Source organism: Streptomyces sp. NPDC030995, from assembly GCF_055571215.1.
The window spans coordinates 56,258-98,976 of the sequence record NZ_JBVIFS010000027.1; the positions used below are offsets into that span (position 1 = coordinate 56,258).

Annotated in this window: 44 protein-coding genes (1 of these 44 cut by a window edge); 22 read left to right on the top strand and 22 right to left on the bottom strand. The window is 72.3% G+C overall.

Translation table 11 applies throughout. The annotated features are described in order from the left end of the window. Both ACZ45T_RS30140 and ACZ45T_RS30145 read right to left on the bottom strand, forming a co-directional pair. Window positions 1–60: the 5' portion of a S1 RNA-binding domain-containing protein gene (locus ACZ45T_RS30140; RefSeq protein WP_468446801.1), read on the bottom strand. Its footprint begins 1,491 nt before the window's first position; only the first 60 of its 1,551 coding nucleotides appear in the window; its start codon is at window positions 58–60; its stop codon lies beyond the left edge, outside the window. Between the two features lie 8 nt (window positions 61–68). Then, window positions 69–764: a hypothetical protein gene (locus tag ACZ45T_RS30145; RefSeq protein WP_468446803.1), complete on the bottom strand. Its 696-nt coding sequence runs from the start codon at window positions 762–764 to the stop codon at window positions 69–71. A gap of 295 nt (window positions 765–1,059) precedes the next feature. Here ACZ45T_RS30145 and ACZ45T_RS30150 point away from each other — a divergent pair, with 295 nt between their 5' ends. After that, window positions 1,060–1,494, top strand: a complete 435-nt coding sequence (locus ACZ45T_RS30150; protein WP_468446805.1) for a VOC family protein — start codon at window positions 1,060–1,062, stop codon at window positions 1,492–1,494. Window positions 1,495–1,497: 3 nt separating this feature from the next. Here ACZ45T_RS30150 and ACZ45T_RS30155 read toward each other — a convergent pair whose 3' ends face one another. Continuing rightward, a complete protein-coding gene (locus ACZ45T_RS30155) occupies window positions 1,498–1,950 on the bottom strand; it encodes an Lrp/AsnC family transcriptional regulator (RefSeq protein WP_468446807.1) in 453 nt (150 codons plus the stop codon). 94 nt (window positions 1,951–2,044) lie between these two features. Between ACZ45T_RS30155 and ACZ45T_RS30160 the strand changes: the two genes are divergently transcribed. Together ACZ45T_RS30160 and ACZ45T_RS30165 are read left to right on the top strand one after the other, a co-directional pair. After that, window positions 2,045–2,908, top strand: a complete 864-nt coding sequence (locus ACZ45T_RS30160) for an LLM class flavin-dependent oxidoreductase (protein ID WP_468446809.1) — start codon at window positions 2,045–2,047, stop codon at window positions 2,906–2,908. Beyond that, window positions 2,905–3,333, top strand: a complete 429-nt coding sequence (locus tag ACZ45T_RS30165; RefSeq protein ID WP_468446811.1) for a nucleoside deaminase — start codon at window positions 2,905–2,907, stop codon at window positions 3,331–3,333. Before ACZ45T_RS30160 ends, ACZ45T_RS30165 begins: the two co-directional genes overlap by 4 nt. A 10-nt stretch (window positions 3,334–3,343) precedes the next feature. Here ACZ45T_RS30165 and ACZ45T_RS30170 read toward each other — a convergent pair whose 3' ends face one another. Next, window positions 3,344–4,270: a cyclase family protein gene (locus tag ACZ45T_RS30170; protein WP_468446813.1), complete on the bottom strand. Its 927-nt coding sequence runs from the start codon at window positions 4,268–4,270 to the stop codon at window positions 3,344–3,346. Between the two features lie 108 nt (window positions 4,271–4,378). On the opposite strand from ACZ45T_RS30170, the gene ACZ45T_RS30175 reads away from it, so the two are divergent. The 3 genes from ACZ45T_RS30175 to ACZ45T_RS30185 are packed head-to-tail and all read left to right on the top strand — an operon-like array spanning window position 4,379 to window position 7,585. Beyond that, window positions 4,379–5,290 (top strand): SDR family NAD(P)-dependent oxidoreductase, encoded by a 912-nt coding sequence (locus tag ACZ45T_RS30175; protein WP_468446815.1) that lies wholly within the window; start codon window positions 4,379–4,381, stop codon window positions 5,288–5,290. A 31-nt stretch (window positions 5,291–5,321) separates the two neighbouring features. Further along, on the top strand, window positions 5,322–6,521 hold the full coding sequence (locus ACZ45T_RS30180; protein WP_468446817.1) for an acyl-CoA dehydrogenase family protein: 1,200 nt from the start codon (window positions 5,322–5,324) through the stop codon (window positions 6,519–6,521). Beyond that, a complete protein-coding gene (locus ACZ45T_RS30185) occupies window positions 6,518–7,585 on the top strand; it encodes a Zn-dependent alcohol dehydrogenase (RefSeq protein WP_468446819.1) in 1,068 nt (355 codons plus the stop codon). Before ACZ45T_RS30180 ends, ACZ45T_RS30185 begins: the two co-directional genes overlap by 4 nt. An 89-nt stretch (window positions 7,586–7,674) precedes the next feature. On the opposite strand, the gene ACZ45T_RS30190 is transcribed toward ACZ45T_RS30185, so the two are convergent. Next, window positions 7,675–8,298 (bottom strand): flavin reductase family protein, encoded by a 624-nt coding sequence (locus ACZ45T_RS30190; protein ID WP_468446894.1) that lies wholly within the window; start codon window positions 8,296–8,298, stop codon window positions 7,675–7,677. A gap of 156 nt (window positions 8,299–8,454) precedes the next feature. Between ACZ45T_RS30190 and ACZ45T_RS30195 the strand changes: the two genes are divergently transcribed. Together ACZ45T_RS30195 and ACZ45T_RS30200 are read left to right on the top strand one after the other, a co-directional pair. Next, on the top strand, window positions 8,455–9,414 hold the full coding sequence (locus tag ACZ45T_RS30195) for a hypothetical protein (protein ID WP_468446821.1): 960 nt from the start codon (window positions 8,455–8,457) through the stop codon (window positions 9,412–9,414). Window positions 9,415–9,501: 87 nt separating this feature from the next. After that, a complete protein-coding gene (locus ACZ45T_RS30200; protein WP_468446823.1) occupies window positions 9,502–9,792 on the top strand; it encodes a hypothetical protein in 291 nt (96 codons plus the stop codon). Window positions 9,793–9,888: 96 nt separating this feature from the next. On the opposite strand, the gene tnpA is transcribed toward ACZ45T_RS30200, so the two are convergent. After that, a complete protein-coding gene (gene tnpA, locus ACZ45T_RS30205; protein WP_468446825.1) occupies window positions 9,889–10,317 on the bottom strand; it encodes an IS200/IS605 family transposase in 429 nt (142 codons plus the stop codon). Window positions 10,318–10,340: 23 nt separating this feature from the next. Here tnpA and ACZ45T_RS30210 point away from each other — a divergent pair, with 23 nt between their 5' ends. From ACZ45T_RS30210 to ACZ45T_RS30220, 3 genes are all read left to right on the top strand, one after another. Next, complete coding sequence (locus ACZ45T_RS30210) at window positions 10,341–11,621, top strand: RNA-guided endonuclease InsQ/TnpB family protein (protein WP_468446827.1); 1,281 nt, start codon at window positions 10,341–10,343, stop codon at window positions 11,619–11,621. Between the two features lie 50 nt (window positions 11,622–11,671). Then, the gene (locus ACZ45T_RS30215; RefSeq protein ID WP_468446829.1) at window positions 11,672–11,881 is read left to right on the top strand and encodes a hypothetical protein; all 210 of its coding nucleotides are present in this window, start codon (window positions 11,672–11,674) and stop codon (window positions 11,879–11,881) included. A 155-nt stretch (window positions 11,882–12,036) separates the two neighbouring features. After that, window positions 12,037–12,834: a VOC family protein gene (locus ACZ45T_RS30220; RefSeq protein WP_468446831.1), complete on the top strand. Its 798-nt coding sequence runs from the start codon at window positions 12,037–12,039 to the stop codon at window positions 12,832–12,834. 31 nt (window positions 12,835–12,865) lie between these two features. Here the strand turns inward: ACZ45T_RS30220 and ACZ45T_RS30225 are convergent, their stop codons facing one another. The 3 genes from ACZ45T_RS30225 to ACZ45T_RS30235 all read right to left on the bottom strand — a co-directional run bounded on the left by ACZ45T_RS30225 (window position 12,866) and on the right by ACZ45T_RS30235 (window position 17,455). Then, a complete protein-coding gene (locus tag ACZ45T_RS30225; protein ID WP_468446833.1) occupies window positions 12,866–13,669 on the bottom strand; it encodes an enoyl-CoA hydratase/isomerase family protein in 804 nt (267 codons plus the stop codon). A 190-nt stretch (window positions 13,670–13,859) separates the two neighbouring features. Further along, window positions 13,860–16,094: an acetate--CoA ligase family protein gene (locus ACZ45T_RS30230; RefSeq protein ID WP_468446835.1), complete on the bottom strand. Its 2,235-nt coding sequence runs from the start codon at window positions 16,092–16,094 to the stop codon at window positions 13,860–13,862. A 206-nt stretch (window positions 16,095–16,300) separates the two neighbouring features. Continuing rightward, window positions 16,301–17,455, bottom strand: a complete 1,155-nt coding sequence (locus tag ACZ45T_RS30235) for a flavin-containing monooxygenase (RefSeq protein WP_468446837.1) — start codon at window positions 17,453–17,455, stop codon at window positions 16,301–16,303. 247 nt (window positions 17,456–17,702) lie between these two features. On the opposite strand from ACZ45T_RS30235, the gene ACZ45T_RS30240 reads away from it, so the two are divergent. Both ACZ45T_RS30240 and ACZ45T_RS30245 read left to right on the top strand, forming a co-directional pair. Then, window positions 17,703–18,155 (top strand): DoxX family protein, encoded by a 453-nt coding sequence (locus tag ACZ45T_RS30240; protein ID WP_468446839.1) that lies wholly within the window; start codon window positions 17,703–17,705, stop codon window positions 18,153–18,155. Further along, window positions 18,152–18,574 (top strand): Zn-ribbon domain-containing OB-fold protein, encoded by a 423-nt coding sequence (locus ACZ45T_RS30245; RefSeq protein ID WP_468446841.1) that lies wholly within the window; start codon window positions 18,152–18,154, stop codon window positions 18,572–18,574. The genes ACZ45T_RS30240 and ACZ45T_RS30245 overlap by 4 nt, the downstream gene beginning before the upstream one ends. 9 nt (window positions 18,575–18,583) lie before the next feature. On the opposite strand, the gene ACZ45T_RS30250 is transcribed toward ACZ45T_RS30245, so the two are convergent. The 3 genes from ACZ45T_RS30250 to ACZ45T_RS30260 all read right to left on the bottom strand — a co-directional run bounded on the left by ACZ45T_RS30250 (window position 18,584) and on the right by ACZ45T_RS30260 (window position 21,110). Next, on the bottom strand, window positions 18,584–19,099 hold the full coding sequence (locus tag ACZ45T_RS30250) for a hypothetical protein (RefSeq protein WP_468446843.1): 516 nt from the start codon (window positions 19,097–19,099) through the stop codon (window positions 18,584–18,586). 9 nt (window positions 19,100–19,108) lie between these two features. Beyond that, window positions 19,109–19,789: a pyridoxine/pyridoxamine 5'-phosphate oxidase gene (locus ACZ45T_RS30255; protein WP_468446845.1), complete on the bottom strand. Its 681-nt coding sequence runs from the start codon at window positions 19,787–19,789 to the stop codon at window positions 19,109–19,111. Between the two features lie 94 nt (window positions 19,790–19,883). Next, window positions 19,884–21,110: an amidohydrolase family protein gene (locus tag ACZ45T_RS30260; protein WP_468446847.1), complete on the bottom strand. Its 1,227-nt coding sequence runs from the start codon at window positions 21,108–21,110 to the stop codon at window positions 19,884–19,886. A 224-nt stretch (window positions 21,111–21,334) separates the two neighbouring features. Between ACZ45T_RS30260 and afsR the strand changes: the two genes are divergently transcribed. From afsR to ACZ45T_RS30275, 3 genes are all read left to right on the top strand, one after another. Beyond that, window positions 21,335–24,478 (top strand): SARP-family global regulator AfsR, encoded by a 3,144-nt coding sequence (gene afsR, locus ACZ45T_RS30265; protein ID WP_468446849.1) that lies wholly within the window; start codon window positions 21,335–21,337, stop codon window positions 24,476–24,478. Between the two features lie 205 nt (window positions 24,479–24,683). Then, on the top strand, window positions 24,684–24,890 hold the full coding sequence (locus ACZ45T_RS30270) for a hypothetical protein (protein ID WP_468446851.1): 207 nt from the start codon (window positions 24,684–24,686) through the stop codon (window positions 24,888–24,890). Window positions 24,891–25,043: 153 nt separating this feature from the next. Continuing rightward, entirely contained in the window at window positions 25,044–25,826 is a 783-nt protein-coding gene (locus ACZ45T_RS30275; RefSeq protein WP_468446853.1) for a class I SAM-dependent methyltransferase, read from the top strand. Here ACZ45T_RS30275 and ACZ45T_RS30280 read toward each other — a convergent pair. Next, complete coding sequence (locus ACZ45T_RS30280; protein ID WP_468446854.1) at window positions 25,823–27,481, bottom strand: FadD3 family acyl-CoA ligase; 1,659 nt, start codon at window positions 27,479–27,481, stop codon at window positions 25,823–25,825. The two genes, ACZ45T_RS30275 and ACZ45T_RS30280, sit on opposite strands and share 4 nt — an antisense overlap. A 94-nt stretch (window positions 27,482–27,575) precedes the next feature. Between ACZ45T_RS30280 and ACZ45T_RS30285 the strand changes: the two genes are divergently transcribed. The 3 genes from ACZ45T_RS30285 to ACZ45T_RS30295 all read left to right on the top strand — a co-directional run bounded on the left by ACZ45T_RS30285 (window position 27,576) and on the right by ACZ45T_RS30295 (window position 30,056). Further along, window positions 27,576–28,727: a lipid-transfer protein gene (locus tag ACZ45T_RS30285; RefSeq protein ID WP_468446856.1), complete on the top strand. Its 1,152-nt coding sequence runs from the start codon at window positions 27,576–27,578 to the stop codon at window positions 28,725–28,727. A gap of 67 nt (window positions 28,728–28,794) precedes the next feature. Next, the gene (locus ACZ45T_RS30290) at window positions 28,795–29,283 is read left to right on the top strand and encodes a Zn-ribbon domain-containing OB-fold protein (RefSeq protein ID WP_468446858.1); all 489 of its coding nucleotides are present in this window, start codon (window positions 28,795–28,797) and stop codon (window positions 29,281–29,283) included. After that, window positions 29,280–30,056, top strand: a complete 777-nt coding sequence (locus tag ACZ45T_RS30295) for an enoyl-CoA hydratase/isomerase family protein (protein WP_468446860.1) — start codon at window positions 29,280–29,282, stop codon at window positions 30,054–30,056. The genes ACZ45T_RS30290 and ACZ45T_RS30295 overlap by 4 nt, the downstream gene beginning before the upstream one ends. Window positions 30,057–30,091: 35 nt before the next feature. Here ACZ45T_RS30295 and ACZ45T_RS30300 read toward each other — a convergent pair whose 3' ends face one another. Further along, window positions 30,092–30,571, bottom strand: coding sequence for a hypothetical protein (locus tag ACZ45T_RS30300; RefSeq protein ID WP_468446862.1), 480 nt, complete (start codon window positions 30,569–30,571; stop codon window positions 30,092–30,094). Window positions 30,572–30,912: 341 nt separating this feature from the next. On the opposite strand from ACZ45T_RS30300, the gene ACZ45T_RS30305 reads away from it, so the two are divergent. Then, a complete protein-coding gene (locus tag ACZ45T_RS30305) occupies window positions 30,913–31,434 on the top strand; it encodes a hypothetical protein (protein WP_468446864.1) in 522 nt (173 codons plus the stop codon). A gap of 72 nt (window positions 31,435–31,506) precedes the next feature. On the opposite strand, the gene ACZ45T_RS30310 is transcribed toward ACZ45T_RS30305, so the two are convergent. From ACZ45T_RS30310 to ACZ45T_RS30335, 6 genes are all read right to left on the bottom strand, one after another. Beyond that, window positions 31,507–32,397 carry a glycosyltransferase family 2 protein gene (locus tag ACZ45T_RS30310; protein ID WP_468446866.1) on the bottom strand — a complete coding sequence of 297 codons (891 nt, stop codon included), beginning with the start codon at window positions 32,395–32,397 and terminating at the stop codon, window positions 31,507–31,509. Then, entirely contained in the window at window positions 32,394–33,434 is a 1,041-nt protein-coding gene (locus ACZ45T_RS30315) for a tetratricopeptide repeat protein (protein WP_468446868.1), read from the bottom strand. Before ACZ45T_RS30315 ends, ACZ45T_RS30310 begins: the two co-directional genes overlap by 4 nt. Before the next feature lie 73 nt (window positions 33,435–33,507). Further along, a complete protein-coding gene (locus tag ACZ45T_RS30320) occupies window positions 33,508–34,104 on the bottom strand; it encodes a pentapeptide repeat-containing protein (RefSeq protein WP_468446870.1) in 597 nt (198 codons plus the stop codon). 191 nt (window positions 34,105–34,295) lie between these two features. Continuing rightward, a complete protein-coding gene (locus ACZ45T_RS30325) occupies window positions 34,296–34,793 on the bottom strand; it encodes a peptidylprolyl isomerase (protein ID WP_468446872.1) in 498 nt (165 codons plus the stop codon). A gap of 68 nt (window positions 34,794–34,861) precedes the next feature. Continuing rightward, window positions 34,862–37,282 (bottom strand): protein serine/threonine kinase AfsK, encoded by a 2,421-nt coding sequence (gene afsK, locus ACZ45T_RS30330; protein WP_468446874.1) that lies wholly within the window; start codon window positions 37,280–37,282, stop codon window positions 34,862–34,864. Between the two features lie 181 nt (window positions 37,283–37,463). Next, window positions 37,464–38,258: a VOC family protein gene (locus ACZ45T_RS30335; protein WP_468446876.1), complete on the bottom strand. Its 795-nt coding sequence runs from the start codon at window positions 38,256–38,258 to the stop codon at window positions 37,464–37,466. Between the two features lie 329 nt (window positions 38,259–38,587). Here ACZ45T_RS30335 and ACZ45T_RS30340 point away from each other — a divergent pair, with 329 nt between their 5' ends. Beyond that, window positions 38,588–39,235, top strand: a complete 648-nt coding sequence (locus ACZ45T_RS30340) for a TetR family transcriptional regulator (protein ID WP_468446878.1) — start codon at window positions 38,588–38,590, stop codon at window positions 39,233–39,235. A gap of 54 nt (window positions 39,236–39,289) precedes the next feature. Here ACZ45T_RS30340 and ACZ45T_RS30345 read toward each other — a convergent pair whose 3' ends face one another. Further along, the gene (locus ACZ45T_RS30345) at window positions 39,290–39,763 is read right to left on the bottom strand and encodes a nitroreductase family deazaflavin-dependent oxidoreductase (protein WP_468446880.1); all 474 of its coding nucleotides are present in this window, start codon (window positions 39,761–39,763) and stop codon (window positions 39,290–39,292) included. After that, on the bottom strand, window positions 39,763–40,986 hold the full coding sequence (locus tag ACZ45T_RS30350; RefSeq protein WP_468446882.1) for an acyl-CoA dehydrogenase family protein: 1,224 nt from the start codon (window positions 40,984–40,986) through the stop codon (window positions 39,763–39,765). The genes ACZ45T_RS30345 and ACZ45T_RS30350 overlap by 1 nt, the downstream gene beginning before the upstream one ends. A 154-nt stretch (window positions 40,987–41,140) precedes the next feature. Here ACZ45T_RS30350 and ACZ45T_RS30355 point away from each other — a divergent pair, with 154 nt between their 5' ends. Then, window positions 41,141–42,328 carry a thiolase C-terminal domain-containing protein gene (locus ACZ45T_RS30355; RefSeq protein WP_468446884.1) on the top strand — a complete coding sequence of 396 codons (1,188 nt, stop codon included), beginning with the start codon at window positions 41,141–41,143 and terminating at the stop codon, window positions 42,326–42,328. The last annotated feature ends 391 nt before the right edge of the window (window positions 42,329–42,719 follow it).

Below are 42,719 nucleotides of genomic sequence, written 5' to 3' on the forward strand. Positions count from 1 at the left end.
GGGGTCGGCGGGGTCGGCGGGGTCGGCGTGCGGGGTGAGCCGATACACGGAGGGCGTCATGCCGAGGGCTAGCCGTCCGTGCAGATCACGTCGTACGGGCGGCCGACCGCCATGGTCAGCTGCATGGGCTCCGTGGTTCCCGACGGGCACTCGCTCTTCTGCTTGACGAGGCCGAGCACCTTGTATGTGCCCGAGCCGCCCGTGGCGCAGGCGACCTCCTGGGCCTGGTCGGTGACGCAGTCGCCCTTCACCAGCTGTCCGCCGCCGGCGCCCGGGTCGCCGGGGTGGTCGTTGGAGAGGTTCCGGCCGCAGACCGTGTTGGTGGGGATGCCGCCCTTTTTGCTGCTGCCGTAGGAGATGCTCACCTGGATCACCAGGTCGGTGCCGGACGGGCACTGGATCGACCCGGGGAAGATGCTGGCGTCCTTGATGTCGATGGCCTTGAAGGTGGCGCCGGAGGCGGTGCACTTCTGCGGGCGGTACCCGTCGGGCTTGTTGTCCGGGTCGGGGCCGCCGCAGTCGCCGACCTTCCACGAGCTGGAGGTGTCGGAGGAGGACTCCGGGTTTCCGGGGTCGGAGGGCTTGGCGGAGGGGGAAGCCGACGCGGTGGCGGACGCGGAGGGCTTGTCGTCGTCCTTGCCGAGCAGCCTGGAGGCGCCGTAGATCCCGCCGATGATCAGGGCGAGGACCACGAAGGCGACGATGCCGCCGCCCGAACGGCGCCTGGGGGCCTGGGGCGGCGTGACCTGGTACGGGTTTGCCATCGCTCCTCCTGGGGGCGGTGGTTGGGGACTGTGGGTGACGCGGTGGACGGGCTTGCGCGAGCGGCGTTGCGCGAGCGGCGTTGCGCGAGCGGGGTTGCGCGGACGGTGACGCGTCATGGACACCTCATGGTTCCAGGTGCGGGGCGCGCGCGTGCCGGTCGGCCCCCGGAGTTACTGCGTACTCCCCTCGGTCAACTAGGCCGGGATCTGGCCTAGTTGGCGCCTACAGTCGGGCTTGGTCGTGAGGGTGTGCGGCCAGGACTCGAAATCCGTGGCGGCGAAGGAGCGGACAGGCATGTTGCGAGGACTCACCACCGTCAGTTTTTGGGCTGCCGACCTGGATGCGGCGAAGCGCTGGTACTCCGAACTGCTGAGCATCGAGCCGTACTTCGAACGCCCGGGCTACGCCGAGTTCCGGTTGGGCGACTACCAGCACGAACTGGGCCTGATCGACAGCCGCTACGCGCCCGGCGGCCCGGCGGCCGGACCGGAAGCCCCGGGCGGGCCGGTCGGGGCGGGCGGCGCGGTCGTGTACTGGCACGTGGACGACGTACAGGCGGTCTTCGAGAAGCTGCTGTCGATGGGGGCGAAGGAGTACGAGGGCCCCGTGGAGCGCGGGCCTGGGTTCGTCACCGCCTCGGTGGTCGACCCCTTCGGCAACGTGCTGGGCGTCATGTACAACGCGCACTACGTGGAGATCCTGGGCGGTACGGGAGCGGCGGACGCCTGAACGTCAGGCCCCGGGCGCCTGCGGGCCGCGGAACGGCAGCGTCCGGCTGAGGACCAGGTTGGTGGTCGTACTGCCGAACCGGGCCAGCGCGTCGACGATCTCCTCCAGGTGGGCCGTCGACGTGGCCGCCACCTTCAGGACGTAGCAGTCGTCCCCAGTGGTGCGCAGGCACTCCAGGATCTCCGGACGCTCCCCGAGCAGTCGGTGCAGCGGCTCGTGCCGGGTCCCCGGGTACTTCAGCCGGACCACCGCCAGTACCGGGTGCCCGGTTCGCTCCAGGTCCACCTCCGCCCGGTACCCCGTAATCACCTCGGCCGCCTCCAGCCGCCGCACCCGCTCCTTCGTCGCCGACGCGCTCAGGTTCACCCGCCGTGCCAGCTCGGTGAACGCGATGCGGCCCTCCCGCTGGACTTCCGTCAGGATCGCCCAGTCCGTCGCGTCAAGCCTCTCGGTCATCCGTTCAGACTACCGGCGAATCCACGGCCGAACCGGCCCTGAACAGGCGGGAATCCCTTCTGTCGGCCCGTGCGTCCTGCCTAGGGTTGGGCGTGTGGAGATCGGAGTGAACGTCCTCAATTTCGGCCCCGGCACCGACCCGGGAGTCTTGCGGAGCTGGGCCCAGACGGTGGAGGGCCTGGGCTTCGACCTGCTGATGCTCTCGGACCACGTCGCCATCACGCCCGACGTCGCCGAGCGCTATCCGGCCCCCTTCTACGAGCCCTTCACCACCTTGTCCTGGCTTGCCGGACTCACCACCCGGGTCCGGCTCGGCACAACGGTCCTCATCGCTCCCTACCGGCACCCGCTGCTCACCGCCCGGATGGCGGCCAACCTGGACGAACTGAGCGGCGGCCGGCTGGTCCTCGGCGTGGGAGTGGGCTGGGCGCGGCAGGAGTTCGCCGCCCTCGGGATCCCCTTCGAACGGCGTGGACGACTGACCGACGACCACCTGCGGGACATCCGGGCGGCCTGGGCGGACACCGCCTCCTACGGGAACCGGAGGATCCCGGTGTGGGCCGGCGGGAACAGCGACGCGGGGATGCGCCGGGCCGTGCGGCTCGGGGACGCGTGGCATCCGCTGCGCTGCACCATGCCGTGGCTGCGCGAAGCCGCGGACAGGCTGAAGGCGTACGCGGACGAACAACACCTCCCCGTGCCCGCCCTGGCCCCCCGGATCGCCCTGCGGCTCACCTCGGCGCCGGTCGGCGGACCGGGGCGGCTCGCCGGTGAGGGAACGATCGACCAGGTCATGGACGATCTCGGCCAACTGCGGCTACTGGGCGCCGAGGCCGTCGTCCTCGACCCCTACAACGGCGACCCGCGCGAGACGTGCCACCCGCAGGCGGGCCTGCGGGCACTCGCCGCGGTGGCCGAGCAGTTCTACCCACCCCGCACCAGAACGGAGCAGTCATGACCACACCCGACGACCACGCCCTCCTCCGGCGGGCCATCGCGCTCGCCGCCGTGGCACGCGCGGGCGGCAACCCGCCCTTCGGCTCGCTGTTGTCGGGACCGGACGGGACGGTTCTGGCGGAGGAGCACAACACGACGCGCACCGACAACGACATCACCGCGCACCCGGAACTGAAGCTGGCGAGGTGGGCCGCGAGGGAGCTGGACGCGGCCACGGCGGCGGGAACCACGCTGTACACCAGCTGCCAGCCGTGCGAGATGTGCGCGGTGGTCATCCGGCAGGCGGGGCTGCGGCGGGTGGTGTTCGCCCTGTCCAACGAACAGCTCCTGGACATCAGGCCGGGCAGCGGCCGTCCCCCCGTGCCGCAGGACGGCCCCGCGCTGTTCGACGAGGTGCGGGCCGTCGTCGAGGGGTACTACCGCTGACCGTCCCGGCTCAGAGGACGGCCACCGGGGCGACCGGGGTGCCCACCGCGCCGACGAACGGCTCCGGCATCGCCGAGAGGAGGAAGGCGTACCGGCTCTCTTCTGCACAGGCTGTGGACAACTTTTCGAGGTTCCAGTTCTGGCCCTGGTGCATGCCCATCTCGACGAGGTCGAGGGCGTGGACCGGGAGCCAGAGGTTATCGATCTCCGGCGGGAAGATCTCGAAGGTCAGGGTGTCGTTCGCGACCGCCGCCACGTCGCGCGCGTGGAACCACTCCGGCGTACGGACGGACAGGCCCGGGGACGGGAAGCCGTAGCCGTGCTTGTCGCCCGCCAGGTAGACCTGTATCTGGCCGGTGCGGACCAGGACGATGTCGCCCGGGCGGACCGTGACCCCGCCGAACTCCTCGGCTTCGGACAGGTCTTCCGGGGTCACCGCGTGGTCTCCGGGGAGCCGGTCCAAGCCCTTCGCGCGGGCGACGTCGAGGAGCACGCCGCGCGAGACGATGTGTCCGGCCTTGTCGATGCCGCTGAACTCGGCGCGGCCGTGCGCGGTGATCGTGTCCGCCGGGCGGCCGTTGTAGATCCGCCCCGAGTGCGAGACGTGCGTGAGGGCGTCCCAGTGGGTGCCCGCCTGGAGGCCCATGCTCACGGCGTCGTCGCTGCACGCCACCGTGCCCGGGCCGAAGAGCTCCTGGTTGATCTGCACCATCGTGTGCAGCGGGTTGATCCGGCCGGGGATCATGCCGACCTGGACGCCGTCCTCCTTGAGGGGGAGCGCCAGCGGGATGCGGCGGCCGCTGCGGATCTCCGCCGCGGCGGCCCGGACGACCTCGTCGGTGATCAGGTTCAGGGTGCCGATCTCGTCGGCGGCGCCCCAGCGTCCCCAGTTGTTGACGCGCTTGGCGATGGCGTGGAACTCGGCGGGCAGTGACATGGGCCTCAACAGCTCCTTGCGTGGAAACGGCAACGAGGGCTTGTGCAGGTACATCTGACTCCCCATAGAATCTAACGGACCGTCAGAAAACGCGGGAAGGGGCCGGACGTGGGGAACTTCTTGGCAGGGAAGGTCGTCGCCGTCACCGGCGCCGGCCGGGGCATCGGGCGGGCCGTGGCACTCGCCGCGGCCGCCGAGGGTGCCAAGGTCGTCGTCAACGACTACGGCGTCGGGATCGAGGGCGGCGAGCCCACCAGCGAGATCGCCGAATCCGTGGTGAAGGAGATCGTCGCCGCAGGCGGGCAGGCCGTCGCCGTGGCGGACGACATCTCCACCATGGCGGGCGGACAACGCATCGTCGACACCGCGCTCGCCCAGTACGGGCGCATCGACGGCGTGGTCTGCGTGGCGGGGATCCTGCGCGAGCGGATGCTGTTCAACATGTCCGAGGAGGAGTGGGACCCGGTGGTCGCCACCCACCTCAAGGGCACGTTCACCGTCTTCCGCGCCGCGTCCGCCGTCATGCGCAGGCAGGGCAGCGGCACGCTCATCGGCTTCACCAGCGGCAATCACCAGGGCTCGGTCGCCCAGGCCAACTACAGCGCCGCCAAGGGCGGGATCATCTCGCTCGTACGGTCCGCCGCGCTCGGCCTGGCCAAGTACGGGGTTACGGCCAACGCCGTCGCACCCGTCGCCCGGACCCGCATGTCGGCCAACGTACCCATGGAGCTCAAGGAGATCGGCGAGCCCGAGGACGTGGCGGCGCTGGTCACCTACCTGCTCAGCGACCGGGCCAGGGCCGAGGACATCACCGGGCAGGTCTACACGATCGCCGGCCCGAAGATCGCCGTCTGGGCGCAGCCGCGCGAGCTGCGCGCCGGATACGCCGAGGGCTCCTGGACACCGGAGAAGATCGCCGACTTCCTGCCCGGGACGGTCGGCAAGGACCCGATGCCGATGCTCGCGCAGCTGGAGGCCATGGCCAAGGCGGCGGCCGCCAAGGACCGCCCCAACGCGTAGGTCCTGATCGGCCGGACAGGAGGGGGACAGCGTGGACTTCAGCTTCGGGGCCGAGGATGAGGAGCTGCGCGGGCGCGCCCGGGCATGGCTCACGGAGCACCTCGTGGGCCCGTACGCGCAGGTCATCGGCCTCGGCGGGCCGGGCAGCGAGCACGAGGGGGTCGAGGCCCGGCGGGCGTGGGAGCGCGAGCTGGGCCGCGGCGGCTGGATCGGGCAGGGCTGGGAGACGCCCGCCGGGGCGTACGGGCAGCAGCGGCTCTCCCTCACCGGGCAGGTGGTGTGGGCCGAGGAGTACGCGGCGCTGCGCGCGCCCGGCCGGGTCGGCCACATCGGGGAGAACCTCCTCGCGCCCACGCTGATCGCGTACGGCAGCCAGGAGCAGCAAGGCCGCTTCCTGCCGGGCATCGCGCGCGGCGAGGAGCTGTGGTGCCAGGGCTACAGCGAGCCGGGCGCCGGCTCCGACCTCGCGGGCATCCGTACCGCGGCCGTACGGGACGCGGCCGACGGGCTCTTCCGGGTCACCGGGCAGAAGATCTGGACCTCGCTGGCCCAGGACGCCGACTGGTGCTTCGTCCTCGCCCGCACCGAGGCCGGATCCCGGCGCCACCGGGGACTGTCGTTCCTGCTCGTACGGATGGACCAGCCGGGCCGCGTCGAGGTGCGTCCGATCCGGCAGATGTCGGGGACCTCGGAGTTCAACGAGGTGTTCTTCGACGGCGCGGTGGCGGCGGAGGTCGTCGGCGCGCAGGGCGACGGCTGGAGCGTGGCCATGGGGCTGCTCGCCCTGGAACGCGGGGTCTCCACGCTGGTGCAGCAGATCGGATTCGCCGCCGAACTGGAGCGCGTACTGGCCGCCTACGCCGCCTCCGGCGCGGGGGACCCGGTCGTACGCGACCGCCTCGTACGCCAGTGGGCCGAGCTGCGCACCATGCGGTGGAACGCCCTGCGCACCCTCGGCTCCACGGACGACGCGGGCGCCCCCAGCGTGGCCAAGCTGCTGTGGGGCGGGTGGCACCGCCGGCTCGGGGAGCTGGCGGTGGAGGTCCGCGGGGCGGCGGCGAGCGCCGGCCCGGCGGCCTGGGCGTCCGGGCTGCCGTACGAACTCGGACTCGACGAGGAGCAGCGCCTGTTCCTGTTCACCCGTGCCGACACCATCTACGGCGGCTCGGACGAGATCCAGCGCAACATCATCGCCGAGCGCGTGCTCGGCCTGCCTAAGGAGTCCAGGTGAGAGGCGTCGTATTCGACGGCAAGCAGGCCCAGGTGGTCGACGACCTGGAGATACGGGACCCGGGCCCGGGGGAGGTGCTGGTCGCGATCGGGGCGGCCGGACTGTGCCACAGCGACCTGTCGGTGATCGACGGGACGATCCCGTTCCCGCCGCCGGTGGTGCTGGGGCACGAGGGCGCGGGCGTCGTGGAGGCGGTGGGCCCGGGGGTGACCCATGTGACGCCGGGCGATCACGTGGCGCTCTCCACCCTCGCCAACTGCGGGGCGTGCGCGGACTGCGACCGGGGCCGGCCCACGATGTGCCGCAAGGCGATCGGGATGCCCGGGCAGCCGTTCTCGCGGGGCGGGAAGCCGCTGTTCCAGTTCGCCTCCAACTCCGCCTTCGCGGAGCGTACGATCGTCAAGGCCGTACAGGCCGTGAAGATCCCCGCCGACATCCCGCTGACCTCGGCCGCGCTCATCGGCTGCGGGGTCCTGACGGGCGTGGGGGCGGTACTGAACCGGGCGCGCGTCGACCGCGGCGAGTCGGTGGTCGTCATCGGCACCGGCGGCATCGGCCTGAACGTGCTCCAGGGGGCCCGGATCGCGGGGGCCACGACGATCGTGGCGGTCGACGCGAATCCGGCGAAGGAGGCGGTGGCCCGGCAGTTCGGGGCCACGCACTTCATCGACGCGTCCGCGGTGGCCGACTCCTCGGCGGCGGTCCGCGAGATCCTGCCGACCGGCGCCGACCACGCCTTCGAGTGCGTGGGCAACGTCAAGCTGATCCGGCAGGCCGTCGACCTCCTCGACCGGCACGGTCAGGCGATCCTGCTCGGCGTGCCCGGCTTCACGGAGGAGGCGTCCTTCCTCGTTTCGTCCATGTACCTGGACAAGACGATCATGGGCTGCCGGTACGGGTCCTCGCGCCCGCAGCGTGACATCGCGCTGTACGCCGAGCTCTACCGGCAGGGCGGGCTGCTGCTGGACGAGCTGGTGACGGAGGTCTACCCGGTCGAGGACTTCGCGAAGGCCGTCGACGACGCCCACCACGGACGGGTGGCGCGCGGGGTCCTGACCTTCTGAACCTTCTGAACCGTCCGACCTCGTCGGCCGCGCGGGCGGGCCCGGCCGCGCGCACGCGCGCGGTGGGGCGCCGCCCGCCGCGCGCCGGCTCACGCGCTGAAGCGGCCGAACTTCCCCTTGTGGAAGAGGAGCGGCTCGCCCTCGCCGGCCGCGCCCATGGCCACCACCCGGCCCACGACGATGAGGTGGTCGCCGCCGGTGTGTACGGCGTGGATCCGGCAGTCGATCCAGGCGGGCACGGCGTCGAGCCGCGGTGATCCGGTGACGGGGGCGGGGGAGTGGGTCACCCCGGCGAACTTGTCCGCGCCGCTGACGGCGAAGGAGCGGCACAGCTCGCCCTGTTCGGCCCCGAGGACGTTGACGCAGAACACCCCGGCGCGGGCGATCCGCGGCCAGGTGGTCGACGTACGGGCCACCATGAAGGTGATCAGGGGCGGGTCGAGGGACAGCGAGGCGAAGGACTGGCAGGCGAAGCCGGCGGGTCCGTCCCCCTCCTCGCCCGCGCCGGGCGGCGCGGTGATGACGGTGACCCCGCTGGCGAAGTTCCCGAGTACGGCCCGGAACTCGGCGGGACCGACCGGCGCGCGCTCGTCCTCGCCGACGGCCCGCAGGTCGGGGCGCGGCAGAGCGTCGACGGGCTCCGGTTCCCGCTCCGCTGACGCGGAGGTGGGGGAGCCGACTGACCTGAGGTATCGGACGACGGTGGCCGCCATCCCTGCATGTCCCATCACACCGACGATTGAAGCTGACGGTTCGTCAGATAGGAAGAGCCGTGCAGGCGGGCGCACTGATTGAACATGTTCAAGGAGGGGTGTAGGGTCCACGCCTGAGGGACTTGAACGCGTTCAAGCAAGGGGCGGGTGGGTGGAATGACGCAGGTGGCGCAGTGGCCGAGCGCGCAGGGGCCGATGGCGCAGGGCCCGATGGGACAGGGCCCGATGTGGCAGAAGCCGGCGCCGCAGAAGCCGGGCTGGTGGGCCTCGGCGCCGGGGGCGGAGGTGATGGTCGCCGGGGAGATGCTGATCGGGCTGTGCCTCGGCATCGTCTCGCTGGGCTCGGGGGACGACTACGGCCTGACCAGCTACGGCATCGGGACCTTCATCATCGTCCCGATCCTGCTCGTGATGACTCCCCTTCTGCTGCTGGCCTACGCCTTCGTCCACACCCTTGTCTTCATCCGGCCGGCCCTCGCGCTGGCCCGCAAGACCGGCCGGGGGCTGGTCGCGGTGGCCTGGCTCCTGGCCTCCACGGCGCTCGGCGCGCTGGCCCTCGCGTCGCCGGGCGTCCCGTACGCGGCCACCTGGGCCTTCCTCGCGGGCAGCGGGGCCGTCCCCCTGCTGGTCGCGTGGCGCACGATCCGCAAGGGCGGGTCGTGCAAGAGAGTCGTGGGGGTGGCGGGCATCGGCTCCTGCCTGCTCGCCGTGGCCGTCCTGGCCGGCGGCTTCCTGCTCAACCTGAGCGGGGTGACCAGTTACAAGGCGCCCCAGCTGGAGCGTGCCCAGTACGTCGGCGAGTGGCGCACCAGCGACGGCGGCGTGGTCCGGCTCCAGGAGGGCGGCGAGGCGGTGGTCGAGGACGTGGCACTGGACCCGGACGCGCCGGGGCGGCGCGGCGCGGTGACGTACTGCACCGGCACCGGCACCTGGCGGGAGATGCCCGCCGAGAGCACGAGGCACTTGCGGCCCGGGGTGGAGGTGACCGTCAGCGGCTGCGAAGGCTGGATCCGGCGCTGGGAGGTGGCCGGGACCGTGGACCACCCGCAACTGTTCCAGATCATCGGCGATCCGGACGACGGGGACCTCCGGATCCTGCGCCGAACTGGCCTGTGACGGACGAGACATGACGTCACGTCATGACGATGGCCGCACGTGTGTAAGGTCTTGGCCAACGACAGCGACGTCGGGGCTGGAGCGTGCATGGGCAACGGTTTTCGCTACCGGGACATGACGGGCAACATGCGTCGGCTCGGCGTCTCCCGGACGGCGCTCGTCTCGTCGCGGCCCACGGCGGCGACGAAGCAGGCCATCGACGACACCTTCGCCCTGATCGCCGACGCGGGCGTGGACGAGCGGGCCGGCCTGCGGCTGCTGACGATCCTGCGGTTCTGGGGTGAGGTCCTGGTCTCCGTCGAGTACGGGCGGCTGTGGGAGCGCATGGCGCCCCTGCTCACGCACGAGGGCGAGAACCGCTCGCGCTTCTACCTCTGATCTTGGCCAGTGCTCCGTCCTTCAGGGCGGGGGTGAAGGCCATCCTTGGCCCGGAGGCGCGGAGCGCCGGAGTGCTCTGCGCCTCCAGGGTGACGGTCAGGCGGGACGCTGCTGGTTTTCGATGTACTGCTTGACGGCGGTCAGGGGTGCGCCGCCACATGAGCCGGCGAAGTAGGAGCCGGACCAGAAGTGTCCGCCCCACAGGTACCGGCGGACGTGGCTGTCGTACTCCTGGCGCAGCCTGCGGGAGCTGACGCCCTTGAGGGAGTTGACCAGCTTGGAAAGCTGCACCTTCGGCGGGTAGTGCACGAGCAGGTGCACGTGGTCCTGTTCGCCGTTGAACTGTTTCAGCTCGGCTTCGAAGTCGGCGCAGACCTCCCGCATGATCTCTTCGGTGCGGGTCAGCATGACGTCGGTGAACGCCTTCCGCCGGTACTTCGTGACAAAAACCAAGTGGACGTGCAGGTTGTAGACGACGTGACGTCCGGTGCGTACGTCGGGGTTAGGGTTCCAGCGAGGTGACATAAACCAATGCTAGGCTCTCGATCGTGAGTCAAGACACGCTGGTCAAGCGGCAGTTCGGGCACCGTGCCCGTCTTTCGCTATCGCGCGCCGAGGTGTTGAAGACTGATGGCCAGGCGCACGCGGCCCGCACCATGTGGAACCTGCTGCACGCCTGGTGGCGGATGATGCCGAAGGAAAAACGGACTCTTGCGAACGCGGATGCCGCCATACGCCAGGCCCGCGAGGACATCGACTTTCTTGCTGTCCTTCCCGCGCAGGCCGCGCAAGCGGTGTTGAAGACGTACTTCCAGGCGTGGAAGAACTGCTGGGACGGCCGCGCCGACGCCCCGAATTTCAAGGGCCGGTTCCGCACGGTGATGTCCGTGGACGTCCCGCAGGGCCGGGACCTGAACATCACCCGCGTGCACCGCCGCTGGGGCATGGCCAACATTCCCAAGGTGGGCCGGGTCCGATTCCGGTGGACCAAGGACCTGCCCGTGGGCAAGCATGCCAACGCGGAGAACCGGATCACCGGGGCGCGGCTGATCAAGGACGCGCTCGGCTGGCACATCGCCTTCCGTGTCCAGGCCTTGGAGGTCAAGCCCGAGCCCCACCAAGGGCCGGAGGTCGGCATCGACGTGGGTGTCACCGTGCCCATCGCTCTCTCAGACGGTGAGATGTACGAGCACGGCGAGTGGCTGACCGGCAAGGAGAAGGCGAAGCTCCTACGCCTGGAGCAGCGCGCCGCGCAGCGTAAGCAGTACCGCAAGCCCGGCGAGCGCGCCAGCCGCCGACTGCACCACACCTACGACCAGATCGCAGGACTCCGTGCAAAAGCCAAGCGCAGAGCCCTGGACTGGCAACATCAGACGACCACCGCCATCGCCCGCACATACGGCACGGTCGTGGTCGAAGCACTCACCATCACGAACATGGTCAAGTCGGCCAGGGGAACCATCGAAGAGCCGGGGAAGAACGTCGCCCAGAAATCCGGGCTGAACCGCTCCATCAGCGGGGAGGCGTGGGGCCGGACGGTCACCATGCTGACGTACAAGACCGCCCAACACGGCGGCACCCTGCACAAGGTCCCGGCCCCCAACACTTCCCGGCGATGCTCCGCGTGCGGGTTCATCACGCCCGGGAGCCGGGAGTCCCAGGCCGTGTTCGTTTGCAAGAACCCGGACTGCGGCTGGTCAGGCAACGCCGACTGGAACGCAGCCCGGAACGTCTTGTATCTGTACCGGATGGGCCACGCGCTCATCCCGGCTGCCGGGAGGGCAGTCGTCAGGCGTGCCAAGCGCGTCAAGCCCGCTGCCGCAAGGTAAGCAGGAATCTCCCGGCTTCAGCCGGGAGAGCACTTCAATATCCCCACCACGTGCACGACGCCAAGGACCGCCCGCTGGAGAGCGTCTCCCTGCTGTCCGTCACCCACTCGGACCGCCTGGCCCTGCGGTTGCGGGAGTTCCTCGACGACGGGGGCGAGGGGGCGGTCGACTGCTTCAAGGACGCGGAGGAGCGGTCGCTGCGGCTCAAGGTGAGCTTCTACGACCAGTTCCGGCCGGCCCTGGAGCGCGCCCGAACCTGAGGCGGCAACGCGCCCCCCGTTACCCCCGTACGGCCCCCCGTACGGGTGAAACGAGGCGCCCGCGGGGGTCCGTACGCCCGGGCGGGGGTGGAGGCTCGGCATCGTGGCAGCGGCCGCGCACCGCCGCCGCTCCGCCGCACCCCCGGGAGGACCCCATGCTCGGCACCGACTTCCGTACCGGATCACCCAACTGGCTCGACCTCGGCACCCCCGACACCGCGGCGGCCGCCGCCTTCTACGGCGCCGTCTTCGGCTGGAACCACGAGTCCGCCGGGCCCGACGCGGGCGGGTACGGCCTCCTCCAGAAGGACGGGAAGACCGTCGCCGGGCTCGGCCCGCTCACCGAGGAGGGCGCCCGGTCGGCGTGGATGGTGCACTTCAGCACCCCGGACGTGCAGAAGACCACCGACGCGGTGAAGGCGGGCGGCGGCCGGGTCCGTCTGGAGCCCATGGACGTCATGGGCGAGGGCTGGCTGGCACAGGCCACCGACCCGCAGGGCGCCGAGTTCGCGCTGTGGCAGCCCGGCAAGACACCCGGATTCGGGGTGGCCTCCGCCGAGAACACGCTGGTGTGGGTGGAACTGCACGTGCCGGACCCCGTCGCGGCCCTCGCCTTCTACTCCGGGCTGTTCGGGTGGCGGCACGAGGAGATGGAGGCGCCCGGGATGACGTACCGGGTGCTGAGCCTCGCCGACGGCGACAAGCAGGAGACGTCCTTCGGCGGGGTCGCACCCCAGGGTGAGGGCGCGGGCGGCGGCTCGGCGATGGTGCCGCGCTGGGTGCCGTACTTCCACGTGGCCGACGTGGACGCCACCGCCTCCACGATCGAGGGCAACGGCGGTGCGGTGCTCATGCCCGCGGCGGACGTGCCGGACGTCGGCCGGATCGCGTGGGCCGCCGACCCGGCGGGGGCGGTGTTCGCGCTGCTGAAGCCGAACCCGCAGCAGAAGTAGCCCGTGTAGGCGGGCGGGTGGGCGGGCGGGCTCAGCGGCCGAGGTACTTGGGCGTGCGGCGCTCCACGAAGCTCGCCACGCCCTCGTTCGCGTCGGCCGTGGTCATGTTGATCTCCTGAGCGGTGGCCTCGGCGGCCAGTGCGGCCGCCCGGTCACCGTCCAGCGAGGCGTTGACCAGCTGCTTCGTCATGACGATGGCCCGGGTGGGGCCCTGGGCGAGACGCTCGGCCCACGCCCGGGCGGTCGCCTCCAGCTCCTGCGCCGGGACCACCTTGTTGACCAGGCCGAGGCGCTCGGCCTCGGCCGCCGGGACGGCGTCGCCGAAGAACATCAGCTCCTTGGCCTTCTGCGGGCCGACGAGCCGGGGGAGCAGGTACGCGCCACCGCCGTCGGGGACCAGGCCGCGGCGGACGAACACCTCGATGAAACGGGCCGGTTCGGCGGCGAGGACGAGGTCGCAGGCGAGGGCGAGGTGGGCGCCGATGCCGGCGGCCGTGCCGTTGACGGCGGCGAGCACCGGCTTCTCGCAGTCGAGGACCGCGGTGATCAGGCGCTGCGCGCCGAGCCGGATCATGCGGGCCACGTCGCCGGCGACGCGGTCCCCGGTGGTGGCCGGGGCGCCGCGGAGGTCCGCGCCCGCGCAGAAGCCCTTGCCGGTGGCGGTGATGACGACGGCGCGGACGGCGGGGTCGGCGGAGGCGTCCGCGAGCAGCGCGATGACGCGTTCGCGTTGGTCCCAGGTGACGGCGTTCATGGCCTCCGGGCGGTTGAGGGTGATCCACGAGACGTTGCCGTCGACGCGGTGCAGGATCTCGTCCGAGGGGGTGCGGGTCATGGGTGAGCTTCCCTTCAGGGTTCGTGGGCGGGTGCGGACCGTGTCCCGGGCTCTGCCCGGACCCGCGCCTCAAACGCCGGCGGGGCTGAAATGCAGCCCCGCCGGCGTTTGAGGCGCGGGGGTTCGGGGGCGGAGCCCCCGACAACGGTGGCGCGGGCCGGGTGGGGGGTCCGGCTTCGCCAGCGCAGCGTCAGCGGCAGATGGCCAGGGCGTCCAGGGCCACCGCCCCCTGGCCGCGGGGGAGGATCATCAGGGGGTTGATGTCCAGCTCGGAGAGTTCGTCGCCCAGTTCCAGCGCCATCCGCTGGATCCGCAGGATGACCTCCACCAGGGCGTCCACATCGGCCGGCGGCGCCCCCCGTACGCCCTCCAGCAGTGCGTGCCCGCGCAGTTCGCCGAGCATCGCGCGGGCCTGGTCCTCGCCGAAGGGCGGGACGCGGACCGCCGCGTCGTTCAGGACCTCCACGAGGACACCGCCGAGGCCCACCGTCACCGTCGGGCCGAAAAGGTCGTCCTGGGTGACGCCGACGACCATCTCGACCCCCCGCTCCACCATCTGGCAGACCAGGATCCCGTCGAGCGGGACGTTCTCGTAGCGGGCTATGTCGGTGAGCTCCCGGTACGCGTCGCGGATCTGGCTCGCGGAGGTCAGCCCGATCTTGACCAGGCCGAGCTCGGTCTTGTGCCCGAGCTGGGGGCCCGAGGCCTTCATGACCACCGGGTAGCCGACCAGCCCGGCTGCCCGCACGGCCGCGGCCGCGCTGGTGACGAGCTGCTCGCGGGGGACCCGTATGCCGTACGCGCGCAGCAGCTGCTTCGCCGCGTGCTCGCTGAGCTGCTGGCCCGGCCGCATGAGGGCCTGCGCCTTGCGGTACGAGGGTGAGGGCGTGCGCGGGGCGTCCTCGAAGGGGGAGCGGTATCCGGCGGTGAAGCGGTGGTGGCCGAGGTAGGCCCGTACGGCGGTGATGCAGTTGCCGAAGGTACGGAAGGTGGCCACGCGGGAGGAGCCGAGGAGCGTCGTGCGGTAGGCGTCCTCCGTGCCGACGGGGGAGCCCCAGATCACGCAGACCAGCTTGTCCGTGGCCTCGGCCGCGTCCACCAGGTCCTGGGCGAGCTTGTCGCTCATCGGGGGGAAGGGGCCGGTGATCGGGCAGATGAGGACGCCGACGGACGGGTCGGCGAGGATCGCGTCGATGATCTTCCGGCCGCGCCAGTCGCCGACGGGGTGGCCGCCGTTGTCCACGGGGTTGGCCACGTTCAGGTACTCCGGGATCCACTGGTGGAGCTCGTCCTGCCTGGCCTGCGGGAGGGTGGGCAGGGTCAGGCCAGCCTCCGTGGCCAGGTCGGAGAAGTGGGCTCCGGTGCCGCCGGAGATGGAGTAGACGACGACCCCGTCGGCCTTCGGCTTGCGGGCCCGGGCGAGCAGGGCGGCGGTGTCCTGGAGCTCGTCCAGCCCGTCGACGCGGATGACGCCGAACTGGCGCATGGCGGCGTCCACGACGGTGTCGGCGCCGGTCAGCTTCCCGGTGTGGGAGGCGGCCATGCGGGCGCCGGTCTCCGTGCGGCCGACCTTGACGGCGACGACCGGGACCCCGTTGCGTGCGGCCCGGTCGGCGGCGAGCAGGAAGGACCGGCCGTCCTTGAGGCCCTCCACGTAGCAGGCGATGGCCCCGACCTCGGGCTGCTCGGCGAAGTAGGAGATGAAGTCGGAGGTCTCCAGGTCGGCCTCGTTGCCGGTCGGCGCCCAGTGGGAGAGGCGGATGCCGAGCTCCTGGAGGGTGTAGACCGGGCGGCCCTGGTGGCCGGACTGGGTGATGAGCGCGATCGCCGGGCCGTCGAGGTCGTCGCGGAACTCCTCGAAGGCGTTGAGGTTGGTGTTCGGGCCCAGCAGGCGCAGGCCCGAGCGCTCGACGGCGGCGCCGAGGCGGGCCTGGGCGGCGGCGCCCGCGTCGCCGGTCTCGGCGAAGCCGGAGGCGAAGGCCACGGCGAACTTCACCTTGGTCTCGGCCAGTTCCTCGATGACGGGCAGCGGGTCGGCGACGAGGAGGACGGCGAGGTCGACCTGTTCGGGCAGGTCGGCCACGGAAGCGTGGCAGGCCAGCCCGAAGACCGTGGGGCGGGTGGGGTGCACGGGGTGGATCCGGGCGCCCACCCGCTCGGCCCAGGCGATGAGCTGGCGGGTGATGCCGGTGTTCGGTCTGCCCTCGGCGTCGGAGGCGCCGATGACGGCCACGGACTCGGGCCGGAAGAACCGGTCCAGGTCGGGCACGTCGGCGTGCAGCGGCCGTCCGCTGACGTCCATGGCGACCGCGTCGTCGGCGGAGGGTGCCGCCGATGAGTGGACGGCGGTCCTGGGTGTCTCCCCGCAGGCCTCGACACGTGCGCGGAAGTCGGTGGTGAGGGTGCCGTGAGTAGATCCAAGCATCGTTCCGCCCGCTCCTGCTCGATGAACCTCGATGGAACTCGATAACTGACGTGTAGTCAGATTACTGAACTGACGTGCCGTCAGGAACAGGGCTGCGCAGGAAAGCTGGCGGAAAGTGATGTGTGGATGTGGTGTGCGGTGGTCTCTCGCGTCTCTCTATGGCACGGTGCCAGACCCTGCCGGGCGGGGCCAGGTGTCTTTCAGGCCTACGGGGTGTCCCCCTGGGGCCGCCCGGCCGCCACGGCCTTGGCGATCTTCTCCGCGTCCATGGCCATCTCCCGGAACATCCCGCTGATGGGGTTGGTGAAACCGGTGAAGTACAGGCCGGGGGCCTGCGCGGGGGTGCGGGCGCCGTGCGTACGGGGCCGGCCCTGCTCGTCCAGTACGCCCAGGTGGCCGACCAGGTCCTCCAAGGCGCGGCGGTACCCGGTGGCCGCGATCACCGCGTCCGGAGTGATCCGGGAGCCGTCCGCGAGCACCACCTCGGCGCCGTCGAAGGACTCGACGGCCGCCACCGGCTCGACCTTGCCGCTGCGGACCGCGTCGATCAGGCCGACGTCCTGAACCGGGATCGCGCCCTCGGTGACCCTGCTGTACAGGCCGGTGGCGGGGCGCGGGAGCCCGTACGCCGACAGGTCGGGGACGGAGACCTTGGCGACGAGCGTGGACAGCCGGTCCACGAGCTTCACGGGCAGCCGGCGTACGAGGATCCCCGTGCGCTGGGCCGGCCAGCCGGCGGTGGAGCGGCGCACGATGTGCGGGGCGGTGCGCACGGCGAGCCGCACCCGCGCGGCCCCGCCCTCGACGAGGTCGACGGCTATCTCGGCGCCGGTGTTGCCGACACCGACGACGAGGACGTCCTGGCCCGCGTACGGCTGCGGGGCGCGGTAGTCGCGGGCGTGCAGCAGCCGCCCGGTGTACGCGTCCTGGCCCGGCCAGTCGGGGAGTGCGGGGGTGTGGTTGTAGCCGGTGGCGACGACGACGGCCGTGGCGGCCAGCACCCGCCCGCCGGTGGCGTGCAGGGTCCAGCCGCCCTCGGGTGCGGGCTCGATCCGGGTCACCTCGACGCCGGTGACGAGCTCCAGCTCGTGGAACTCGGCGTACTTCTCCAGGTAGCGCACGACGTCGTCGCGGGAGACCCAGCGCCCGAAGCGGCGCGGCATGGCCAGGCCCGGGAGGGCGGAGAGGCGGCGGGTGGTGTGCAGGCGGAGCCGGTCGTAGTGGCGCCGCCAGGACGCGCCGACCGAGTCGGACTTCTCGACGACCACCGCGCGGACCCCGCGGGCGCGCAGCGCGGCGGCCGCGGCGAGGCCGCCGGGGCCGGCTCCGATGACGTACACGGGGCGGGGCTGGGTGGTCATGTCGGGTGCTGTGGGGACTCCTGGCATGAGGTGTGATCGTATCGCCACGCTGGGTTGATGGGTCTCGGACGAGGAGGGAATCGATTGCGGATCGGTCACGACGGGATTCGGCGCGCAGCGGCCGGGCCTGCGGGCCGGGCCTGCGGGTCGCGGCCGGGGCCTTGCGGGATCGCCCGGGATCCGCTGAACTGACGTTCCGTCAGATTCAGTGCGCGACGATCGATCGCGAGAGGGGTGGGGGCTGCCGATGCAGACCATCTGGCTCAGTGGGGCCGAGTGGCTCGCCGTGCTCCGGATAGGCCTCGGCCTGTGGTGGCTGGAGAGCTGGCGCCACAAGGACAAGAAGGGCTGGTTCGAACGCGGCACCGGCATCGCGTGGGCCGCCGACGTCGCGGGCAAGCACCGCTGGACCTTCGTCCAGAGCGGCTTCGATCTGGTCGTGAAGCCCCGCCCCAAACTGGTGGCGTACATCGTCGTCTACGCGGAACTCGCGCTCGGGCTGGGCCTCGTACTCGGCTTCCTGACCCCGATCGCGCTGGTGGGCGGGCTGCTGCTGAACCTGCTCTACCTGGTGCTGATGATCCACGACTGGGCCGAGCAGGGCCAGAACGCGATGATGGCGCTCATCTCGCTCGTCGCGCTCTTCGCCATGGCCTGGCAGACCTGGTCCCTCGACGAGGCGATCGGACTGTTCCTGTGAGCGGCGCACGGTACGACCTCCCGGAGGCGGACGCGTTCACCCGGCCCTACTGGGACGCGGCGGCGGAGGGCCGGCTCCTGTTGCGGCGCTGCGCGGACTGCGGGCGGGCGCACCACTACCCGCGCGAGTTCTGCCCGTCCTGCTGGGCCGGGGAGGACCGGGTGGCGTGGGAGGCGGCGAGCGGCCGGGCGACCCTCTACACCTGGTCGGTGATCCACCGCAACGACCTCCCGCCGTTCGGCACGCGCGTCCCGTACACGGCGGCGGTGGTCGACCTGGCGGAGGGCCCGCGGATGATGACGGAGGTGGTCGACTGCGAGGCGGCGGACCTGCGCATCGGCATGGCGCTCGCGGTGACCTTCCGCGAGGCGGCGGACGGGGTGTGGGTGGCGCTCTTCCGCCCCGCGGGCTCGGACTGACCCCGGCTCTCACTCCACGCCGAGGTCGTGGCGCATGGCGGTCCTCATGGCCCGCAGGAAGTCCCAGAGCTCCTGCTGGGCCCGGGCCGCGCTCTCCATCGTCTCGCCCGCCTCCGGCTCACCGCGCTCCAGGCGCTTGACCTGGCCGTACACCTGAGTCAAGGCCTGGTTGGCCGCGCTCGCCCGCCTCAGCACCTCGTCGGGGGCGGTCATCTGCGCCTCCGAGTACCGGCCGAGGTGGGCGCTGCGCGCCTCTTCGAGTGCGACGCGGTCCGCGTCCGCCGCGCCGCGCTCCCGCATGACGTGCAGATGGCGGCTCAGCGCCGTGGTGAACTGCCGGGCGTCGCGGTTGAGTTCCACGTAGCAGGCGCGGCGCAGTGCGAGGTTCTCGCGGATCTCCTCGTGCCCGCGCACGAGCTCTATCTCCCGGCGCTTGACGCGCTCCGAGCCGCGCTGGGTGAGGATCGCGCCCCCCAGGGTCCCTGCGACGCCCGCCACCGCGATGATCACCGAACTGAGCTCCACCAGCGCACACTAAGGCCACAGCAGCTCGCGGGTCCAGGAGCCGTCGGCGGTACGCCGGTAGCGCAGCCGGGTGTGGCGGCGGGCGGCGTCGCCCTGGAAGAACTCCACCTCGACGGGGTCCAGTACGTACCGCGTCCAGGTCGGAGCCGGGGCGTCCGGCTCGGCGCCGGCCCGCTCCCAGGCGGCCGCCGAGGCGCGCGCCAGTTCCTCCGCGGAGCCGAGCACCTCGCTCTGCCGGCCCGTGAGTGCGGCCGCGAGCGCACCCCGCGAGCGGACCGCCAGGTCCGCGCGGCTCTCCTGCGGCCCGCAGGCACCGACCCGGCCCCGGATCCGCACCTGCCGGGCCACGGTCGGCCAGTAGAACCCGAGCGCCGCCTGCGGCTGCCCGGCCAGCTGCACGCCCTTGGCGCTGGTGGCGTGCGAGGCGAAGTGCCAGCCCCGCGCGTCGGCGTCGTGCAGCATCAGCGTCCGTACGTCGGGCCTCCCCTCGGCGTCCACCGTGGCGAGGCTCATCGTGTGCGGCTCCAACTGCCCCGCCCGCGCCGCGTGCACGAACCACTCCCGGAACAGCGCCAACGGCTCGGCGGGAGCGCCCCCGGCGTCGAAGCCGGGGAGCGCGGAGTCCCACACGCGCAGGGAGTGCAGGGTGTTGTGGAATTCTTCGTCGAGGCTGCTGCCGGCGCTGGTCATGCCCCTATCGAACACCACGCGGTGCGAGCCGGTTTCCCGCCCGCTCGAGAGGGGGGCCCGGCCGCGGGCCCGCCCGTAGGGGGTGTCTTGCCGATCAGGCCCCCGGCCCCGCCCACAGCCCGTCCGCCGTGAGCCCCAGCAGGTCGATCGCGTTGTCGCGCACGATGCGGTCCACCACGTCCGGCGCCAGGTGGCCCATCTGGGACTCGCCGACCTCGCGGGACTTCGGCCAGGTGGAGTCCGAGTGGGGGTAGTCCGTCTCGTAGAGGACGTTGGCGACGCCGATCGAGTCCAGGTTCTTCAGACCGAACGCGTCGTCGAAGAAGCAGCCGAAGACGTGCTCCGCGAAGAGCTCCGACGGCGGGCGCAGCACCTTGTCCGCGACGCCGCCCCAGCCGCGGTTCTCCTCCCAGACCACGTTCGCACGCTCCAGGATGTACGGGATCCAGCCGATCTGGCCCTCCGCGTACATGATCTTCAGGTTGGGGAAGCGCTCGAACTTGCCGCTCATCAGCCAGTCGACCATCGAGAAGCAGCAGTTGGCGAAGGTGATGGTGGAGCCCACCGCCGGCGGGGCGTCCGCGGAGGTGGACGGCATGCGGGACGAGGAGCCGATGTGCATGGCGATGACCGTGCCGGTCTCGTTGCACGCCTCCAGGAAGGGGTCCCACTCGTCGGTGTGGACGGAGGGGAGGCCCAGGTGCGGGGGTATCTCCGAGAAGGCGACCGCGCGCACGCCGCGCGCCGCGTTGCGGCGGACCTCCGCCGCCGCCAGGCGGGCGTCCCAGAGCGGGATGAGGGTGAGGGGGATCAGGCGGCCGTGGGCGTCCGGGCCGCACCACTCCTCCACCATCCAGTCGTTGTAGGCCCGTACGCCGAGCAGCCCCAGCTCGCGGTCCTTGGCCTCGGTGAAGGTCTGGCCGCAGAAGCGGGGGAAGGTCGGGAAGCAGAGCGCCGACTGGACGTGGTTGACGTCCATGTCCGCGAGCCGGTCGGGAACCGAGAAGGACCCCGGGCGCATCTGCTCGTAGGTGATGACTTCCAGTTTGATCTCGTCGCGGTCGTACCCGACGGCCGTGTCGAGCCGGGTGAGCGGCCGGTGCAGGTCCTCGTACACCCACCAGTCGCCGATCGGGCCGTCGTCGCCCTTGGCCCCCATGACGGGGGCGAACTTGCCGCCGAGGAAGGTCATTTCCTTCAAGGGGGCGCGGACGACGCGCGGGCCGATGTCCTGGTACTTGGACGGGAGGCGGTCCCGCCAGACGTGGGGGGGCTCCACCGTGTGGTCGTCCACCGAGATGATCTTCGGGAAGGTCTCCATGACTTATACGGTAGCGCTGAACTGACGAACCGTCAGCTAGTTGGACCGTGATCGGCCCAGGACGGGCTGACGTGTACGTGCAACACAGGGCAGACTGACCCTTACGACGACGGAAGGCAGGGTGACGACAGATGGACGGCGTACCGGCCATCCCGCAGCCGCCGAATGCGGCCACAGCCGCACCCGAAGCAGGTCCTGGTGCCGGTTGCGACGGGGCCGGGTGTGTGCCGGGGCGCTCCCCGCAGGGCGCCGAACGCAGCACCGCCGCACCCCCCGACCCCTCGCCACGTTCGGCGCCCGAGGAGACGCTCCGGCGCGCGCCCGGCCCCGGCGGAACCCCGCCCGCGCCCGGGACCACGGCGGAGCACACCGCTCCAGCGCCCGGCGCAACGGCGCCCGCGCCCGGGACCACGGCAGAGCACGCCGCCGAGGCGACCGGCGAGTCCCGCTTCGCCGTACTAGGCCCCGTCCGCGCCTGGCGCGGCGCCGAGCTGCTGCCCTCCGGCACCCCCCAGCAGCGCGCCCTGCTCGCGGTGCTCCTGCTCCGCGACGGCCGCACCGCCACCGCGCCCGAACTCATCGACGCCATCTGGGGCGAGGACCCGCCGCAGCAGGCCCTGGCCACCATCCGTACGTACGCCTCCCGCCTGCGCAAGGTCGTCGCCCCCGGGCTGCTCGTCACCGAGTCCGGCGGCTACGCCATCCGCCTGCGCTGCGCCGCCACCCTCGACCTCGGCGTCGCCCGCAGCCTCGCCGCCGACGCCGAAACGGCCCGCGCCGCCGGTGACCGCTCCCTCGCCCGTACGCTCCTGGCCCGCGCCCTCGACCTCTGGGAGGGCGAGCCCCTCGCCGGGGTCCCCGGCCCGCACGCCGAGACCGAGCGCACCCGGCTCGTCGAATGGCACCTCCAGCTGCTGGAGACCCGCCTCGACCTCGACCTGGAGGTCGGCCACCACGCCGAGGCCGTCTCCGAGCTCACCGCCCTCACCGCCGCCCACCCGCTGCGCGAACGCCTGCGCGAGCTGCTCATGCTCGCCCTCTACCGCAGCGGCCGGCAGGCCGAGGCCCTCGCCGTCTACGCCGACACCCGCCGGCTCCTCGCCGACGAACTCGGCGTCGACCCCCGCCCCGAACTCGCCGCCCTCCAGCAGCGCATACTGAACGCCGACGCCGATCTCGCCCGCGCGGAAGACCCGGCCCCGGCCGCCGCGACCGTTCACGTAAGGCCTGCCCAATTGCCTGCGACCGTCCCCGACTTCACGGGCCGCTCCAGCTTCGTCGAGGAGCTCGGCACGATCCTGTCCGCGGGCGCCGCGGGCCAGGTCATGGCCGTCTCCGCGCTCGCCGGGATCGGCGGCGTCGGCAAGACCACCCTCGCCGTGCACGTGGCCCACGCCGCCCGCCCGCACTTCCCGGACGGCCAGCTCTACGTCGACCTCCAGGGCACCGAGGCCCGCCCCGCCGAACCGGAGGCCGTCCTCGGCTCCTTCCTGCGCGCCCTCGGCACCCCCGACACCGCCATCCCCGACTCCCCGGCCGACCGCGCCGCGCTCTACCGCTCCACCCTCGACGGCCGCCGCGTCCTGGTCCTCCTCGACAACGCCCGCGACGCCGCCCAGGTCCGCCCGCTGCTGCCCGGCACCGCGGGCTGCGCCGCCCTCGTCACCAGCCGGGTGCGCATGGCGGGCCTCGCCGGGGCCCATCTCGTCGACCTCGACGTGATGAGCCCCGAGGAGGCCCTCCAGCTCTTCACCCGGATCGTCGGCGAGGAACGCGTGCGCGCCGAACGCCAGGCCGCCCTGAACGTGGTCGGCGCCTGCGGCTTCCTGCCGCTCGCCATCCGCATCGCCGCCTCCCGCCTCGCCGCCCGCCGCACCTGGACGGTGTCCGTCCTCGCCGCCAAGCTCGCCGACGAACGCCGCCGCCTCGACGAGCTCCAGGCCGGCGACCTCGCCGTCAAGGCCACCTTCGAGCTGGGCTACGGCCAGCTGGAGCCCGCCCAGCAGCGCGCGTTCCGCCTCCTCGGCCTCGCCGACGGCCCCGACATCTCGCTGTCCGCGGCAGCGGCCGTACTCGACCTGCCCGAGTACGACACCGAGGACCTCCTCGAAGCCTTAGTCGACTGCTCCCTCCTCGAATCCGCCGCCCCCGGCCGCTACCGCTTCCACGACCTCGTACGCCTCTACGCGCGTGCGTGCGCGGAGCGCGACGAGCAGCCGCCGAGCAGCCGCGAGGCCGCCCTGGACCGGCTCCTCGACTTCTACCTGGCCACCGCCTCCGGGGTCTACGCCCTGGAGCGCCCCGGCGACCGGCTGCCCGCGCACCTGTCCGACACCCACTACCCCGGGCTGGTCTTCGCCGACCCGCGCGCCGCGCTGGACTGGCTGTACGCCGAGGCCGACCCGCTGCTGGCGTGCGTACGGCAGGCCTCCGTACGGGCGTCCGCGCGGCCCTCCGGCACGGCCGGAGACGCGCTGGTGCTGCGCCGGGCCGTGGACCTGCTGTGGGCGGCCAAGGACCTGGCCGAGTCCGGGGCCAACTCCAAGCAGTACGAGTCGGCCGCCGTCGCCCTGCGCGACGCCGCCCGGGCCGCCGGGGACCCCTACGCCGAGGGCCGGGCCCGTACCACCCTCACCAACGTCCACCTGGTCGCGGGCCGTTTCACCGAGGCCGACGACGAGGCCCGCCAGGCCACCGGGCTCGCCCGCGCCGCCGGAGACCCGCTGCCCAGCTGCTGGGCGCCCAACGACCGCGGGATCATCGCCCTCTACCAGGGGCGGTACGCCGACGGCGAGCGGCACCTGCTGGAGGCCATCAAGAGCTTCCGCGCCGACGGCAACAACGTCGGCGAGGCCAGCGCCCTGTGCAACCTCTCCCGCATCCACGTGGAACTGGGCCGCCTCGCCAGCGCCATAGACCTCGCCCAGCAGGGCATCGCCATCTACGACCGGATGGGCCTGACCCTGCGCCTGGCCAACGGCCGCTACGCGCTGGGCATCGCGCTCACCCAGGCCGGCCGGTTCGGCGAGGCCCTGACCCAGCTCACCGAGGCGCTCGCGCTGTTCCACGACAACCGCCAGCCGCTGTGGGAGGGCGTCACCCACTTCCGGCTCGCCGAGACCCACCTGGCGGCACGCCGGCCCACCCTGGCCGCCTCGCACGCCGAGCAGGCCATCGCGCTGCGCGGCATCGGCGGCGAGTGGCGCCGGGCCACCGTGCTGACCGTGCTGGGCAAGGCGCTGCGGCGGCTGGGGCAGCGGGACCGGGCCCGGGCCTGCTGGCGGGACGCGGAGAGCGTCTTCGCACAGCTGGGGTCGACCGAACTGGCCGAGGTGCGGAACCTGCTGGCGTCGGAGCTCGCCGCCTGAGCTGCGCCCCGATCTGTGCCGACCTGCGTCTGACCTGCGGTGATGTCCGATGAACGAGGCGTTCATCGTTCGTTTATCGCCCCCCGCCACGATAGGTGCATCGACCCGGGGCGTCGGGGGGCAACCGGGTCGGTTGGAGGACTACCCGTTCGGCGATCCTCGGGGGAATCGCCGAACGGGCCCTACCCATCCACCAGGAGAACCGATGACGACGAACGAGAACATCTTGCCGACCGACGGTGACATCAAGCCGCTGGACAACCACGCCTCGGGCGTCGAAATCGAGACCCTGGACAACCACGCCTCGGGCATCGAGATCAAGCCGGTCGACCAGCCCGTCCCGCTCGACCCGCCCGCTCCGGGCGAGGAGATCCAGACGCTGGACAACCACGCGTCGACTCCGCGCCCGTAAGACGCACCACACCGTACGTACGGGGGATCACGGGGGATCTGCGTACGGGGGATCAACGGGGGAACGGCGGTCGCGGTGGCCCGGAGGGGGAGCCACCGCGACCGCCGCACGCGTGCGTCCGGGCATGGACCGGCCGCGGCATACGCTGGGGGTGTGTTCTCCTCCCACGGACCGAGCGTCCGCGAACTCGCCGTGCAGGGCCTGTCCTCGATCGAGCGGGGCTACGACCTGCTCGCGCCGAAGTTCGACCACACGCCCTTCCGCACCCCGGACCGGATGCTCGACGCCGTCGAGGAGAGCCTCGCCCAGCACGAGGGCACCTTCGGTGCCGGGCTGGACGTCTGCTGCGGCACGGGCGCCGCGATCGGCATGCTGCGGCGGCTGTGCGGGGAGCGCGTGACCGGGGTGGACCTCAGCGCGGGCATGCTCGCCGAGGCCGAGCGGGCGTACGGCCCCGGATCCGCCCCCGGTTCGGCCCCTGGATCCGCTCCCGGATCCGTTCCCGGCTTCCCGCCCGTCGACTTCGTACGGGCCGACGCGCGGGCGCTGCCGCCCGCGCTCGAGGACTCGTACGACCTGGCGGTCAGCTTCGGGGCCTTCGGTCACTTCCTGCCGTCCGAGCGGCCCGCGCTCTTCTCCGGGATCCACTCCGCGCTGCGCGCGGGCGGGCTCTTCGCCTTCCCGATCGGCGCCCCGATCCCGCCGAGCTCACCGGTGTGGTGGGTGGCGGCGGGCTTCGACGCGGTGATGCGGGTGCGCAACGCGGTGTGGCGGCCGCCCTTCGTCATGTACTACCGGACCTTCCCGTTCGGCGGGGTGCGCGAGGACCTCCGGGCGGCCGGGTTCACGGTGGAGACCGTGCCGCTGGAGCACTTCGGGCGCCGGCCCGACGGGACTCCCCGCTGGCGGCTGGTCCTCGCCCGCCGCTCCGGCTAGCGGGTGCGCAGCTCGCGCTTGAGGACCTTGCCGCTCGCGTTGCGCGGCAGCTCGGTGACGAACTCCACCGCGCGCGGCACCTTGTAGTTGGCCATCTCCCGCCGGGACCAGGCGATCAGGTCGTCGGCGGTGAGCGTGGAGCCGGGGCGGCGGACCGCGTACGCCTTGCCGACCTCGCCGAGGCGCGGGTCCGGGACGCCGACGACCGCGACGTCGGCGACGTCCGGGTGCAGGCCGAGGAGTTGCTCGATCTCGGCGGGGTAGGCGTTGAAGCCGCCGACGATGAACATGTCCTTGATCCGGTCGGTGATGCGCAGGTTTCCGCGGTCGTCCTTGAACCCCACGTCGCCGGTGTGCAGCCAGCCGTCCGGGGTGATCGCCCTGGCGGTCTCCTCGGGGTCCTCGAAGTACCCCTGCATGACGTTGTAGCCGCGTACGACGATCTCGCCCGCCTGCCCGACCGGCTGCGGCCGCCCGTCCGCGTCCAGGATCAGCACCTCCGTGTCCGGGATGGCCCGCCCCGAGGTCTCGGAAATGATCTCCGCGGGGTCGCCCTTCCGGCACATGGTGACGATGCCACTGGACTCGGAGAGCCCGTAGGCGGTGAGGACGGTGGCGATGCGCAGTTCGCCGCGCAGCCGTTCGACGAGCCGCAGCGGGACCACGGCCGCGCCGGTGACGACCAGGCGCAGGGCGGAGAGGTCGTGGTGGTCGCGCTGCGGGTGGTCCAGGAGTGACTGGTGGAGGGTGGGCGGCCCGGGGAGTACGGAGATCCGCTCGGCGGCGACGTTGGCGAGGACGGTGTCCACGTTGAAGACGGGCTGGGGGACCATCGTGGCCCCGCGCATGAGGCAGGCGATGATCCCGGCCTTGTAGCCGAAGGTGTGGAAGAAGGGGTTCACGATCAGGTAGCGGTCGCCCTCGCGCAGTCCGGCGAGCTCGCACCACAGGTCGTAGCAGCGCAGGGACTGGGCGTGGGTGATGACGGCGCCCTTGGGGCTGCCGGTGGTGCCGGAGGTGAAGATGATGTCGGAGGGGGCGTCGGAGGGGATGGACCCGGCGCGTTCGCGCACCGCCCCGGCCGGTACGCGGTCCCCGCCCGTCAGGAAGTCCTTCCAGGTGCGGAAGGACTCGGGGGCGTCGTCGGCGAGGACGACGACCTGCTCCAGGTGCGGCAGCCCGGGCAGCGGCCCGGCGCCGGGGCCCTCGCCCGCGGCGCGGCGCAGGGAGGCGACGTAGGAGGTGCCGAGGAAGGTGCCGGTGACGAAGAGCAGCCGGGCCCGGCTGCGCTGGAGGACGTACGCCGCTTCCGCGCCCTTGAAACGGGTGTTGAGGGGGACGAGCACGGCGCCCGCCGACACGGCCCCGAGCGCGGAGACGATCCACTCCGGGGTGTTGGGCGCCCAGACGGCGACCCGGTCGCCGGGCTCGATCCCGGCGGCGATGCAGGCCGCCGCGGCGCGCTCGACGCGTTCGCCGAGCTGCGCGTAGCTGATCCGTACGCGGCCGTCGACGACGGCCTCGCGGTCGGCGTACTGTGCGGCTGCCGCCCGGACGAGCCCGGCGATGGTGCCCCAGCGCAGGTCTGCGCGTACGTCCTCGCGCCGGTCTTCGCGCCCGTGTTCGCGTCCGTCTTCGCGCTCGTGTTCGCCCATGCGTGTCACCCTCCCGCTCACCCAGTAGCTGACTATCCGTCAGATTAGCTGTAGCCTTCGCGGCTGTCAGCACTGGCGCACCCCGGAGGTCGCAATGGCGGCAACACTCAAGGACGCTACGGCGATAGTCGGCATCGGCCAGACCGCCTTCGCCAAACAACTGCCGCAGTCCGAGAAGGAATTGGCCTGTCGAGCCATCCTGGCGGCGCTCGCCGACGCGGGCATCGAGCCGTCCGAGGTCGACGCCTTCTCCTCCTACACCATGGAAGAGACCGACGAGGTCGAGGTCGCCAAGGCCATCGGCGCCGGCGACGTCACCTTCTTCTCCAAGATCGGCTACGGCGGCGGCGGTTCCTGCGCCACCGTCGGCCACCTCGCCGCCGCCGTCGCCACCGGCCAGGCCACCGTCGGCGTCGCCTGGCGCTCCCGCAAACGCGGCTCCGGCCCGCGCCCCTGGAAGAACACCGCCGTCCAGCTGCCCACCCCCGGCCAGTGGACCCGCCCCTTCGGCCTGCTGCGCCCCGCCGACGAGATCGGCATGCTGGCCCGCCGCTACATGCACGAGTACGGCGCCACCCGCGAGCACCTCTTCAACGTGGCGATGGCCTGCCGCAACCGGGCCAACGCCAACCCGGCCGCGATGATGTACGAGCGCCCGCTGACCCGCGAGATGTACATGACCTCCCGCATGATCAGCGACCCGCTCTGCCTCTTCGACAACTGCCTGGAGACCGACGGGGCGCTGGCCTGCGTGATCGTCTCCGCCGAACGGGCCCGGGACTGCCGCCAGAAGCCCGTCTACGTGCACTCCGCCGCCCAGGGCCTGCCCGCCCAGCACCACGGCATGGTCAACTACTGGAACGACGACCCGCTGTCGGGCCCCGCCTGGACCGCCGCCCGACACCTGTGGAAGCAGGCCGACTTCGGACCGCAGGACGTGGACGTCGCCCAGATCTACGACGCCTTCACCCCGCTGATCCCGCTCTCGCTGGAGGGCTACGGCTTCTGCGGGCGCGGCGAGGGCGCCGCCTTCACCGAGGGCGGGGCCCTGGAGATGGGCGGCCGGCTCCCGATCAACACCGGGGGCGGCGGCCTGTCCGAGGCGTACGTGCACGGCTTCAACCTGATCAACGAGGGCGTCAAGCAGCTGCGCGGCGTCTCCACCGCCCAGGTGCCGGACGCCGCCACCTGCCTGGTGACGGCGGGCGAGGGGGTCCCGACATCCGCGATCCTGCTCCGATCCTGAGCCGCCGAGTCCGAGTCCGAGTCCGAGTCCGAGTCCGCGTCGGAGTCCAAGTCCAAGGAGTCGACCGATGACCACCACCACCGCCGCCGCCACCACCGCACCCGGCACATCCACCGCCGACGAACTGCTCCTCCCGGTCCCCGACGAGGACGGAGCCCCCTTCTGGGAGTACGCGGCCCAGGGCGAACTCCGCATCCAGGCCTGCGCGGCGCCGGACTGCGGCCGGCTGCGTTTCCCGCCCCGCCCCTGCTGCCCGCACTGCCGGTCCTTCGACAGCGAGTGGCGCCGGATGAGCGGCCGCGGCCGCATCTGGTCGTACGTCAGACCGCATCCGCCGCTGCTGCCCGCCTACGCCGCGCAGGCCCCGTACAACGTGATCCTCGTGGAGCTCGCCGACGCCCCGCACATCCGGCTGGCCGGGAACCTGGTGACCTCCGCCGACGCCCCGCTCGACTCGGTGGACCCGGCCCGGCTGCGCATCGGCGCGCGGGTCCAGGTGGCCTTCACCTCGGTCGGCGGGATGGCCGTGCCGCGCTGGATCCTGGAGAAGCCGTGACGCTGCGGGTGGAGCGGGACAAGGCGACCGGGGTCGCGGTCGTCACCCTGGACCGGGAGCCCAAGCACAACGCCATCGACCTGGCGACGGCCGCCGAACTGAGCGCGGTGTGGCGGGAGTTCCGCTTCGCGGAGGAGGTCCGGGCGGTGGTGCTCACGGGCGCCGGCCCGGCCGCCTTCTGCACCGGCATCGACCGGGGCGTGGAGGTGCCGCAGCCCGCCTCCCCGTACTCGGCCGACGATCCGCTGATCGCCATCGGCCCCAAGGCGGGCGACCTGTGGAAGCCGGTCGTCGCCGCCGTCAACGGCATGGCCTGCGGCGGGGCCTTCTACCTGCTGGGCGAGGCGGAGTTCGTCATCGCGTCCACCTCGGCGACGTTCTTCGACCCGCACACCAGCTACGGCATGGTCAGCGCCTACGAGGCCGTGTACATGGCGCAGCGCATGCCCTTCGGCGAGGCGGCCCGGATGTCCCTCATGGGCGCGGCCGAACGGCTCTCCGCGCGGCGGGCGTACGAGATCGGGCTCGTCTCGGAGCTGACCGCCCCCGGGGAGCTGCTCCCGGCGGCCCTGCGTGCGGCCGAGACCCTGGCCGGCTTCCCGACGGAGGCCGTACAGGGGACCGTACGGGCCCTGTGGTCGGCCAAGCAGGCCACGCTCCAGCAGGCGCTGGCCCAGGCCCCGGCGCTGATCGCGCTGGGGAACCTGCCGCCGGAGCGGCAGGCGGAGCTCTTCACGGGCAGGCGGCGGGCGCCGGAGCCGCGGGTGCGGTGACCTGCGGGTGCGGTGACCCGCCGGGGCGCCGGCCGTCAGTCGAGCTGGCCGACCACGCAGTTCTTCACCTCTGCGGCCTTGGCGGGCTTCGTCAGCGGCACGGTGACCGTCCGGGTCTCGCGCGCCTTGAGCGTGATCCGGACGGACCCGGTGTCGAGGCCGGCGCCCTTGGCGTCCTGGAAGTTCACGGGGATCCGCACGGAGCGCTCCGTGTCCAGGTTGGAGCTGACCTGGAGGGTGGCCTCCGTCTTTCCCGCGCCGGCGCAGCTGATGACGATGACTCGGGCGGGCGGGGCCGTCCTGCTGGCCGAAGGTGTGGGGCTGCTGTTGCTGCTCCCGCTGTGGCTCTTCTTCTTGTTCTTGCTCTTGGAGCTGGAGCACCCGCCCCCGCTGCTCTTGCTCTTGCTCTTGCCGCTGCTCCCGCTGCTGCTCCCGCCGGTCGACGAGAACCCGGTCAGCGCGAAGACGACGGTCACCAGCACCGCGGTCAGTCTGATGTGACGTGCAGCCACCATGGCCCGAACCCCTCCCCTGGACAACGGCGGGCACGCTATCAGCCACCGCATGGCTTGTACCGACCCGGCGAGAGATCGACACCGACCCCTCACTCACGCTCCAAACCGCCCTCGCGCCCGCTCCGGCAACCGGCTGAACCCTTCCGGCGCCGCCCGCGATGCGGGGCGGCAGGGCCGGGCGTAGCGACCGCTTCTTGACGCACCTCTCGCACGGCTCGGCCCCGAGGGGCCTCTCCGGCTTCGAGCTGCTGCGCCGGACTCCGTCCGGCGTCCTCCGGCATGCGGGCCCCGGAGGCCGGGCGTAGCGTCGGGATCGAGACCGCTACCTCGGAGGGCCGGACATGATCCGCAACGTAATCGGCTCGCTGATGGGTCTCATCGGAGCGACGGCCGCCGTCTGGAGCCCCTTCCGTGCCTGGTACGACGGCCGTCACGGACGCGATTACCGCATCCAGGAACTCTTCACCGGCACCGGGATCACCGATCAGAAGGCCGCCCTGCTGGCCTCGCTCCTGCTCCCCTTCCTCTTCGCCGCCATCCTCACGCTGGCCGCGATCGTGCTGCGCTCGCGGCTGCTCATGGCCCTGGCCGGGGTCATCGTTCTCACGTTCAGCGTCCTGTGGATGATCCGCCAGGGTCAGGCCGCCGAGGGCCTCACCGTGGGCGTCGACGGCCTGGGCATCGGCGACGGCGTCGCCAACGCCTTCGGCGCGGGCGCCCTGCTCCTGCTGGCCGCGGCCGTCATGCGCGGCCGCCCCACCCACCGCGCCCGCCCCCTCCCGCCGCACACCACCACGGCGGCCCCGGAGTCGCACTCCGCCCCACCGAACGAGCTCTCTCCTCCGCCGGTCGACCGCTCGTAATCCAGGCCCGTCAGGGGGCTGGAACACTGGCCGGGCGGGCATCCCTCAGGCTGCTGTCCGGGCGCCGAGAGGTTAGATCACCGGCGGTCGGCCCAGTCGCGTCATGCGCCACACGGTCCGCCACCGCATGGGACGACGCGGCGGACATGGGACCCGCACGCCCTCGAAGAACCCGGCCCACCACGACCTCAGCCCCGCCAGCGGGGGCCGCTGAACCAGGGTGTATGCCGCCCACGAGGCGAGGTACACCGGTACCAGGGCGGCGGGCAGGTGGCGCTTCGCCAGCCAGACGCGGTTGCGCCCGGTGTTCCGGTAGTAGACCGCGTGGCGGGATGCCTCGGTACGGGGGTGGCGCAGTACCAGGTCCGCCCGGTAGTCGATCTGCCATCCGGCGTCGAGTGCACGCCAGGCGAAGTCGGTTTCCTCGTGGGCGTAGAAGAACTGTGCGGGGAACTCGCCGACCTGGTCGATCACGCGCATCCGGATGGCGTGGGCGCCGCCCAGGTAGGTCGTTACCGGTCCGGAGAGCAGCGGATCGGCGCCGCCGAGGCGGGGTACGTGCCGGCGCTGGGAGAGGCCTTCCTCGTCCGCGATTCGGAAGCCCACTACCCCGAGCCGGGGGTTCTCGGTGAATGCCTCTCTGACGAGTCGCAGCGTGTCGGTCTCGGGCAGCAGGCCGTCATCGTCCAGGACCAGGACGACGTCGACACCGCCGTGTTCACGCAACCACTGCACCCCGGCGTTCCTGCCCCCGGGGATGCCCAGGTTCTCCGGCAGCTCGACGGCCGCGACTCCGTCGTGGGGGCCAGGAAGCTTCACTCCCTGGGCGAGCACGACGACCGTCGCGGGGTCTCCCTCCTGGGCCGCCACCGAATCAAGGAGGTCCCGGAGCTGCTTCTCCCGGTCTCCCATGGTGAGGATCACGACGCCGATCGTAGGCACGTCCGTACGGGGGTCGTTCATGAGTGGGCCTGCAGCAGTTCGGCGGCGCGCTGGTTCAGGGCTTCAGCTCCGGGGACTCTGCGCCTTCCGTAGCCGGCCGCTACGGACTGGATCGACCTGATTTCCTTCCGGTTCCGGTCGGAGAGCACGCCGTCCATGAAATCCAGGGAGCGGCCCCACAGGGCCACGGCCTCCTCGTGACGGTGCTGGGCCGCAACCGACTTTCCGAGGTTGACCAGGGTGAGGCCGTGTACGCGCTGGTAGGTGCCTGGCACCCGGCCCTTGAGTGCCGCGCGGTAGTGCTTTTCGGCCGCCCGGTGGTCCTTCATCTCGGTCAGGGTCTTGCCGGTGTGCGAGGCGACGGTGGCTGAGACGGGCCCCGAGGCTGCGGCGTACGAGGGCACCAGGTCGTCCCCGGCCAGCATCGCGTCTTCGGCCGACAGCAGGGCGGCCGCGGCCTTCTCGCCCTTCCCGCTCGCCCCGTACGCCCTGGCGCAAGTGACCAGCAGGAGCGCCTCAGTCTGCCGGTCGACCTTGCCCGCCGCACGCCGCACGGCTTCCTCCGCCAGGTCGATACACGATTTGGGGTGGCCGAGGTCGAGTGCCTGGTGGGTCAGGGCCCTCATCATCCATGCGCAGTGCCCGTCCGGATCGGACTCGCAGGCCAGTTGGAAGCCCAGCAGGTAGTAGTGCTGGGCGGCACCCTCGCGGCCGAGGTCATGGTGCTTCCAGCCGACCAGGCACGCCAGCGTGGCCGCCGCCCCAAAGGCGCTTCGCTCCACTGAATCCGACGTGAATCGTCCCTCCAGCATGGGGACCACGGTGTCCGTGAGGTACGCGGTAACCGTCGTCAGCCCGTGGCCGCCGCCCAGCCGCTCGTCCACGCTCCGGAACGTCTCGGTGAGCTGCCGGACGGTGGCGACCTCCTCGGCGCCAACGCGGCAGCCGCGCTCTGCTGCCCTGAGGGTGGCGGCAACAGCTTCGTGGTCGTAGGCGAGGGGCAGACCGACTGCGGCCGTCGCAAAGGCTGCATTGATGAAGTCCCTGCGACGGAGCATCACGAATCTCCCGAGGTCGGTGGCGCTGGCCAGCGGATCGGCGTGACCCCCGCCGGCTGACCGGTGATCCGGGTCAGGGTTCGATCTTGATTCCGGCGTCCCGAGCAAGGGCCAGCGCCAACTCCATGGCGCCGGGCCCCTGGACGGCGGCGCCCTTCATGTCTGCGGCCCCGCCAACGTCCAAGAGCGTGCAGTCCTCGAACCGCACACGGCCGAGGGAGACGTTCGCGAACTGCACGCCGGTCAGGTCGCACGACCGGAACAGCACGTCCCGCAGCTCGGCGAACTGGAAGTCGGCCTGCGTAAGGTTGCAGCCCTCGAAGACCACAGCCTTGAACTTGCTGTGCCGCCACAGCGACATGTCCGCCCGGCACCCCTCGAACGCAACATCGTGGAAGTGCGACTTCGCCCACGACGCGCCTGTGATCCGGGACGCGGACACCTGGGCCCGCACCAGGGACGTGTCCTGGGCCCGGACTGTCGCGAAGTCGCAGGTCTGGAAGGTGGTGTCGGAGAACACCACCTGCCGGGTGCTCGCGCCAGTGAAGCGGACACTGTCGAAGCGGACCTGCTCCGTCTCCACCAGTTCCAGCATGCGGCCAGCGAAGACGTCCCCGCTGTACTCCACCCCGCGGATCATCGCGTCTTCCACCAGATCGTCCTCCGGCATCCTCGCCGGGCGGAGCGTCCCCTTGTTCCGGGGGGTCTGCGGGTTCCTCGGTCGCACTGCGGTCACGGAGGGCATGGCGCCGGACCCTAGCACCGAACCGGGCGCGGGCCGGGTGATACGACCCCCAAACGGCGGCGGCCCCGGCCCCCAGGAGGGGGCGGGGCCGACCGGCCGTACTGGCGGGGTGGTGATCAGGCGGCGTCGACTACGCCCGAGGCCGCGATCTCGATCTTGGCCTTGGGGGTACCGGACTGCGAGCCCAGGGACTCGATCTTGGTGACCAGGTCCGAGCCCGAGACGACCTCGCCGAAGACGACGTGCTTGCCGTCCAGCCACGGGGTGACGACGGTGGTGATGAAGAACTGCGAGCCGTTGGTGTTGCGGCCGGCGTTCGCCATCGACAGCAGGAACGGGCGGTCGTGCTTCAGCTGGAAGTTCTCGTCGGCGAACTTCTCGCCGTAGATGCTCTTGCCGCCGGTGCCGTTCTGGTTGGTGAAGTCGCCACCCTGCAGCATGAACTGCGGGATGACGCGGTGGAACGGCGAGCCCGCGTAGCCGAAGCCGTGCACGCCGGTGGCGAGCTCGCGGAAGTTCTGCGTGGTCTTCGGGACGACGTCGTCGAAGAGCTTGAACTCGATGCGGCCCGCGGCCTCGCCGTTGATGGTGATGTCGAAGTAAACGTTGCTCATGGGGTCCATCCTGTCACTCCCGGTGCGGTTCGCTACGCGGCGGGGCCGGAGCCCCGCCCGTATGCAGGTCAACCGCTCGTACGAGTGCCCGTCCCCTTCGCCGCGTCCAGGGCGTACACGCAGCGGTCCTTGCTGCACGCGTACACCACGCCCGCCTCCGCCACCGGGGCGCCCGTGATCTCGCCGCCCGTGGCCAGCTTCCAGCGGAGCTGGCCGCCCGCCGCGTCCAGGGTGTAGAGGCAGTGGTCGGCCGAGCCGAAGTGCACCCGGCCGTCCGCGACCGCCGGCAGGCCGGTGATCTCGCCGCCCGCCGCGAAACGCCACTTCGGGGTGCCGGTGACCGCGTCGAGCGTGTAGAGCGCGCTGCCCGCGCCCAGGTGGACGTTGCCGCCCACGACCAGCACCGGGTCCGAGGACTGCCGGGCCTCCGTCGCGATCCGCCAGCGGTCGTGGCCGCTGGCCGCGTCCAGGGCGTAGACGGTGCCCAGGTAGTCGACGAGGTAGACCCCGCCGCCCGTGATGGCCGCGCCCGGCGCGAAGGCCGGCGGCGCCAGGAAGACCGCGGGGGCCTCGAAGTGCCAGCGGACCCGGCCCGAGGCCCGGTCGACGGACAGGACGCGGGTACCGGCGGCGATGTAGACGTTGCCGTCCGGGGCCGGGGTGACCCGCACCGGGACGCCGCCGCAGGAGGCCGCGTCGCCGACCGGGTACGACCAGGACTCGCGGCCGCTGCGGGCGTCCAGCGCGCGCAGCCGCGCGTCCTGCCACACGTACACCGTGCCGTCGTGGAGGACCGGGGCCGCCTCCGGCGTCTCGAAGTCGCTCTGCGCGCCGGTGAGCTCCCACAGCTTCTGGCCGTTGGACGCCTCCCAGCCCTGGACGCCGCCCCCGCGCGTGGCGGTGACGACCGTGCCGCGCTCGGCGCGCAGCGCGTACACCCAGGCGTCGGTGGACAGCCGCCACCGCTCGGAGCCGTCGCCGGCGTCGAGCGCGTAGAGGGACGGGCCGTCGGAGGCGTGGATCCGGCCGTCGGCGACCGCCATGGACCAGGCGACGTCGCGCGTCTTGAACTGGCGGCGGCCGCTCGCCACGTCCAGGGCGTGCACCTCGAAGGAGGTGACGTACAGCAGGTTGCCGGCGACGGTCGGGGTGCCCCAGACCTCGTTGGACATGCGGAAGCGCCACGGGCGCCAGCGGCCGCTGTCCGGGGCCGGGCCGGGACCCGGTACGGACACGGGCGAGGACACCGGAGCCGGTACGGAAGCGGAGGACGCCGAGCCGCCCGGCGGCCGGACCCAGCCGGTCGCCGAGTCCGCGCCCGAGGCGTGCGCCGCCGGCGCCGCGGCCGTCGCACGCGGTCCGGGCCCGATCGGCACCGGCGAGCCGCCGAGGCGGACGGGCTCGCCCGAGGGCGCCGGGTTCATCGGCGGGTGGTGCGGGCGCTGCGGGACGGCCTGGCCGGTACGCGGGTCCACCCACGGGTCGGCGCCGCCGCGCTGGCGGCGGTGCGTGGCGGCCGCGGAGGGCCCGGAGGACGCGGCGGCCGAGCGGGGGCCCGCCTGCGGCGCGGGCACGATCGCGGCGGCGGGCGTACGGTTCCCCGCGCGCCGGGCCTCGATCATCGCGACGGCCCGCTCCGGGAGCCACGCCGAGGCCGTACCGCTGTCGTCGCCGCCGTCGAAGAGGTGCGGCGCGAGCTGCGCCTGGAGGTCGGCGGGGGTCGGGCGCTGGGTGGCGTCCATCTGCATGCAGGACTCGATCAGCGGCCGCAGTTCCTCCGGCAGCCCCTCCAGGTTGGGGCCCTCGCGCAGCAGCATGAAGACCGTCTCCACCGGGTTCGCCCCGTGGTACGGCGGGTGCCCGGTGGCGGCGAAGACGAGCGTGGAGCCGAGCGAGAAGACGTCGCTGGCGCCCTTGACGCTGCGCGAGTCCTTCGCCTGCTCGGGCGACATGTAGGCGGGAGTGCCGACGGCGACGTTCGTCATGGTCAGCCGCGTGTTGGAGACCCCGCTCGCGATGCCGAAGTCGATCACGCGCGGTCCGTCCTCGACGACGAGGACGTTGGACGGCTTCAGGTCGCGGTGGACCAGGCCCGCCCCGTGGATGGACTGCAGCGCCTCGGCGATGCCGGCCGCGAGCCACCGTACGGCCTGGGCGGGCATCGGCCCGCACTCGTTGACGATCTCCTCCAGGGAGGGCGCCGGGACGTACGCGGTGGCCAGCCACGGCACGGCGGCGCGCGGGTCGGCGTCGACCACGGCCGCGGTGTAGAAGCCGGACACGGCGCGGGCCGCCTCCACCTCGCGGGTGAAGCGGACCCGGAACAGCTGGTCCTCGGCGAGCTCGGTGCGCACCGTCTTGATCGCGACCCGCCGTCCGGACGCGGACCGCGCGAGATAGACCAGCCCCATGCCGCCGGCGCCGAGCCGTCCCAGCACCTCGAAGGGGCCGATCCGTCTCGGGTCGTGCTGCGTCAGCTGCTCCACCACTCGCCTCCACACCTCCCCGTACGGACCCACGCTCCGGGCCCGCTTCCACCGGTACGGGGCCTGGCCCCGCGCAGCGTCTCACTCCGGGCGCCGCCCGGGTCGCGCAACCCCGATTCTGTCAGGCCCGCGCCTGGTCCGGCCCCGGCGCGGCGGGCAGTGCGGGGGTGGGATAGCCCACTCGCTACGTGGCCAGCCTCGTCCGGGGTTCCGAGAGCAGCCCGAAGACCGCCCCCTGATTGTCGGCGACGACCGCGATCCGCCCGTAGGGGGTGTCGAAGGGATCGGCGGTGACCCGGCCGCCGAGCCGCTGCACCATCGCGACGGACTGGTCGCAGTCCGGGACGGCGAAGTAGACGAGGAAGTGGGCGGGCATGATCTCCGGGAAGGCGTCGGTGATCAGGCTGCGGCCCAGGACGGCGGTGTCGCTGCCGGGCGCGCTGCCGGGCGGGGACCAGACGCGGTACTCGACGCCGGCGTCGTTCTGGTCCTCCGGGACGTAGCCGAAGACCTTGGCGTAGAAGACGTCGACGGCGTCGCGGGCCCGCGTGTAGACCTCGCTCCAGCAGTACGTGTACGGCTCCCGCTGGGCGTCGAAGCCGTGGTGGGTGCCGGGCTGCCAGAGGCCGAAGACGGCCCCGCCGGGGTCGGCGGCCATCGCGGCGGTCCCGTACGGGCCGACCGGCATCGGGTCCATCACCATCTGGCCGCCGGCGGCGCGGATGCGCTGGGCGCAGGCGTAGGCGTCGGTGGTGTAGAGGTAGACCCCCCATACGGTGGGCATCCGGCCGTCGGGTTTGGGGGCGAGGGCGGCGACGTTGCGGCCGCGGCTGTAGGCCTGCGTGTAGTGGCCGTACTCGGCTCCCGCACTGTCTGCGAAGGTCCACCCGAAGAGCTCGCCGTAGAAGCGCTTGCCCGCCTCGACGTCCGGGAGCGAGGCGTCCACCCAGCAGGGTGCGCCTTCCGCGAATGCGGCCATGGGCCCGGTTCCTTCCGTTGTGCGGGGGTGTGTACCCTCCCACCTCTCTCAGCCATGATCCGCCCGAAAACTTGTCCACAGCCTGTTGATAAGACTATTCGGGGGATATCTCGCGGAACCGGGCGACACGCCCGTGCCGGGCATCGGGCCGGGTGTGGGGCGGCCATGGGGCGGGGGGCCGGGCCGTGCGCCGGCCGCGGACGGGGGGACCCGTCCGAAATTGGCTCCCGCGGCCGCCGGGGGCCGCCTTCCGCCCAGGCCAGGGACCCCGTAACCCCATTTGCAGGCGGCCGAATAGCGCGCCGATCACCCCTCGGTAAGCTGACGGCATGACAGGACAAGTACGCACCGTCGACGGGCGTGTCGCCGGCCGGCGCGGCCAGGCGACGCGGCAGAAGCTGCTCGACTGCCTCAGCGAGATGCTCAGCTCCTCGCCGTACCGCGACGTCAAAGTGATCGACGTCGCCCGCAAGGCCGGTACCTCCCCCGCGACCTTCTACCAGTACTTCCCGGACGTCGAGGGCGCCGTCCTGGAGATCGCCGAACAAATGGCCTCCGAGGGCGCGCAGTTGACGTCGCTCGTCGAGGGCCGGACCTGGGTCGGCAAGTCCGGTTGGGCGGCCGCCGAGGAACTCGTCGAGGGCTTCCTGGAGTTCTGGCGTCGCAACGACGCGATCCTGCGGGTCGTCGACCTCGGCGCGGCCGAGGGCGACAAGCGCTTCTACAAGATCCGCATGAAGATCCTGAACTCGGTCACCAACTCCCTCACGGAATCGATGAAGGAGCTCCAGGCCAAGGGCAAGGTCGACAAGGACCTCAGTCCGGCGGCGATGGCCGGTTCGCTGGTCGCGATGCTGGCCGCGGTCGCCTCGCACCAGAAGGGCTTCCAGACCTGGGGTGTCAAGCAGGCCGAGCTCAAGCCGAACCTGGCGCTGCTCGTCCACCTCGGCATCACGGGCAAGAAGCCGACCAAGTGACGGCGGACCCTCTCCAGGGTCCGCCGCCGGGCAACCTCTTCCGTACCCCTGCGATCAGCGACGCTCCAGGCGGAAGAGCCGGATCTCGCGCTCGATGCGCGCCTGGTACGTCGCGTACGGCGGCCAGAACTTCAGCACTGCCCGCCACGCCGCCGCGCGTTCCTCGCCCGCCAGCAGCCGGGCCCGTACGGCGATGTCCCGCCCTTGCCAACTCACGTCCGCGTCCGGGTGCTTGAGAAGGTTCCCGGTCCATGCCGGGTGCCCGGGCCGGCCGAAGTTGGAGCCGATCAGCACCCAGCTCGCCCCGCCGTCCTCCGGCATGCAGGCGAGCGGGGTGGTGCGCGGTTCGCCGGTCTTGGCGCCCTTGGCGGTGAGGATCACGCCCGGCAGCATCTGGGCGCTGAGCATGACCTTGCCGCGGGTGAGCTTGTGCACCGCCTTGTCCATGGCGGGGATGATGTGCGGTGCGATCTTGGCGAAGAGCATGGTCGAGGAGACCTTCTGCATCAGCTTGACGCCGGGAGCCATCAGACGGCCGCCCTCTCTCGTGTGACGGGTGAGGCGGATGAGGCGAACAGGCCCGCGCGGGCCGCGGCATGGGCCCGCAGCCGGTGGACCGGGCCGAACAGCAGCTCGTCGGCCGCCGCCCGCTTGAAGTAGAGGTGCGCGTCGTGCTCCCACGTGAAGCCGATGCCGCCGTGCAGCTGGATCGCCTCGCCCGCGGTCATCCGCAGGGCCTCCAGGGCCTGGGCCAGGGCGAGGCCGCCCTGCTCCGCGTCCCAGGCGGCGTAATAGGCCGCCGAGCGGGCCGCCTGCACCTGTACGTAGAGGTCGGCGAGCCGGTGCTTGACCGCCTGGAAGGAGCCGATCGCCCGGCCGAACTGCTCGCGCTGGCGTACGTACTCCACGGTGCGGGCCAGCGCCTGCCCGGCCGCGCCGACGGCCTCGGCGGCCAGGACGGTGGCGGCGGTACGCCCGGTGGCGGCGAGGGCGCCGAGCACGTCGGCGCTGTTGCCGTCGCTTTCTCCGCCTGCCTCGCCGAGCAGCTCGGCGGGAACGTCCCGCAGCTGGATCCTGGCCTGCGGGCGGGTCTCGTCGAGCACGGCCTGCCGCGTCCGTACGAGCCCGGGCGCGTCCTCCCGTACGAGGAACAGCAGCGTCCGGCTGCGGGCGAAGCCGCCCGTGTGCGCGGCGACCAGCAGCACCGAGGCGCTGTGCCCGTCGAGCACCTGTGCGACCTCCCCGTACAGCCGCCAGCCGCCGTCCGCCGCGTCGGCGCGGGCCTGGACCCCGCCCGCGCGGCCGCCGCCGGACCACTGTCCGTCGATGTCGTCGCCGGTCAGCGCGAGTGCGGTGGCCAGCGCCGGTCCGGGGACGGCGAGGGCGGCGGTCAGCCCGCCCGCCGCGAGCGGCGGGAGCAGCGCGGAGCGCTGGGCGGCGGTGCCGAGGGCGGTGATCAGGGGCGCGCAGAGCACGGCGGTGGCCAGCAGCGGCGAGGGCAGCAGCGCCCGCCCGGTCTCCTCGCAGGCCAGGGCCAGGTCGGCGGGGGCGCAGCCGACGCCGCCGTACTCCTCGGCGATGGCGATGCCCGGCAGCCCGAGCTGCCGGGCGAGCTGCTGCCACAGCTCGCGGTCGTGTCCGGCGGCGGTGCGGACGGCGGCCTTGACCTCGTCGGGGCCGCAGCGTTTGCCCAGGATCTCGCGCAGGGTACGGCGTATCTCGTCCTGCTCCGCGGTGAAGGCGGCATCCATCGTCGGGCTCCTCCCCGTATCTGACGGGCCGTCATGTTAGGCCCGGCGGCGGCAGATGCACAGGGGGTGGGCGGGCCGGGTCGCGGTCGGCCCCGTTGGGTCCCGTCCGTCCGGATCTAGTATCTGACGGACCATCAGATGTACCGTCGGTTTCATGTCTTCCTCTACGGTCTCTCGCCCCCGCCGGAAGGTCGCGGTGGTCGGCGTCGCCCTCTCGGACTGCGGCCGCGTGGACGGTCCCACCCCGTACGCCCTGCACGCGCAGGCCGCCCGGCGCGCCCTGGCCGACTCCGGCCTGGACCGCTCCGTCATCGACGGCTTCGCCTCGGCCGGCCTCGGCACGCTCGCACCGGTCGAGGTGGCCGAATACCTCGGCCTGCGCCCCACCTGGGTCGACTCCACCTCGGTGGGCGGCTCGACCTGGGAGGTCATGGCCGCCCACGCGGCGGACGCGATCGCCGCGGGGCACGCCAACGCGGTCCTCCTGGTCTACGGATCCACGGCGCGGGCCGACATCAAGGCCCGCCGCCGGACCTCGAACCTCTCCTTCGGGGCGCGGGGACCGCTGCAGTTCGAGGTCCCGTACGGCCACACGCTGATCTCCAAGTACGCGATGGCCGCCCGCCGGCACATGCACGAGTACGGGACGACGCTGGAGCAGCTCGCCGCGGTCGCCGTACAGGCCCGCGCGAACGCGGCCACCAACCCGGACGCCATGTTCCGCGACCCGATCACGGTCGACGAGGTCCTGTCCGGCGAGATGATCGCGGACCCCTTCACGAAGCTGCACTGCTGCATCCGCTCGGACGGCGGCTGCGCGGTGCTCCTCGCGGCCGAGGACTACGTCCCCGACACCGCCAAGGCCCCGGTGTGGATCCTGGGCTCGGGCACCTCCGTCTCCCACACCACCATGTCGGAGTGGGAGGACTTCACGGTGTCCCCGGCAGCGGTCTCGGGCCGCCTGGCGTTCGAGCGGGCCGGGCTCACCCCGGCGGACGTGGACCTCGCGGAGATCTACGACGCCTTCACGTACATGACCCTGGTGACCCTGGAGGACCTCGGCTTCTGCGCGAAGGGCGAGGGCGGGGCCTTCGTGGAGAAGGGCCGCCTGCTGCGCGACGGGGAACTCCCGGTCAACACCGACGGCGGCGGCCTCTCGGCCTGCCACCCGGGCATGCGGGGCCTCTTCCTCCTGGTCGAGGCAGTCCGCCAACTCCGCGGCGAGGCGGGCCCCGGCCGCCAGGTCACCAAACCGGGCGGCCGCCTCCCGGAGGTGGCGGTGGCCTCGGGCACAGGCGGCTGGTTCTGCTCCTCGGGGACGGTGGTACTGGGGCGGGGGTGAGGCGGGGTGGCTGGGGTGGGGAGGTCGGGTGGTGCGGGGCGGCTTCGGTGGGAGGGGCGGGGGCGGCGGGGCGGGGTTGGTTCGTGCGGGGGTGGCTTCGGGGGGTGGGGGCTGCGGGGCGGGGCGGGTCGTGCGGGGGTGGCTTCGGTGGGCGGAGTTCGGCGGGCGGCATGAGTCTGTGCGGCGGTGGCTGCGAGTCGCGGGAGCCCCTCAGGCGGGATCAGAGAGGGTTTGGGGGTTTCCCGGCAGTCTCATCGTCTCTCCGTGTCGGGCCGGTCCCTCAAGGGCGCTCCCTGCGGTCGCGTCGCTACGCGATGGCCTTCGGCCACCCTTGACCGACCGTCCCGCCACGGACATACGAAGACTGCCGGGAAACCCCCAAAGGAACGGG

What these genes read in the sequence shown, in the direction of transcription:
- ACZ45T_RS30145 (WP_468446803.1), bottom strand. Translation starts at nt 764, where the DNA reads ATGGCAAACCCGTACCAGGTCACGCCGCCCCAGGCCCCCAGGCGCCGT.
- ACZ45T_RS30150 (WP_468446805.1), top strand. Translation starts at nt 1,060, where the DNA reads ATGTTGCGAGGACTCACCACCGTCAGTTTTTGGGCTGCCGACCTGGAT.
- ACZ45T_RS30155 (WP_468446807.1), bottom strand. Translation starts at nt 1,950, where the DNA reads ATGACCGAGAGGCTTGACGCGACGGACTGGGCGATCCTGACGGAAGTC.
- ACZ45T_RS30165 (WP_468446811.1), top strand. Translation starts at nt 2,905, where the DNA reads ATGACCACACCCGACGACCACGCCCTCCTCCGGCGGGCCATCGCGCTC.
- ACZ45T_RS30170 (WP_468446813.1), bottom strand. Translation starts at nt 4,270, where the DNA reads ATGTCACTGCCCGCCGAGTTCCACGCCATCGCCAAGCGCGTCAACAAC.
- ACZ45T_RS30190 (WP_468446894.1), bottom strand. Translation starts at nt 8,298, where the DNA reads ATGGCGGCCACCGTCGTCCGATACCTCAGGTCAGTCGGCTCCCCCACC.
- ACZ45T_RS30195 (WP_468446821.1), top strand. Translation starts at nt 8,455, where the DNA reads ATGACGCAGGTGGCGCAGTGGCCGAGCGCGCAGGGGCCGATGGCGCAG.
- ACZ45T_RS30200 (WP_468446823.1), top strand. Translation starts at nt 9,502, where the DNA reads ATGGGCAACGGTTTTCGCTACCGGGACATGACGGGCAACATGCGTCGG.
- tnpA (WP_468446825.1), bottom strand. Translation starts at nt 10,317, where the DNA reads ATGTCACCTCGCTGGAACCCTAACCCCGACGTACGCACCGGACGTCAC.
- ACZ45T_RS30220 (WP_468446831.1), top strand. Translation starts at nt 12,037, where the DNA reads ATGCTCGGCACCGACTTCCGTACCGGATCACCCAACTGGCTCGACCTC.
- ACZ45T_RS30225 (WP_468446833.1), bottom strand. Translation starts at nt 13,669, where the DNA reads ATGACCCGCACCCCCTCGGACGAGATCCTGCACCGCGTCGACGGCAAC.
- ACZ45T_RS30230 (WP_468446835.1), bottom strand. Translation starts at nt 16,094, where the DNA reads ATGCTTGGATCTACTCACGGCACCCTCACCACCGACTTCCGCGCACGT.
- ACZ45T_RS30235 (WP_468446837.1), bottom strand. Translation starts at nt 17,455, where the DNA reads ATGACCACCCAGCCCCGCCCCGTGTACGTCATCGGAGCCGGCCCCGGC.
- ACZ45T_RS30240 (WP_468446839.1), top strand. Translation starts at nt 17,703, where the DNA reads ATGCAGACCATCTGGCTCAGTGGGGCCGAGTGGCTCGCCGTGCTCCGG.
- ACZ45T_RS30255 (WP_468446845.1), bottom strand. Translation starts at nt 19,789, where the DNA reads ATGACCAGCGCCGGCAGCAGCCTCGACGAAGAATTCCACAACACCCTG.
- ACZ45T_RS30260 (WP_468446847.1), bottom strand. Translation starts at nt 21,110, where the DNA reads ATGGAGACCTTCCCGAAGATCATCTCGGTGGACGACCACACGGTGGAG.
- ACZ45T_RS30270 (WP_468446851.1), top strand. Translation starts at nt 24,684, where the DNA reads ATGACGACGAACGAGAACATCTTGCCGACCGACGGTGACATCAAGCCG.
- ACZ45T_RS30280 (WP_468446854.1), bottom strand. Translation starts at nt 27,481, where the DNA reads ATGGGCGAACACGAGCGCGAAGACGGACGCGAACACGGGCGCGAAGAC.
- ACZ45T_RS30285 (WP_468446856.1), top strand. Translation starts at nt 27,576, where the DNA reads ATGGCGGCAACACTCAAGGACGCTACGGCGATAGTCGGCATCGGCCAG.
- ACZ45T_RS30290 (WP_468446858.1), top strand. Translation starts at nt 28,795, where the DNA reads ATGACCACCACCACCGCCGCCGCCACCACCGCACCCGGCACATCCACC.
- ACZ45T_RS30300 (WP_468446862.1), bottom strand. Translation starts at nt 30,571, where the DNA reads ATGGTGGCTGCACGTCACATCAGACTGACCGCGGTGCTGGTGACCGTC.
- ACZ45T_RS30305 (WP_468446864.1), top strand. Translation starts at nt 30,913, where the DNA reads ATGATCCGCAACGTAATCGGCTCGCTGATGGGTCTCATCGGAGCGACG.
- ACZ45T_RS30310 (WP_468446866.1), bottom strand. Translation starts at nt 32,397, where the DNA reads ATGAACGACCCCCGTACGGACGTGCCTACGATCGGCGTCGTGATCCTC.
- ACZ45T_RS30315 (WP_468446868.1), bottom strand. Translation starts at nt 33,434, where the DNA reads ATGCTCCGTCGCAGGGACTTCATCAATGCAGCCTTTGCGACGGCCGCA.
- ACZ45T_RS30320 (WP_468446870.1), bottom strand. Translation starts at nt 34,104, where the DNA reads ATGCCGGAGGACGATCTGGTGGAAGACGCGATGATCCGCGGGGTGGAG.
- ACZ45T_RS30325 (WP_468446872.1), bottom strand. Translation starts at nt 34,793, where the DNA reads ATGAGCAACGTTTACTTCGACATCACCATCAACGGCGAGGCCGCGGGC.
- ACZ45T_RS30335 (WP_468446876.1), bottom strand. Translation starts at nt 38,258, where the DNA reads ATGGCCGCATTCGCGGAAGGCGCACCCTGCTGGGTGGACGCCTCGCTC.
- ACZ45T_RS30340 (WP_468446878.1), top strand. Translation starts at nt 38,588, where the DNA reads ATGACAGGACAAGTACGCACCGTCGACGGGCGTGTCGCCGGCCGGCGC.
- ACZ45T_RS30345 (WP_468446880.1), bottom strand. Translation starts at nt 39,763, where the DNA reads ATGGCTCCCGGCGTCAAGCTGATGCAGAAGGTCTCCTCGACCATGCTC.
- ACZ45T_RS30350 (WP_468446882.1), bottom strand. Translation starts at nt 40,986, where the DNA reads ATGGATGCCGCCTTCACCGCGGAGCAGGACGAGATACGCCGTACCCTG.
- ACZ45T_RS30355 (WP_468446884.1), top strand. Translation starts at nt 41,141, where the DNA reads ATGTCTTCCTCTACGGTCTCTCGCCCCCGCCGGAAGGTCGCGGTGGTC.